The following is a 57,671-nucleotide window of genomic DNA, read 5'->3' as shown; positions in this document are numbered from 1 at the left end:
TCATGGTAAAGCCCACGGCGATCAGGCCCCGGCGCACCCAGCCAGTGCTGGTGAAGGTGCCGAGGGTGGCAGTGGGCGATGACAGCCGGCTGATCTGGGCGAACAGTTCCGGGGTCCACATTTCCGGGTTCTTGGCCGGGGCAAAACCGTCGAGGAACCAGGCGTCGACCTGGGCATCGAGCTGCGGCAATTGCTCCAGCACGTCACCGATCATCAGGGTCAGGCGCACCCGGCCCTGCTCGAACACAAACGGCTGGAAGCCTTGGTGCACCGCCACGTATTGAGCCAGCAACTGGCTGCTGAACGGCGCCAGCTGCGGCCACAGAGCCAGGGCGCGGCCGAGGTCGGCGCGGGTCAGGGGGTATTTTTCGACGCTGATGAAATGCAGCCGCGCATCACGCGGGGCGCACTCGGCAAACAGCTGCCAGGCGCAGAAGAAGTTCAAGCCGGTACCGAAGCCGGTTTCACCGATCACCAGGCACTGGCCCGGCTGCAGCGCAGTGAAACGCCGGCGCAGGTCGTTCTGGTCGATGAACACATGACGGGTTTCCTCCAGGCTCTGCTCCTTGGAGAAATAGATGTCGTCGTATTGGCGCGAGTGCGGTCGGCCTTGGTCATCCCAGTCGATCTGGGCGTATTGGGTTACTTCGGTCATGTTCGGCTCAGCGTTGGCAAGAGGGCCATTTTAGCTGATCGGCGCCAGGCTGTTTGACCTGCGGCAGGCTTTGTTTTGTACCGACAAAGGTTTCGACAATCCGCTAGTCTTGCTTATCCATGTAGGGAGCCTGGTATGTTCGAATCCGCTGAAATTGGTCACGCCATCGACAAAGACACCTATGAAGCCGAGGTTCCGGCACTGCGTGAAGCGCTGCTTGAAGCCCAGTTCGAACTCAAGCAGCAGGCACGTTTTCCGGTGTTGGTGCTGATCAACGGCATCGAAGGCGCCGGCAAGGGCGAGACGGTCAAGCTGCTCAACGAATGGATGGACCCGCGCTTGATCGAGGTGCGCACCTTCGACCAGCAAACCGACGAAGAACTCGCCCGGCCACCGGCCTGGCGCTATTGGCGGGCACTGCCGGCCAAGGGGCGGATGGGCGTGTTTTTTGGCAACTGGTATAGCCAGATGCTCCAGGGGCGGGTGCATGGCCAGTTCAAGGATGCCGTGCTCGACCAGGCCATTCGTGGCGCCGAGCGCTTGGAGGAGATGCTCTGCGATGAAGGCGCGCTGATCTTCAAGTTCTGGTTCCACCTGTCCAAGAAGCAGATGAAGGCCCGGCTCAAGGCGCTCAATGACGACCCGCTGCACAGCTGGCGGATCAGCCCGCTGGACTGGCAGCAGTCGGAGACCTACGACCGTTTCGTGCGCTTTGGTGAGCGGGTGCTGCGGCAAACCAGCCGTGACTACGCGCCCTGGCACGTGATCGAAGGCGTCGATCCGCATTACCGCAGCCTGGCCGTGGGCAAGATTCTGCTCGAAGGGCTGCAGGCGGCGCTCAAGGCCAATCACGCACCGATCCACCAGGCCAACATCGCCCCGCTGGGCGAAAGCATCGACCAGCGGAGCCTGCTTGGCAGCCTCGACCTGAGCCTGCGCCTGGACAAGGACGACTACCAGGAGCAGTTGATCACCGAGCAAGCGCGCCTGGCCGGTTTGCTGCGTGACAAACGCATGCGCCGGCATGCGCTGATCGCGGTCTTCGAGGGCAATGATGCGGCGGGCAAGGGCGGTGCCATCCGCCGAGTGGCGGCGGCGCTCGACCCGCGTCAGTACCGCATCATACCGATTGCCGCGCCCACCGACGAAGAGCGCGAGCAGCCTTATTTATGGCGCTTCTGGCGGCACATTCCGGCGCGCGGCAAGTTCACCGTGTTCGATCGCTCCTGGTATGGCCGGGTGCTGGTCGAGCGGGTCGAAGGCTTTTGCAGCCAGGCTGACTGGATGCGCGCCTATGGCGAGATCAACGACTTTGAAGAACAACTGAGCAATGCCGGGGTCGTGCTGGTCAAGTTCTGGCTGTCGATTGACGAGCAGACCCAGCTCGAGCGCTTCCAGGAACGGGAGCAGATCCCGTTCAAGCGCTTCAAGATCACCGAGGAAGACTGGCGCAACCGCGATAAATGGGGGCAGTACGCGAAGGCGGTGGGCGACATGGTTGATCGCACCAGCACCGAGATCGCGCCCTGGACCCTGGTCGAGGCCAATGACAAGCGCTGGGCGCGGGTCAAGGTTTTGCGCACCATCAATGAGGCGTTGGAGGCGGCGTTCAAGAAGGACAAGAAATAGGACCTCATCGCTGGCAAGCCAGCTCCCACAGAAATGGTGCAAACCTGGCCTTGTGGGAGCCGGCCTTGCCGGCGATGGGGCGCGTAGCGGCCCCAGCAGGAACTCAGGGAATGAAGTACTGAATTCTTTTCCACAATCGCGCCTGTCTCCCCATCAGCCCACCCCGTAGAATCCGGTTTCCCCCCACCACAGGGCTATCGAGGCTGGTTATGCATATTTCTTCCGGACGCTGGGTTTACGGTCTGTCCTTGTCGCTACTGACCGCCGTGCTCTGGGGCATCCTGCCGATCAAGCTCAAACAGGTGCTGCAGGTGATGGACCCGATCACCGTGACCTGGTTTCGCCTGCTGGTTTCCGGTGGTCTGCTGCTGGCCTGGCTGGCGGCGAGCAAGCGCCTGCCCTCGTTCAACAACCTCGGGCGCAAGGGCTGGGGCCTGGTGTTGCTGGCCACCTGCGGCCTGGTCGGCAACTATGTCCTGTACCTGGTCGGGCTCAAATTGCTCAGCCCCGGCACTGCGCAACTGGTGGTGCAGATGGGGCCGGTGCTGTTGCTGGTGGCCAGTGTGTTCCTGTTCAAGGAGCGATTCAGCCTGGGGCAGGGCATGGGCCTGGCGATCCTGCTGGTGGGCTTTGGCCTGTTTTTCAATCAGCGCCTGGATGAGCTGTTGAGCTCCTTGAGTGTCTATACCACCGGTGTGCTGACCATTCTGCTGGCGACCACCATCTGGGTGTTCTATGCCCTGAGCCAGAAGCAACTGCTGACGGTGTGGAATTCACTGCAGGTGATGATGGTGATCTACCTGTGCTGTGCGGCGCTGCTGACGCCCTGGGTGCATCCGCTCGAAGCCCTGCAATTGAGCCCGCTGCAAGGCTGGCTGTTGCTCGCTTGCTGCCTGAACACCCTGGTGGCCTATGGCGCCTTTGCCGAAGCCCTGGCGCACTGGGAAGCCTCCAAGGTCAGCGCGACCCTGGCGATTACGCCGTTGATCACCTTCGTCGCCGTGGCCCTGGCGGCCTGGTTCTGGCCCGATTACGTGCACGCCGAGCAGATCAACACGCTGGGCTACATCGGTGCGCTGGTGGTGGTGCTGGGCTCGGCACTGACCGCCCTGGGCCCGTCGATCATGGCCGGCTGGCGGGCCAGGCGCGTACGCCTGGCCCGGTGACTCAGCCTTTGTCGCCCGGTTCGAGCATTCTTTCCGGGCGTACCCACTGGTCGAACTGCTCGTTGGTCAGGTAGCCCAGGGTCAGCGCCGCCGCGCGCAGGGTGGTGCCTTCGCTGTAGGCCTTCTTGGCGATTTCCGCCGCCTTGTCGTAGCCGATGTGCGGGTTGAGCGCGGTCACCAGCATCAGCCCGCGCTCCAGGTGCGCGGCCATCTGTTCGGTATCCGGTTCGATACCGGCAATGCAGTGCTGCTGGAAGTTGCTGCAACCGTCAGCCAGCAGGTCGATGGACTGCAGCAGGTTGTGGATGATCACCGGCTTGAACACGTTCAACTGCAAGTGCCCTTGGCTTGCGGCAAAGCCGATCGCGGTGTCATTGCCCAATACCTGGCAGACCAGCATCGACAGGGCCTCGCATTGGGTCGGGTTGACCTTGCCGGGCATGATCGAGCTGCCCGGCTCGTTGGCCGGCAGGCGCACTTCGGCAATGCCGCCGCGCGGGCCGGAGCCGAGCAGGCGCAGGTCGTTGGCCAGCTTCATCAGCGCCACGGCGAGGGTTTTCAGGCCGCCGGCGAGGGTGGTCAACGGTTCATGGCCGGCCAGGGCGGCGAACTTGTTCGGCGCGGTAACAAAAGGCAGGCCGCAAAGGGCGGCAAGCTCGGCGGCAATGGCTTCGGCAAACCCGTGCGGGGCATTCAGCCCGGTGCCCACGGCAGTGCCGCCCTGGGCCAGCTCGCACACCGCTGGCAGGGCCGAGCGAATGGCGCGTTGGGCGTAATCGAGCTGGGCGACATAGGCCGAGAGTTCCTGGCCGAAGGTGATCGGCGTGGCGTCCATCATGTGGGTACGGCCGGTCTTCACCAGATGCTGATGGCGCGCTGCCAGTTCCGCCAGCCCCGACGACAATTCGCCAATCGCTGGCAGCAGCTTGTGCTGCACCGCCTGGGCGGCGGCGATGTGCATGGCGGTGGGGAAGCAGTCGTTGGAGCTCTGCGAACGGTTGACGTGATCGTTGGGGTGGACTGGCGCTTTGCCGCCTCGGCCCTTGCCCGCCAGTTCGTTGGCCCGACCGGCTATCACTTCGTTGACGTTCATGTTGCTCTGGGTGCCACTGCCGGTCTGCCAGACGACGAGTGGAAACTGGTCATCCAACTGGCCGTCGAGCACCTCGTCGGCGGCCTGTTCGATCAGCCGGGCGATGTCCGCCGGAAGGTCTCCGTTGCGGTTGTTGACCCGTGCTGCGGCTTTTTTGATCAGTGCCAGGGCATGCAAGACCGCCAGCGGCATGCGCTCCTTGCCGATGGCAAAATTGATCAGCGAGCGTTGCGTCTGGGCACCCCAGTAGGCCTGGTCAGGAACTTCGACCTGCCCCAGGCTGTCAGTTTCGATACGGCTCATGCTGCGCTCACTCCCTTGTGGTCTGAATTCGCAGTTTAGGTCCTTATTCGACATCGCGGTTCCATCGCGCGTCGATCCACTTGAGCACTGTGCCACTGTCGGCGCAGAATGCTCTACTCTGGGGTACTACCTCCTCTGTCTACTTGAAGGAATTCCGATGACCCGTCTTCGCGCCCTCTGCACTGCTGTAGCGCTGGTCTGCGCCAGCGGCCAGGTGCTTGCAGATACCGCCAGCCACAACGCCAGTGCTGAAAAATTCCTCATGATGGCGCATGCCGACAAGCTCGGTACTCCGGTCTACATGCAGGTGCAGCAGATGTTTGCCCAGCGTTTCGAGCAGACCAAGGCACCCGCCTCGAAGAAGTCCGTGCTCGATAGCTACCAGGCCAAAGCCAACGCCGCCCTGGACCAGGCCATTGGCTGGAACAAGCTCAAGCCGGACATGGTCAAGCTCTACACCAGCACCTTCACCGAAAGCGAACTCAAGGACCTGGTAGCGTTCTACCAGTCGCCGCTGGGCAAGAAAGTCCTGGAAAAGATGCCGCAGGTGACCCAGCAATCGGCCCAGCTGACCCAGCAGAAACTGGAAAGCGCGGTACCGGTGGTCAACAAGCTGCTGGCTGACATGACCAATGAACTCGATCCGAACGCCGGCAAGGCCGCGCCGACCAAGAAGTAACGAGCGGAGCCTGACATGACCATGCAGCAAAAAATCGAGCAGAGCCTGCAGGTGCTGGCACCCCAGCACCTTGAGGTGCTCGATGAAAGCCACATGCACAGCCGTGGGCAGCAGACCCACTACAAGGCGGTGCTGGTGAGCGAGCAGTTCGAAGGCCTGAACAGTGTCAAGCGTCACCAGAAGGTCTACGCCACCCTCGGTGAACTGATGAGCCAGTTCCATGCCCTGGCACTGCACACCTACACACCGCAGGAATGGCAGAAAATCGGCGTCGCCCCGGCCTCGCCGACCTGTGCCGGTGGCAGCAAGCACTGATTTCCTCGTCAGGTTTTTGCTAGAATGCTCAACGCGCCGCTTGTCGGCGCGTTTTTATTTGGCATCCGGTCCGCCCTTTGCGAGGGCGACCACCTGGAGAAGTTACTGCATGTCCCAAGCTATCGTCGTCGCGGCGCTGTACAAATTCGTCACCCTGAAAGATTACGTCGAGCTGCGCGAGCCGCTGCTCGAGAGCATGATGGCCAATGGCATCAAGGGCACCTTGTTGCTGGCCGAGGAAGGTATCAACGGCACCGTCTCCGGTACCCGTGAAGGCATCGACGGCCTGCTGGCCTGGCTGCGCAGCGATGCGCGCCTGGTGGATATCGACCACAAGGAATCCTACTGCGACGAACAGCCGTTCTACCGCACCAAGGTCAAGCTCAAGAAAGAGATCGTCACCCTCGGCGTGCCGGGCGTGGACCCGAACTACAAGGTCGGCACCTACGTCGAGCCCCAGGACTGGAACGCGCTGATCAGCGACCCTGAAGTGCTGCTGATCGATACCCGCAACGACTACGAAGTGGCGATCGGCACCTTCGACGGCGCGATCGACCCCAAGACCACCACCTTCCGCGAGTTCCCCGAGTACATCAAGGCCAACTTCGACCCGGCCAAACACAAGAAAGTGGCGATGTTCTGCACTGGCGGCATCCGCTGCGAGAAAGCCTCCAGCTATATGCTCGGCGAGGGTTTTGAAGAGGTCTATCATCTTAAAGGCGGGATCCTCAAATACCTCGAAGAGGTGCCACAGGATCAAAGCCGCTGGCAGGGCGACTGCTTCGTGTTCGACAACCGGGTCACCGTGCGTCACGACCTGACCGAGGGCGATTACGACCAGTGCCATGCCTGCCGCACCCCGATCAGCGTGGAAGACCGTGCGTCCGAGCACTTCTCGCCAGGCATCAGTTGCCCGCATTGCTGGGACAGCCTGAGCGAAAAGACCCGACGCAGTGCCATTGACCGGCAGAAGCAGATCGAGCTGGCCAAGGCGCGCAATCAGCCTCACCCGATCGGTCACAACTACCGCAAAGCTGCCGAGGCCTGATTGATGTCCGCACGCCTGCTTTATGTGATGGACCCGATGTGCTCCTGGTGCTGGGGCTTTGCCCCTGTCGCCGAGGCCCTGATCGCCCAGGCGCGGGCAGCAGGCGTACCGACCCAGGTCGTGCTGGGTGGCCTGCGTTCCGGCAGCCGGGCGCTGGATGCCTCGACGCGCGGTTACATCCTCGATCACTGGCAGGCGGTGCACGACGCCACCGGGCAGGACTTTCAGTTCGAAGGTGCGCTGCCTGACGGTTTTGTCTACGACACCGAGCCTGCCTGCCGGGCCCTGGTCACCGCGCGCAGCCTTGACCCGCAGCATGTCGGCACGTTGCTCAAGCTGATCCAGCAAGCGTTCTACCTGCGTGGCGAAGACGTCACCCGCGCGCCTTTGCTGGTGGAACTGGCCGAGCAGGCCGGTTACGAGCGCGCAGCCTTTGCCGAGGCCTTTACCAGTGCCGAACAACGCTCGGCCACGGCGGCGGACTTCACCTGGGTCCAGGACCTGGGCATCGCCGGCTTCCCGACCCTGCTGGCCGAACGCAATGGCCAGCTGGCCTTGCTGACCAACGGCTACCAGGCCCTCGAATCCCTCGAACCGCTGCTCGGCCGCTGGCTGAAGCAGGCCGCCTGTGCTTGACCTGCCGGGTTCACCCGACCCGGTACCAGGGCCAGGCCCTGTGCATGCTGATCGCTTGAGCTGGACAGAAATCCGCCGCCTGGCCCTGCGGCATAAAAAAGCCCTGTGGATCGCCAATGGCGTGGCCGTGCTGGCAGCGCTGTGCAGTGTGCCGATCCCCTTGCTGCTGCCGTTGCTGGTCGATGAAGTGCTGCTGGGGCATGGCGATGCCGCGCTGAAGTGGATGAACCAGTTCCTCCCCGGCAACTGGCAGGTTGCCGCTGGCTACATCGGCCTGATGCTGCTGTTCACCCTGACCCTGCGCTGCGCCGCCTTGGCCTTCAATGTGGTGCAGGCCAAGCTGTTTGCGGGCCTGGCCAAGGACATCGTCTACCGCTTGCGTATTCGTCTGATCGAGCGCCTCAAGCGCATCTCCCTCAGCGAATACGAGAGCCTGGGTAGCGGTACCGTGACCACCCACCTGGTCACCGACCTCGATACCCTCGACAAGTTTGTCGGCGAAACCCTCAGTCGCTTCCTGGTGGCCATGCTGACCCTGACCGGCACCGCCGCCATCCTGATGTGGATGCACTGGAAGCTGGCGCTGCTGATCCTGTTGTTCAACCCGTTGGTGATCTTTGCCACGGTGCAGTTGGGCAAGCGGGTCAAGCACCTGAAAAAACTTGAGAATGACAGTACCTCGCGCTTCACCCAGGCGCTGACCGAAACCCTCGACGCGATCCAGGAAATCCGCGCCAGCAACCGTCAGGGCTATTTCCTCGGCCGCCTTGGCCTGCGCGCCCAGGAGGTACGCAACTACGCTGTCGCCTCGCAATGGAAAAGCGATGCCAGCGGGCGTGCCAGCGGCTTGCTGTTCCAGTTCGGTATCGATATTTTCCGCGCCGCGGCGATGCTCACGGTGCTGTTCTCCGATTTGTCGATCGGGCAGATGCTGGCGGTGTTCAGCTACCTGTGGTTCATGATCGGCCCGGTCGAACAACTGCTGAACCTGCAGTACGCCTATTACGCCGCCGGTGGCGCCCTGAGCCGGCTCAACGAACTGCTGGCGCGTGCCGACGAGCCGCATTATCCCGGTGGCGTCGACCCGTTCAAGGGGCGCGACACCGTTGGCATCGAAGTGCAGGGGTTGCGCTTTGCCTACAACGACGAGCCGGTGCTCGATCAGCTCAACCTGTCGATCGCCCCGGGCGAGAAGGTCGCCATCGTCGGTGCCAGTGGCGGCGGCAAGAGCACCCTGGTGCAATTGCTGCTGGGCCTGTACAGCGCCCAGGCCGGGACCATCCGCTTTGGTGGCTCGACCCTGCAGGAGATCGGCCTGGAAACCCTGCGCGAGCATGTGGCGGTGGTGCTGCAGCACCCGTCACTGTTCAACGACACGGTGCGCGCCAACCTGACCATGGGGCGCGACTGCAGCGATGATGCCTGCTGGCAGGCGCTGAACATCGCCCAGCTCGACACCACCATTGCCGCCTTGCCGCAAGGCCTGGACAGCGTGGTTGGCCGCTCTGGCGTGCGCTTGTCCGGCGGCCAGCGCCAGCGCCTGGCGATTGCGCGGATGGTGCTGGCCGAGCCCAAGGTGGTGATCCTCGACGAGGCCACCTCGGCCCTGGATGCGGCCACCGAATACAACCTGCACCAGGCCCTGACTCGTTTTCTCAGTGCCCGCACCACCCTGATCATTGCCCACCGCCTCTCGGCGGTGAAGCAGGCTGATCGGGTGCTGGTGTTCGACGGCGGCCATGTCGCCGAGGACGGCGATCACCAGCAATTGATCGCCGAAGGTGGCTTGTACGCCAAGCTGTACGGCCATTTGCAACAGAGTTAGGGCAAATTGCTGTGCAAGTGAGAAAAGCTCTCCAGTATTAATGGCAAATAGCCTAGGCTGTGCTTTTGTAGGTGAGATTCATCCGGCTCTGTTGCAAGGGACCTCATGAAGCGAAAACGGACTCTCGAAGCGCCAAAGTTGTTGGGTATTATCTGGCCATTTGTTGCTGTTGTGCTGTTTCAGGCCTTGCTCGGGAGCATCAGCCTGTACGCGCTGTCGGCAGTGCGTGGTTATGTGGCGGGGGAGAGCTTGTGGTCCAAGGGCCAGAAAGACGCTATCTATTACCTCAACCTGTACGCTGACAGCCGCGACGAGGCGGTTTTCAAAAAGTATCGCAAGGCGATTGCCGTGCCCCAGGGCGGCCATGACCTGCGCGTGGCCCTCGACCTGCCGAGCCCGGATATCGACGCCGCGCGCCGTGGCATTCTCCAGGGCGGCAACCATCCCGACGACGTTTCCAGTGTGATCTGGCTGTACCTGAACTTTCACCAGGTCAGCTATATGCAGAAGGCCATCGAGCTGTGGGCGGTCGGTGATGGATTTCTGCGCGAGCTGGATGAAGTGGCCGAGCAGATGCACAGCGGTTTTCGTGCAGGCCGGGCCGATGCCCGTAGTGTCGCGGGCTGGAAGGCGCAGATTGCTGCGATCAACGATGCCGTGACCCCGGCCGCGCGGGCTTTCAGCGACGCCCTGGGCGAAGGCTCGCGAATGTTGCTGCGGGTATTGCTGGTCACCAACCTTGCCACAGCGTTGTTCCTGATTGCTCTGGCCTGGATGCGCTCGAGCAAGCTGCTGGCCCAGCGCCAGGCCTTTGCCAATGCCCTGGAAGTGGAGAAGGAGCGGGCGCAGATCACCCTCGAATCAATCGGCGATGGCGTCATCACCACCGATGTCGAAGGCTGTATCGCCTACATGAACCCCGCGGCCGAACAGCTGACCCACTGGCATGCGGCCCAGGCCCAGGGTTTGCCCCTGGCGGCGCTGTTCAGCCTGCTGGACGAGAATGCCGAAAAAGACAGCCTGACCCTGGTCGAGCGCGTGCTTGAGGGTGGGCTCAAGGGCGGCAGCGAACACATCAAACTGATCCAGCGTCTGGACGGCAGCACCGTGTCGGTCACCCTGGTGGGCGCGCCGATCATGGCTGAGGGCAAGGTCAGTGGCATCGTCCTGGTGCTTCACGACATGACCCAGGAGCGTCAGTACATCGCCAACCTGTCCTGGCAGGCGACCCACGATGCCCTGACGGGCCTGGCCAATCGCCGCGAGTTCGAATACCGCCTGGAACTGGCGCTCAATGCGCTGGCACGCAAACCGGCGCGCCATTCCTTGATGTTCCTTGACCTGGACCAGTTCAAGCTGGTCAACGACACCTGTGGCCATGCTGCCGGGGACGAGCTTCTGCGCCATATCTGCGCCGTGTTGCAGGCCGGTCTGCGCGAAGGCGATACCCTGGCGCGGCTGGGCGGCGACGAGTTCGGCATCCTGCTGGAGAACTGCCCTCAGGAGCAGGCTGAACGCATTGCCGAGAGCTTGCGCCAGGCGGTGCAGAGCCTGCACTTCGTGTGGAAGGGGCGGCCGTTCATGACCACCGTGAGCCTGGGGCTGGTGCATATCGCCCAAGGGCCGACCACCCTGGAAGCCTCGCTGCGGGCAGCCGACATGGCGTGCTACATGGCCAAGGAAAAGGGCCGCAACCGCGTGCAGGTGTACCACGCCGACGACAGTGAGCTGTCCATGCGTTTTGGCGAGATGGCCTGGATCCAGCGCCTGCACGTGGCTCTGGAAGAGAACCGCTTCTGCCTCTATGCCCAGGAAATTGCCGCCCTGGGGCCCCATGAAGGTGTCGGGCATATCGAGATCCTCCTGCGCCTGCACGACGAGAGTGGCCGCATCATCCTCCCTGACAGCTTCATTCCCGCCGCCGAGCGCTATGGCCTGATGACCGCGCTGGACCGTTGGGTGGTGCGCAGTGTGTTCAAGGTCATCCGCCAGTGCCTGGACGAGCAGCGCGACGGCCCATTGGCCATGTGCGCGATCAACCTGTCGGGCAGCAGTATCGGTGACGACAAGTTTCTTGAGTACCTGCAGCGGCTGTTTGACGAGTTCGCCATTCCGCCGCACATGATTTGTTTCGAAATCACTGAAACCAGCGCTATCGCCAACCTGGGCAGTGCCATCCGCTTTATCAACGAGCTCAAGGGGCTAGGTTGCCGGTTCTCGCTGGATGACTTCTGCGCCGGTATGTCGTCGTTCGCCTATTTGAAGCATTTGCCTGTAGACTTCCTGAAAATCGACGGAAGTTTTGTCAAGGACATGCTCGATGACCCGATCAACCGGGCCATGGTCGAGGTGATCAACCACATTGGTCACGTGATGGGTAAGCGCACCATCGCCGAGTTTGTCGAAACCCCGTTGATCGAGCAGGCCCTGCAGGAGATTGGCGTCGACTACGCCCAGGGATACCTGATCGAGCGGCCACAGGTGTTCACCTGTGACAGCTTGCAGCGCAAACGGATTGCTGCAAGGCCCCTGTTGTTCAAGGCGCCGGGGACCTTTCGCTGAGATCCACCGAAAATCACAAGGAACAAGGAGCTGACAGTGATTGACGCGTTTATTCGTACTGGTCCATTGATGGACCCCAGCAGTTACCCGTATTGGGCCCAGCAGTTGATCAAGGACTGCAGCGAGAGCAAGCGTCGGGTGGTGGAGCACGAGCTTTATCAACGTATGCGTGATGGTCGCCTCAGTGGCCGGACCATGCGCCAGTACCTGATTGGCGGCTGGCCGGTGGTCGAACAGTTCTCCCTGTACATGGCCAAGAACCTCACCAAGACCCAGTACGCCCGCCACCCCGGCGAAGACATGGCGCGGCGCTGGCTGATGCGCAACATCCGCGTCGAACTCAACCATGCCGATTACTGGCTGTTCTGGGCCCAGGCCCATGGCGTCAGCCTTGACGACCTGCAGGCGCAGCAAGTCCCTAGCGAGCTCAATGCCCTCAGCGACTGGTGCTGGCACACGTGCGCGACCGATTCGCTGGTGGTTGCCATTGCCGCCACCAACTACGCCATCGAAGGCGCAACCGGTGAGTGGTCGGCGCTGGTTTGCTCGACTGGCGTCTACGCCCAGGGCTTCCCGGAGGAAAGCCGCAAGCGCGCCATGAAATGGCTGAAGATGCACGCCCAGTACGACGATGCGCATCCGTGGGAAGCCCTGGAGATCGTCTGCACCCTGGCCGGCAACAACCCGTCGGTGGCGCTGCAAACCGAGCTGCGCCGGGCGGTCTGCAAGAGCTACGACTACATGTTCCTGTTCCTTGAGCGCTGCATGCAGCACGAGCAGGAACAGCGCCAGCAGCCCGCCCGGGCCCGGGCGGAGCTGGCCGAGGGCTGAGCTTACTGGGCGTTGAAGGCCTGGCCGTTGATGCCGGTGCTGTCCGGGCCCATCAGGTACAGGTAGACCGGCATGATCTGCTCTGGCAGCGGATTGTTTTCCGGGGTTTCCGCAGGGTAGGCCTGGGCGCGCATGCTGGTACGGGTGGCGCCCGGGTTGACACTGTTGGCACGCACCGGCGCCACCCCTTCAAGCTCGTCGGCGAGGGTCTGCATCAGGCCCTCGGTGGCGAACTTCGACACCCCATAGGCACCCCAGTAGGCTCGGCCTTTGCGCCCGACGCTGCTGGAGGTGAAGATCACCGAGCCATCCGCCGACAGCTTGAGCAGCGGCAGCAGGGTGCTGGTGAGCATGAACATGGCATTGACGTTGACCTGCATCACGCGCATGAAGTTGTCGCCCGAGAGCTGCTCCAGCGGCGTGCGCGGGCCGATGATCGAGGCGTTGTGCAGCAGGCCGTCGATATGGCCGAACTCGGCTTCGATCATCGCTGCCAACTCGTCGTACTGGTGCGGCAGGGCGGTTTCCAGGTTGAACGGAATGACCGCGGGTTTCGGGTGGCCAGCCGCTTCGATCTCGTCGTAGACCTGGCTCAGGTTGGCTTCGGTCTTGCCTAGCAGCAAGACGGTGGCGCCATGGGCGGCGTAGCTCTTGGCCGCGGCCGCACCGATACCGCGACCGGCACCGGTGACCAGAATGGTCCGGCCTTTGAGCAGGTCGGGGCGGGCAGAGTAATCGAACATGGGGTTACCTCTAGGTAGGTGATGGCTTCATCGCTGGCAAGCCAGCTCCCACAAGGTTGGTGGTGACCTGTGGGAGCCGGCCTTGCCGGCGATGCAAGGCAAAGCCTTGCCAGTACGAAGGTTCAGCAGCCGCAAAGCGCGTTATCGAGCACCTTGCGCAGCTCCAGCGGATGATCGACCACCACATCCGCGCCCCAGTTGTTGGGGTTGTCATCTGGGTGAATGTAGCCGTAGCGCACTGCCGCAGTGCGGGTGCCGGCATCGCGGCCCGACTCGATGTCACGCAGGTCGTCGCCGACGAACAGCACGCTGGCCGGGTCCAGGTTGAGGGTCTTGCAAGCGAGGATCAGCGGCTCGGGGTCCGGCTTGCTGTTCTTCACGTGGTCCGGGCAGATCAACAGCGCCGACCGTTCGCTCAGGCCCAGTTGCTGCATGATCGGCTCGGCGAAGCGCACCGGCTTGTTGGTGACCACACCCCAGATCAGGTTGCCTTTCTCGATGTCGGCCAGCAGTTCGGCCATGCCGTCGTAAAGCTTGCTGTGCACCGCGCAACCCTGCTGGTAACGCTCGAGGAACTCCAGGCGCAGGGCCTCGAAACCTTCGGCTTCAGGGTCGAGGTCGAAGGTCACCGAGACCATGGCCTTGGCGCCGCCCGAGACCACGTCGCGGATTTTCTTGTCGTCGATGGCCGGCAGGCCGCGCTCGGCGAGCATGGCCTGGCAGATGGCGATGAAGTCCGGCGCCGTGTCGAGCAGGGTGCCGTCCATGTCGAAAAGTACCGCTCGCAAACGCATGCTTATTCCTCGCGCAGGGTCTGGATCATGTAGTTGACGTCAACGTCGTTGGCCAGCTTGTAGTGCTTGGTCAGCGGGTTGTAGGTCAGGCCGATGATGTCCTTGACGGTCAGGCCGGCGTCGCGGCTCCAGGCGCCAAGCTCGGACGGGCGGATGAATTTCTTGAAGTCGTGGGTGCCGCGCGGCAGCAGCTTCATGATGTATTCGGCGCCGATGATGGCGAACAGGTAGGCCTTGGGGTTGCGGTTGATGGTTGAGAAGAACACCTGGCCGCCGGGCTTGACCATGCGGAAGCAGGCGCGAATCACCGAGGACGGGTCCGGCACGTGCTCGAGCATCTCAAGGCAGGTAACCACGTCGAACTGCTCGGGCATTTCTTCGGCCAGGGCTTCGGCGGTGATCTGCCGGTACTCGACGTTGACCCCGGATTCGAGCTGGTGCAGCTGGGCCACGGCCAGCGGCGCTTCGCCCATGTCGATACCGGTGACGGTGGCGCCGCGCAGGGCCATGGCCTCGCTGAGGATGCCGCCGCCGCAGCCGACGTCGAGGACTTTCTTGCCGGCCAGCTTGACCCGCTCGTCGATCCAGTTGACCCGCAGCGGGTTGATGTCGTGCAGCGGCTTGAACTCGCTCTCGCGGTCCCACCAGCGGTGGGCCAGGGCTTCGAACTTGGCGATTTCGGCGTGGTCGACGTTGCTCATGGAACAGTCCTCTGAATCTTGGATAATTTGCTCTTGCCCGCCAGCACTGGCTGCCGGGCGCTTATTCGTTGCGCTCGCCGATCCGCTGGCCCCAGGCGCAGGCGGTGGCGTGCAGGGCCTGTTCGTCCAGGCGGGTCAGGCGCCGGTCGTCAAGCAGTGGCTTGCCGGCAACCCAGACGTGCTTCACGCAGTCCCGGCCGCTGGCGTAGATCAGTTGCGAAACCGGGTCATACACCGGTTGCTGGGCCAGCCCCGAGAGGTCGAAGGCGACCAGGTCGGCGGCCTTGCCCAGCTCCAGCGAACCGGTAATCGCCTCCAGGCCCAGGGCCCGGGCGCCATTGAGGGTGGCCATGCGCAGCGCCCGATGGGCGTCCAGGGCGCTGGCCGAACCGGCCACGGCCTTGGCCAGCAGTGCCGCGGTACGGGTTTCGCCGAGCAGGTCGAGGTCGTTGTTGCTGGCCGCGCCATCCGTGCCGACGGCAACGTTGACGCCAGCCTGCCACAAGCGCTCGACCGGGCAGAAACCACTGGCCAGCTTGAGGTTGGACTCCGGGCAGTGCACCACACTGGTGTTGCTTTCTACCAGCAGGGCCAGATCCTCGTCGCTGACCTGGGTCATGTGAACCGCCTGCAGGCGCGGGCCGAGCAGGCCGAGACGGGCAAGCCGAGCCAGCGGGCGCTCGCCACGGGTCTGCAGCGACTGCTCGACCTCGAAGGCGGTTTCATGGATGTGCATGTGGATCGGTGCGTCCAGCTCTTCGGCAATGACGCGGATCTTTTCCAGGTTGTCGTCGCTCACCGTGTACGGCGCATGCGGGCCCAGCGCTACACTGATGCGTGGGTGGTGGCGCAGGTCGCCGAACAGCTCGATGCCCAACTGCAGGGCTTCTTCGGTACTGCGGGCGCCGGGGATCGGGAAGTCCAGCAGGGGCACGGCGATCTGCGCGCGAATGCCGCTGAGGTGCACGCGCTCGCTGGCGACCTTGGGGTAGAAGTACATGTCGCTGAAGCAGGTGATACCGCCTTTGACCTGCTCGGCAATGGCCAGGTCGGTGCCGTCACGCACGAACGCTTCATCGACCCAGCGCCCTTCGGCCGGCCAGATGTGCTCTTCGAGCCAGGTCATCAGCGGCAGGTCGTCGGCCAGGCCGCGAAACAGGGTCATCGCCGCGTGGCCGTGGGCGTTGATCAGCCCGGGGCTGAGCAGGCAGCCCGGCAATTCGCGGGTTTCGCTGGCAATGAATGCCTTGGCCTGGTTGCGCGGGCCGATGAACACGATCTGCCCATCGCGGATGCCCAGGCCGTGATCCTTCAATACCACCCCGGCAGGTTCGACCGGCACCAGCCAGGTAGGCAGGAGCAGCAGGTCGAGCGGCGTAGCGGGTTTGGGCATGACAGGTTTCCCTGGGCGACTGGAAGTGAGGGCGAAGTATACCCGAGCGTCCGCGCCTGGGGCTCGCTATAATCGTCCGCTTTTGATGTCCGAATGATGGGGTGAGGCATGCGCGATCGACTAATGGCTGCAGAGAAGGTGAAAGCCATCGATTGGCGGGATGGCACCCTTTATCTGCTCGACCAGCGCGCGCTTCCGGGCGCGCAGGTCTGGCTGGCCTGCGGCGATGCCGCTGCGGTGGCCGAAGCCATTCGTTCGATGGCGGTGCGCGGCGCTCCGGCCATCGGCATCAGCGCCGCCTACGGCCTGGCCATGGCGATTCGCCAGCGCCTGGCCGCTGGTGGTGATTGGGAAATGGCCCTGGAAGAGGACTTCGAGCTGCTGGTGCATGCCCGGCCAACCGCCGCCAACCTGTTCTGGGCCCTGAACCGCATGCGTGAACGCCTGCTGCGGCTCAAGCAGGGTGATGACGTGTTGGCCATCATGGAGGCCGAAGCCATGGCCATCCACGACAGCGACCGCGAAGCCAACCTGACCATGGCCCAGCTGGGCGTGGAACTGATCCGCAAGCACCAGGGCAACGAGCAGACCATCCTTACCCACGGCAATACGGGTGCTCTGGCCACCGGTGGTTTCGGCACGGCCCTTGGGGTGGTGCGCGCCGCGTACCTGGAGGGCATGATCGAGCGTGTCTATGTCGGTGAAACCCGCCCGTGGCTACAGGGTTCGCGCCTGAGCGCCTGGGAGCTGGCAGGCGAGGGCATCCCGGCAACCATCACCGCCGATTCCGCCGCCGCCCACCTGATGAAAACCAAGGGCATCACCTGGGTGATCGTCGGCGCCGACCGCATCACCGCCAATGGCGATGTGGCGAGCAAGATCGGCACCTATCAGCTGGCGGTCAACGCCATGCACCATGGCGTGCGTTTCATGGTCGTGGCGCCCAGTTCGAGCATCGACATGAATCTTGAGAGCGGCGATGACATCCTTCTCGAAGAGCGCAGCGCCAGCGAGTTGCTGGAACTTGGCGGCGAGCCGCTGGGCGCCGCTTTCGAGGCGTTCAACCCGGTGTTCGACGTGACCCCGGCCGACCTGATCGACGTGATCATCACCGAAAAAGGTATTGTCGAGCGCCCGGATACGGTGAAGATGGCGCAACTGATGTGCCGCAAGCGTTTGCATTGAGTCTTTGCCCTCGTCTGCGGCCTGCTGTAGCGGCTAACGGGCGTTATCGACGAGCAGTAGGGTAGTAGTGCCGCAGGCTACTCCCACCCTCTGGGCGATTGTGGTAACATCCGACGGTTTCCAAGGCCGCCCTGCGGGGCTGTCTTTACTGCGCAGATCCATGGCATAACTCGTTGATTTGTCGTAAGTCGTTGCAAGGAGTCACTTTGCAGCGGCGAGCTTCGTTCGTCCCATATGGATGTGACGAGGTTTCACCAGAAAAAGGAATCAGGCTTCTCATGGGCGAACTGGCCAAAGAAATCCTCCCGGTCAATATCGAAGACGAACTGAGACAGTCCTACCTCGACTACGCGATGAGCGTCATTGTCGGGCGTGCACTGCCCGATGCGCGTGATGGCTTGAAGCCCGTGCATCGCCGCGTTCTGTATGCGATGAGCGAACTGGGTAACGACTGGAACAAACCGTACAAGAAATCCGCCCGTGTGGTCGGTGACGTGATTGGTAAGTATCACCCGCATGGTGATACCGCCGTTTACGACACCATCGTACGTATGGCCCAGCCGTTCTCGCTGCGTTACCTGCTGGTCGACGGCCAGGGTAACTTCGGTTCGGTCGACGGCGACAACGCCGCCGCCATGCGATACACCGAAGTGCGCATGACCAAGCTGGCCCACGAGCTGCTGGCCGACCTGCACAAGGAAACGGTCGACTGGGTACCCAACTACGACGGTACCGAGCAGATCCCGGCGGTCATGCCGACCAAGATCCCCAACCTGCTGGTCAACGGTTCCAGCGGTATCGCCGTGGGCATGGCGACCAACATTCCGCCGCACAACCTCGGTGAAGTCATCGACGGTTGCCTGGCGCTGATCGACAATGCCGACATCACCGTTGATGAGCTGATGCAGTTCATCCCCGGCCCCGACTTCCCGACTGCGGCGATCATCAACGGCCGCCAGGGCATCATCGAGGCCTACCGCACCGGCCGTGGCCGCATCTACATGCGCGCCCGCTCGATGGTCGAAGACATCGACAAGGTCGGTGGCCGCCAGCAGATCGTCGTCACCGAGCTGCCGTACCAGTTGAACAAGGCGCGTCTGATCGAGAAGATCGCCGAGCTGGTAAAAGAGAAAAAACTCGAAGGCATCACCGAGCTGCGCGATGAGTCCGACAAGGACGGTATGCGGATCGTCATCGAGTTGCGTCGTGGCGAAGTGCCGGAGGTGATCCTCAACAACCTCTACGCCCAGACCCAGCTGCAGAGCGTCTTCGGCATCAACGTGGTGGCGCTGATCGACGGCCGTCCGCGGGTGCTGAACCTCAAGGAGCTGCTCGAGGCCTTCGTTCGCCACCGTCGCGAAGTGGTCACCCGCCGTACCGTGTTCGAACTGCGCAAGGCGCGCGAACGCGGGCATATCCTTGAAGGCCAGGCGGTTGCCCTGTCCAACATCGACCCGGTGATCGCCCTGATCAAGGCTTCGCCGACGCCGTCCGAGGCCAAGGAAGCGCTGATCAGCACGCCGTGGGAATCCAGCGCCGTGCAGGTGATGGTCGAGCGCGCTGGCGCCGACTCCTGTCGCCCGGAAAACCTTGACCCGCAGTTCGGTCTGCGCGACGGCAAGTACTTCCTGTCGCCGGAACAGGCCCAGGCCATTCTGGACCTGCGCCTGCACCGCCTGACCGGCCTTGAGCACGAGAAGCTGCTGGCCGAGTACCAGGAGATCCTCAACCAGATCGGCGAGCTGATCCGCATCCTCAACAGCGCCGAGCGCCTGATGGAAGTGATCCGTGAAGAGCTGGAGCTGATCCGCGCCGAATACGGCGACGTGCGCCGCACCGAGATCCTCGATGCGCGCCTGGACCTGACCCTGGGCGACATGATTCCGGAAGAAGACCGGGTCGTGACCATCTCCCATGGTGGCTACGCCAAGACCCAGCCGCTGGCCGCCTACCAGGCCCAGCGTCGCGGTGGTAAAGGCAAGTCGGCTACCGGCGTCAAGGACGAGGACTACATCTCGCACCTGCTGGTCGCCAACAGCCACACCACCCTGCTGCTGTTCTCCAGCAAGGGCAAGGTGTACTGGCTCAAGACCTATGAAATTCCCGAGGCCTCCCGTGCCGCGCGCGGTCGACCGCTGGTCAACCTGCTGCCGCTGGACGAGGGCGAGTACATTTCGACCATGTTGCCGGTCGAGGAGTACACCGAAGGTCACTTCATCTTCATGGCTACCGCCAACGGCACCGTGAAGAAGACCCCGCTGGAGTCCTTCAGCCGTCAGCGCAGCGTTGGCCTGATCGCTCTGGAGCTGGACGAAGGCGATGTGCTGATTTCCGCGGCCATCACCGATGGCGAGCGTGAGGTCATGCTGTTCTCCGACGCCGGCAAGGTCACCCGCTTCAAGGAGTCCGACGTTCGCGCCATGGGCCGTACCGCCCGCGGTGTGCGTGGCATGCGCCTGGCCGAAGGGCAGAAGCTGATCTCCATGATCATCCCGGAAGAAGGCAGCCAGATCCTCACCGCTTCCGAGCGTGGTTACGGCAAGCGGACCGAAATCGGCGAGTTCCCCGAGTACAAGCGTGGCGGTCAGGGCGTTATCGCCATGGTCAGCAACGAGCGTAACGGCCGCCTGGTCGGTGCGGTGCAGGTGCAGGACGGTGAGGAAATCATGCTGATTTCCGACCAGGGCACCCTGGTCCGTACCCGTGTTGGCGAAGTCTCCAGCCTGGGCCGTAACACCCAGGGTGTGACCCTCATCAAGCTGGCCAGCGACGAGACCCTGGTGGGTCTGGAGCGGGTCCAGGAGCCGTCCGAAGAGGAAGGTGACGAGGACTTCGACGCCGAGGTGGAGGGTGCTGACGTGGACGCCGATGCGGCACCACAGGCCGACGCTGCCGACGAAGAGGCACAGCCGGAATAAACAAGTAGTAGCGTAACCCTGGTGGGGGAGGTCGCGGCAGTCGGGCACGGCTCGCTGCCCGACCGGCTCCTGCGGACATCAAGAGCAGAGCGAGAGTGGATGTGAGCAAACGAGCCTTTAACTTCTGCGCAGGCCCTGCTGCGCTTCCCGACGCTGTTCTGCAGCGCGCCCAGGCTGAAATGCTGGACTGGCGTGGCAAAGGCCTGTCCGTGATGGAAATGAGTCACCGTAGCGATGACTACGTGGCCATTGCCGAGAAGGCCGAGCAGGATCTGCGCGACCTGATGTCCATTCCCACCAATTACAAGGTCCTGTTCCTGCAGGGCGGTGCGAGCCAGCAGTTCGCCGAGATCCCGCTCAACCTGCTGCCCGAAGATGGCACCGCCGACTATATCGAAACCGGTATCTGGTCGAAAAAAGCCATCGAAGAGGCTCGCCGCTACGGCAACATCAACGTTGCTGCCAGCGCCAAGCCTTACGACTACCTGGCCATCCCGGGCCAGAACGAGTGGAAGCTGAGCAAGAATTCCGCCTACGTGCACTACGCCTCGAACGAGACCATTGGTGGTCTGGAGTTCGACTGGGTGCCGCAGACCGGTGACGTGCCGCTGGTGGTCGACATGTCCTCGGACATCCTCTCGCGTCCGATCGATGTCTCCAACTTCGGCCTGATCTACGCCGGCGCCCAGAAGAACATCGGCCCGAGCGGCCTGGTGGTGGTGATCGTCCGCGAAGACCTGCTCGGCCGCGCCCGCAGCAGCTGCCCGACCATGCTCGACTACAAGGTTGCGGCCGACAACGGCTCGATGTACAACACCCCGGCGACCTATTCCTGGTACCTTTCCGGGCTGGTCTTCGAGTGGCTGAAAGAGCAGGGCGGCGTTGAGGCCATGGAGCAGTGCAACCGGGCCAAGAAGGACCGCCTGTACGGCTTCATCGACAGCAGCGAGTTCTACAGCAACCCGATCAGCGTCAATGCCCGTTCGTGGATGAACGTGCCGTTCCGCCTGGCTGACGAGCGCCTGGACAAGGCGTTCCTCACTGGCGCCGACGCTCGCGGCCTGCTCAACCTCAAGGGGCATCGCTCGGTCGGCGGCATGCGCGCCTCGATCTACAACGCCCTGGGGCTGGATGCCGTTGAAGCGCTGGTTGCCTACATGGAAGAATTCGAGAAGGAGCATGGATGATGTCTGAGCAGGAACTCAAAGCGCTGCGGGTGCGCATTGACAGTCTCGATGAGAAGATCCTCGAGCTGATCAGTGACCGTGCCCGCTGCGCGCAGGAAGTGGCGCGGGTCAAGACTGCGACCCTGGCCGAAGGCGAGACCCCGGTGTTCTATCGCCCCGAGCGTGAAGCCCAGGTGCTCAAGCGCGTCATGCAGCGTAACCAGGGGCCGCTGGGTAACGAAGAGATGGCGCGTTTGTTCCGCGAAATCATGTCGTCGTGCCTGGCCCTGGAACAGCCGCTCAAGGTGGCCTACCTGGGCCCTGAGGGGACCTTTACCCAGGCGGCGGCGCTGAAGCATTTCGGCCATGCGGTGATCAGCAAGCCGATGGCGGCCATCGACGAAGTGTTCCGCGAAGTGGCGGCCGGTGCCGTCAACTTTGGCGTGGTGCCGGTGGAGAACTCCACCGAAGGTGCGGTCAACCACACCCTCGACAGCTTCCTCGAGCACGATATGGTGATCTGCGGCGAAGTCGAGCTGCGTATTCACCACCACCTGCTGGTGGGCGAGAACACCAAGACCGACAGCATCAGCCGTATCTACTCCCACGCCCAGTCGCTGGCCCAGTGCCGCAAGTGGCTGGACGCTCACTACCCGAATGTCGAGCGCGTCGCGGTGTCGAGCAACGCCGAAGCGGCCAAGCGGGTCAAGGGCGAGTGGAACTCGGCGGCGATTGCCGGCGACATGGCGGCTGACCTGTACGGCCTGACCCGTCTGGCCGAGAAGATCGAAGACCGTCCGGACAACTCCACGCGCTTCCTGATGATCGGTAACCAGGAAGTGCCGCCGACCGGCGATGACAAGACCTCGATTATCGTTTCCATGAGCAACAAGCCGGGCGCCTTGCACGAGTTGCTGGTGCCGTTCCATGAGAACGGCATCGACCTGACTCGTATCGAGACTCGCCCTTCGCGCAGCGGTAAATGGACCTACGTATTCTTCATCGATTTCGTCGGCCACCACCGCGACCCGCTGATCAAGGCCGTGCTGGAGCAGATCAGCCAGGAAGCCGTGGCCCTGAAGGTGTTGGGTTCCTACCCCAAAGCGGTACTCTGAAGCGATGAGTGGCGTACATGCAGTTTTGAACAGGGTCCAGCTCCGTGGTTGAAGTCGTGGTAAACAAGCCTGAGCCGATCATCGGTCGGCTGGTGGTGGTCGGGTTGGGCCTGATTGGCGGGTCCTTCGCCAAGGGCTTGCGTGAAAGCGGCCTGTGTCGCGAAGTGGTCGGTGTCGATCTGGATCCGCAGTCGCGCAAGCTGGCGGTGGAGCTTGGCGTGGTCGACCGCTGTGAGGACGACCTTGCCGTCGCCTGCGTCGGCGCTGATGTCATCCAGCTTGCCGTGCCGATCCTGGCCATGGAAAAGCTCCTCGCCCGCCTGGCTCAGCTTGATCTGGGGCAGGCGGTGCTGACCGACGTCGGCAGCGCCAAGGGTAATGTCGTGCGCGCAGCTCGCGAGGCCCTTGGCGGGCATTTGCCGCGCTTCGTGCCCGGGCATCCGATTGCCGGCTCCGAGCAGAGCGGGGTGGAGGCTTCCAATGCTGCTCTGTTCCGCCGCCACAAAGTCATTCTTACGCCGCTGGCCGAAACCGATCCTGCTGCCCTGGCGCGGGTCGACCGGCTTTGGCGTGCGCTGGAGGCCGATGTCGAGCACATGCAGGTCGAGCGCCATGATGAAGTCCTGGCGGCGACCAGCCATCTGCCACACCTGCTGGCCTTCGGCCTGGTCGATTCCCTGGCCAAGCGCAATGAAAACCTCGATATCTTCCGTTACGCTGCCGGAGGTTTCCGCGATTTCACGAGAATCGCCGGAAGCGACCCGGTCATGTGGCATGACATTTTCCTCGCCAACCGCGAGGCTGTCCTGCGCACGCTGGATACATTTCGCAGCGACCTCGACGCCTTGCGCGACGCGGTCGATGCAGGGGATGGGCATCAGTTGCTGGGCGTCTTCACCCGCGCCCGTGTTGCCCGCGAGCATTTCAGTAAAATCCTGGCCCGACGGGCCTATGTGGACGCTATGAACTCCAACGACCTGATTTTCCTGGCAAATCCTGGTGGCCGCGTCTCTGGCCGTATTCGTGTACCAGGTGACAAATCGATTTCCCATCGCTCGATCATGCTCGGCTCCCTGGCTGAAGGCACCACTGAAGTGGAAGGCTTCCTCGAGGGTGAAGACGCCCTGGCGACCTTACAGGCCTTCCGCGACATGGGGGTGGTCATCGAAGGCCCGCACCATGGCCGGGTAACCATCCACGGCGTCGGCCTCAACGGTCTGAAGCCGCCACCGGGCCCGATCTACCTGGGCAACTCCGGCACCTCGATGCGTCTGCTGTCGGGCCTGCTGGCCGCACAGCCGTTCGATACCGTATTGACTGGCGATGCCTCGTTGTCCAAGCGGCCAATGAACCGCGTGGCCAACCCGCTGCGGGAAATGGGCGCAGTAATCGAAACCGCCGCCGAAGGTCGTCCGCCGATGACCATCCGCGGCGGCCAAGCGCTCAAGGCCTTGACCTACACGCTGCCGATGGCCAGTGCCCAGGTCAAATCCTGCCTGCTGCTGGCCGGTCTGTATGCCGAAGGCAAGACCACTGTCACCGAGCCTGCGCCGACCCGTGACCACACCGAGCGCATGCTCCGTGGTTTTGGCTACAGCGTTAAGGTCGACGGCCCTACGGCTTCGCTGGAATCGGGCGGCAAGCTCAGCGCCACGCATATCGAAGTGCCAGCTGACATTTCCTCGGCGGCCTTCTTCCTCGTGGCGGCGTCGATTGCCGAAGGCTCCGAGCTGCTGCTCGAGCACGTTGGCATCAACCCGACCCGTACCGGCGTCATCGACATCCTGCGCCTGATGGGCGGCGACATCACCCTGGAAAACCAGCGTGAAGTCGGCGGTGAACCGGTGGCTGACCTGCGCGTACGCGGGGCTAAACTCAAGGGTATCGAGATCCCCGAGCACCTGGTGCCACTGGCTATCGATGAGTTCCCGGTGCTGTTCGTCGCCGCGGCCTGTGCCGAAGGCCGTACCGTGCTGCGCGGCGCCGAAGAGCTGCGGGTCAAGGAGTCCGACCGCATCCAGGTCATGGCCGACGGCCTGCTGGCCCTGGGCGTGAAGTGTGAGCCGACGCCGGATGGCATCATCATCGATGGCGGCGTTATCGGTGGTGGTGAAGTTCATGGTCATGGCGACCATCGCATCTCCATGGCCTTCAGTGTTGCTTCGTTGCGCGCCACGGCGCCAATCCGCATCCATGACTGCGCCAACGTCGCGACCTCGTTCCCGAACTTCCTCGCCCTGTGCGCCGAAGTCGGCATTCGCGTGGCAGAAGAGGGCAAGTCGTGAATTCCAACGCACCGGTCATCACCATCGACGGGCCGAGTGGTTCGGGCAAGGGTACCGTTGCCGGCCTGCTGGCCCGTGGGCTGGGTTGGCGCCTGCTGGATTCCGGCGCGCTGTACCGGTTGCTGGCCTTTGCCGCCAGCAACCACGGTGTCGACCTGACCAATGAAGAGCTGTTGGTCAAGATCGCTGCGCACCTGGATGTGCAGTTCATCGCTGCCGAGCCGGGCAAGCTGCAGCAGATCATTCTCGAGGGCGAGGATGTCAGTCATGTCATTCGCACCGAAACTGTCGGTGCCGGTGCCTCGATGGTCGCCTCGCTGCCGGCGGTGCGCGAGGCCTTGTTGCAACGTCAGCGGGCATTCCAGGAAGCCCCGGGGCTGATTGCCGATGGTCGCGACATGGGCACCGTGGTGTTTCCGGATGCACCGCTCAAGGTGTTTCTGACCGCCAGCGCCGAGGAACGTGCTCGCCGCCGTTACTTGCAGTTGAAGGCAAAAGGCGAAGATGTTAGTCTGTCAAGTCTGCTAGATGAGATTCGTGCGCGTGATGAGCGTGACACCCAGCGCGCAGTGGCCCCGCTCAAGCCGGCGGCCGATGCGATCCAGCTGGATTCCACGGAGTTGTCCATCGAGCAGGTGTTGCAACGCATCAAGAGCGAGATCGCCCTGCGCGATATCGCCTGATGGCCAGGAGAGCAGGCAGGGGCACCAGTCAACGTCCTGCCGGCTTTCCTTTATATGAACGAAACCCACATTGTCTGGAATGTGGCTGATGGGCGTTTGTCCCGCCCGAATCTACAGGAATTAAAATGAGCGAAAGCTTTGCAGAACTCTTTGAAGAAAGCCTGAAAACCCTCAATCTTCAGCCGGGTGCGATCATCACCGGTATCGTTGTCGACATCGACGGCGACTGGGTTACCGTACACGCTGGCCTGAAGTCCGAGGGCGTCATCCCGCTCGAGCAGTTCTACAACGAAGCTGGCGAGCTGACCATCAAGGTCGGTGACGAAGTTCACGTTGCGCTGGACGCGGTCGAAGACGGCTTTGGCGAAACCAAACTGTCCCGTGAAAAAGCCAAGCGCGCCGAGTGCTGGATTGTTCTGGAAGCAGCTTTCGCCGCCGAAGAAGTGGTCAAGGGCGTTATCAACGGTAAGGTTAAAGGCGGCTTCACTGTCGACGTTAACGGTATCCGTGCGTTCCTGCCTGGTTCCCTGGTTGATGTCCGCCCAGTGCGCGACACCACCCACCTGGAAGGCAAAGAGCTGGAATTCAAGGTCATCAAGCTGGACCAGAAGCGCAACAACGTTGTCGTTTCCCGTCGCAGCGTCCTGGAAGCCGAGAACAGCGCCGAGCGCGAAGCTCTGCTGGAATCCCTGCAGGAAGGCCAGCAAGTCAAAGGTATCGTCAAGAACCTCACCGACTACGGCGCATTCGTTGACCTGGGCGGCGTTGATGGCCTGCTGCACATCACCGACATGGCTTGGAAGCGTATCAAGCACCCATCGGAAATCGTCAACGTTGGCGACGAGATCGATGTCAAGGTTCTGAAGTACGATCGCGAGCGTAACCGTGTATCCCTGGGTCTGAAGCAACTGGGTGAAGACCCATGGGTTGCTATCAAGGCTCGTTACCCAGAAAGCACCCGCGTCATGGCGCGTGTTACCAACCTGACCGACTACGGCTGCTTCGCAGAGCTGGAAGAAGGCGTGGAAGGCCTGGTACACGTTTCCGAAATGGACTGGACCAACAAGAACATCCATCCTTCGAAAGTCGTACAAGTCGGCGACGAAGTGGAAGTCATGGTTCTGGACATCGACGAAGAGCGTCGTCGTATCTCCCTGGGCATCAAACAGTGCAAGTCCAACCCATGGGAAGACTTCTCTGGCCAGTTCAACAAGGGCGACAAGATCTCCGGCACCATCAAGTCGATCACCGATTTCGGTATCTTCATTGGTCTGGACGGCGGCATCGACGGCCTGGTTCACCTGTCGGACATCTCCTGGAACGAAGTCGGCGAAGAAGCCGTACGTCGCTTCAAGAAGGGCGACGAGCTGGACACCGTCATCCTGTCTGTTGACCCAGAGCGCGAGCGCATCTCCCTGGGTATCAAGCAGCTGGAAAGCGATCCGTTCTCCGAGTACGTTGCTGCCAACGACAAGGGTGCAATCGTTAAGGGTGTTGTAAAAGAAGTTGACGCCAAAGGCGCCATCATCACCCTGGCCGACGACATCGAAGCCACTCTGAAAGCTTCCGAAATCAGCCGTGACCGCGTTGAAGACGCGCGTAACGTCCTGAAGGAAGGCGAAGAGATCGAAGCGAAGATCATCAGCGTTGACCGCAAATCGCGCGTCATCCAGCTGTCGATCAAGTCGAAAGACGACGCTGAAGAGAAAGAGGCTATCCAAAGCCTGAAAGAAGCTGCTCCTTCGGAAGCTGCTGACACCACCATGGCTGCGCTGCTGCGTCAGGCAATGGCCAAACAGAACTAAGTTCTGCTGGTGTTAAAAAAGGGCGACTTCGGTCGCCCTTTTTTATGCCTGCGATTCCTTCCACGCGCTGAAACCCTTGTGCCAGTGAGCTTCGGTGGAGTTGGCGGTAAACCGCCATCATCTATTGTGCCAAGGCGTATTTCTTCAAATTCCGATTAAGTCAAGAACCGCCCTGTTCAAATCCCTCAGGTCATGCTAAAAACAACGAAGCAATGATCTAGCTGCTTGATAAAGAAGGGAAAAATATGACGAAGTCGGAGCTGATCGAACGTATTGTCACCCATCAAGGGCTGCTCTCATCCAAGGATGTCGAGCTGGCCATCAAGACCATGCTTGAGCAAATGTCCCAGTGCCTGGCCACTGGCGACCGCATCGAAATCCGCGGCTTCGGCAGCTTCTCCCTGCACTATCGCGCCCCCCGCGTAGGTCGCAACCCGAAAACCGGGCAGTCCGTCAGCCTGGACGGCAAGTTTGTGCCACACTTCAAGCCAGGGAAGGAGCTGCGGGATCGGGTGAATGAAGAAGAAGGGCAGCAGGTGTGAGGCTGCTCGCAAAAGGAATTTAACATGCACAACCTTAAGCGCTTACTGTTGGTGTTGTTCGTGATCGCAGTGGCAACAGTTATTTTGCTATTTGTACTCGAAAATCAGCAATCTGTTGCGTTGACGCTATTCGGTTGGTCTGCGCCTGCAGTGCCGGTGGCGGTCCTAGTTGTGGCTGCGTTGTTGATCGGCTTGATGATCGGGCCACTGCTTGGTGCGCTCCTCGTCTTGCGTGACCGGCGCCGTGTGCGTCGCGTTGTCGCGTGAGTTTCAATGGTACCGGCTAACAGCTGGCTGTCTGTTTTTGGCCAATCATTTATTTTTCGTTCCCTATTTCCGATGATTGGCGACAGTCAAGGGGGAACCTCTATGGGCAGGAAAAGTCTAAAATACTTGTATTTTTGATCACTTGCACCAGTGAAATGCTGTAGTACCAGTCTGTCAGAAATTTTACTTTGTGGGATGTAAAGAAGAAGGAAGAGAGCGACTACTGGCAAGGGCCAGAGGCTCTAATTTCTCAGTTTGTTAGAATTGCTTAGTGTTGAACGCCTTGGTGTAGAAGCCGTGGATAGCTGATGAGACGGAAGGAAAAATTGAATAAATGACAAACGCTCAAGAACGTTTGATCGAAGATGAAAGAGACCTGATCGAGCTGGTTAAAGGCTTGTGGCAGCAAAAGGTTCTTATTCTGGTAACCGCTACTGTTGTTACGCTTGCGGCAGTTGTCTATGTGCTGCTGGCCACGCCTATTTACGAATCCAAGGTGTTTATCGAGCCGCCCACGCACAATGACATTGCACACTTGAATTACGGGCGTGGAGGGGATACCGGGCTTGAGACCATTACGGTCAAAGATGTCTACGACATTTATTTGGGGCACCTGCAATCCGAATCGTTGCGTCGTGAATTTTTTCAAAAAATCTACTTGCCGACACTGTCTGAGGAAAAACGCATCGCGTCGCAAGACAAGCTGTACAGCGACTTCGGCAAAATATTGACGGTGGCGGTCGTGACCAAGGATGTCCCAGATCGTTTCGTTGTGAACGTTCATGCTGACAGCCCGGAGCGGGCGGCCGAATGGGTCACGGAGTACGCAAAAAAAGCGGGTGACCTGGCGAAAAAAGAAGTATTCGCCAACGTCAAAAGTGATGCGACGATCAAGGCCAACAATTTGCAGCATCAAGTCACCATCGCTCAGGAAAGTACGCGTAAACAGCGTGAAGACGAAATTGTGCAGCTGCAGGAAGCATTGCTCGTGGCCAAGTCGATTGGCCTGGAGAAACCATTGCTCATTGCCAGCAATTTTTCCCCTGACGCACCTGCGGTGACAGAAAGCTCGATGGCCTATATGCGCGGCAGCAAGGCGCTGGAGGCAGAGATCAGTAACCTGCAAAAGCGCCAGTCTGATGACCCCTTCATAGACAAAATCCGACCCAAACAGGCCGCGCTGGCCTTCTATCGCGACTTGAGCGTGGACCCGAAAATGATTGCTGTGTACCGGCAAGACGGGGTAGTGGAGTTGTCGGATCAACCCGTTAAACCCAAGAAGTTGCTGATTGTAGTGTTGGCTCTGGTGTTGGGTGGCATGTTGGGGTTGATGTTGGGGTTTGCACGATACTTGTTGCGGAAGATGTCTGTTTCTCCAGGTGCGCGGTAACTATTTGGTGTGGTGTGAAAGGAGTGCTGCGCAACCTCCAGGGTGGCCCCATGCGGCAGAAAATGTCACAATCCCACCGTTCGGCATCTGGCAGGAACGGGTGGGTAGGGCGGTAGTCGGTGGTAATGAGTCAACGCATCATTGCTTGTCCTGGATGAGCCATTTCAACTCACGCAAACAGGCTTCGGTGTGGCGAGCATTATTCAAAAGTATTCTAGTTTTGACCTCTGTGAAATCGACTTTTTCTCAAGGTTGCCATCTTTATGGGATCACCGATGGCCGGCGATGGTGCCTGCCCGTCTTGAGGAAAAAGCGACAAGAGATGATCAATCCGGTGCTTGTGTGATCGGGCATGTGTATTCCCCCGTCCGCTTCCTACGTTGTGCCCCCTCTGGCAGCTGCCCCGTCCTCGATTCATGGGGCGGTCGGAGCCTTTCTCCGGCGTTGTCTGAGCGGCGTTGGCGTTGATCATGCTGACGACTCTGGCCGCCTCGTGTACAGCACATTCTGATCAGGCCAGATTGGTGGCTGGGCGGGCTGAGAGCTTGCTAGGCAAGTGGCAATCACAGTGTTCGAGCATGAGCACCGACTTACGCTAGTAAAATAGAATTCATTGTTGAGTCAGACCCTGATTCAAGGAGCATTTACGTGAAAACCCTGTGTGTATTTGGCACTCGACCTGAAGCAATAAAAATGGCGCCTTTGGTTCTTGCTCTGGCGGGCGATAAGCGCTTTGAGGCGAAGGTTTGCGTCACAGGGCAGCACCGGGAAATGCTCGATCAGGTTTTGGGCTTGTTTTCCATCGAGCCAGATTTCGATTTGAGCATCATGAAGCCAGGCCAGGATCTCACTGACGTGACCACAGCGATTTTGCAGGGCATGAAGACGGTGTTCCGCCAGTTCAAGCCTGACGTGGTGCTGGTTCATGGTGATACGGCCACAACGTTTGCAGCAAGTCTGGCGGCTTACTATGAGCAGATTCCTGTGGCTCACGTTGAAGCGGGTCTACGTACCGGGAATATCTATTCGCCCTGGCCGGAAGAAGCCAATCGCAAACTGACCGGGGCGCTGGCCAACCTGCATTTCGCTCCGACTGAAACATCCCAGGCCAATCTGCTGGGAGAAGGCATTGACCCGCGGAGCATTCTGGTCACCGGCAATACGGTGATCGATGCATTGCTGGATGTGGTCAAGCGCCTGGAGGAAGATGCCGAGTTGAGGGCCGAGGCGGCTGCGCCTTCCGCGTTCCTTGATGCCGAGCGTAAGGTCATTCTGGTCACCGGGCACCGTCGAGAGAGTTTTGGTGGCGGCTTCGAAAGAATATGCCAGGCTTTAAGGGCGGTGGCGTGTCAGCACCCGGATGTTGATATTGTCTATCCTGTGCACTTGAACCCGAATGTACGGGAGCCGGTCAATCGCTTGCTCTCGGGTATCGACAATATCCATTTGATCGCACCGCTGGATTATTTGCCTTTTGTCTATCTGATGAGCCGTTCGCACATTATTCTGACCGACTCTGGTGGTATTCAGGAGGAGGCGCCTTCGCTGGGCAAGCCAGTGCTGGTCATGCGTGATACCACTGAGCGTCCAGAAGCGGTCGCTGCGGGCACGGTGAAGCTGGTCGGTACGGACGCAGACAATATTGTCCGTGAGCTTAATCACCTGCTGGCGGATTCGGCGTACTACGACGAAATGAGTTATGCGCATAATCCCTACGGCGATGGCAACGCCTGCGCGCGGATTACTGAGGCACTTTACGGTTATAAAAATGCCGCTCGCTAGTCGCTGGCTAGAAAGTGACCTGGGAAGAGTTGTACGCAACTCTTCCTATTTGCTATGTGTGCATGGCGGTAACTATATTGTTCCGTTAGTTGTCCTCTTTTATCTTGTGAAGATTCTGGGGGTCGAGTCATTTGGTGTCTATGCGATTTGTGCTGCAGTTGCCGCCTATGTTCAAGTGGTTATCGATTATGGCTTTTCTTTAACCGGTTGCCGGGCGGTGGCGCAGAATAAAGCGGATCTGCGCTTTGTCTCTGGTGTGTTTTGGGAGGTTTTACTTTCCAAGCTTCTGGTCGCCAGCGTGGTGCTATTGATCTGCGTGTCCTGTTTCTGGTGGCTCGGGCTGGATCAGCAGGTCTTCCTGCCTGCGGTTTTATCCGCGGTGTTTGTGTCCTTTACGCCAGTTTGGTTCTTTCAGGGGCTGGAGTCATTTCGCGGCGTCACCTTCTTCAACGTAACTGGCAAGGTGCTTTCCTGCGTCCCGGTGCTGCTCTTGGTCAAGGGGCCGGAAGACCTGTACGTCGTATTCTATTCGCAAGCGATTTTTGCTTTTCTTGTGATGCTGGTGGTGTACTTCCACGTTTATCGAAATGGGCTCGTGCTCAAGGTGCCGCTGGCTGACCTCAAGGTCAGACGGCAGTTGCAGGAGGGCTGGCATATTTTCTCGGCGACATTGTCATCGGTGGTGATTACCAACGGCGGCACGCTATGGTTAGGGGCCAACTACCCTAGTTCGGTAGTTGGCGTGTATGCCAGCGTCGAGCGCATCGTCAAGGCGGTCAGCAGTCTGTTTGTTCCCCTGAGCCAAGCGATCTATCCGATCAACAGCCGCGCCTTCGCTGCGGGGTTCCGGGTCGGGCTTCGCTCGGTGCTGCTCACGGGGAGCGTCTTTACCACCGTGGGCATTTTTGTCGCGCTGGCTTTTCTCTTGTCGTACTCATTTTTCTTCGAGTTTTTTGATTATCCGGCAGAAAGCGTTACGTATTTCAGGCTTTTTGCCGCGTGGATCGTAATGGGGGTGCTCAACAACGTACTGGGTACCCAGTTGCTGACCGCAGGTGGTCATCCTCGCGTCTATGCAAAATGTTTTTATGTGACGGCACTGGTTTTCATCGCCGCCGCCTACGTGATGATTGAAACTTATGCCGGGTTGGGTGCGGTTTATTCGCTACTGGTGGCAGAGGCGTTGTTGTCGGTACTCCTGCTGGTGTCGAGCGTCATGGTTTTCAGGCAAGAAGGCTTCAAATGAAACGGCGAAGTGCAGAAGTGTTGCTCCTGTCGTTTTTGGTCTTTTGCTCATTAGGGAACACTTTTTTTCCGTGGGGCGCGGACAAGCTGGGTTTTCTGCTGTTCGGGCTGATCATTGCGGTGGGAGGATTTCGCACGGCCAGTTTCTACAGTCGACGGTTTCTGGCGATTGTGCTGCTGTCTGCGCTGTGGTTTCTGGTGTTTATGGCCTCGGCAGGGAAACTGACGACGAAATCTGACTTTTACCTGGTTCTGTTTTTCTTTGCGGTTACCTCACTGGTGGTTTTGTTTATTCCCAACCAGCGCTCGGACCTGTCGACGTGTTTTATCTTCCCGCTGACGATTCACGCGCTTGTCGGCCTGGCCCTTCTTGGTGCCTCCTATACCCTGGGTTTGAATCAATGGGTTGAGCCGCTGTGGGGCAAGGGAATGCCGGATGTCTATGCGGCTAAAGGTTTTGCAACGACCCCGCAAACCTACTCGACGCTGTCGTCCCTTGTACTGATCATGCTGGTGTACTTTGGTTCGGCAATGGGTGCAGGTAAAAAACTGCTAATAGGCCTAGCCAATGCGTTGGCGATTTTTTCCTCGCTCAATAGAGTCTGGTTGTTGTTTTTGACCCTGTTGGTCGGCGGGCGGATTGTTCGCAGCTTGCTGGCATTGCCGTTCGTGGTGGGCGCCGCGGTTTTGTTTGTTGTTGCGTTTTCCGATGTGCTGGTGTTCTCGGGAACCATTTCTTCACGGTTTGAAATGATGGACCTGCTGGTGGATTTTTTCTCCCGGCAAGAAGCGCTTGCCATGCTCTTTGGAGACCCCTTTTATGAAGGGGTTTACTTTCATTTGCATGGGTCGGATTTTTATTATGTAGAGTCCGGGCCTTTCTTTGTTGCCTTGAATTTTGGTTTGGTCGGGCTGCTGGTTGTATACGGATTTTTTGTAGGGTGGCTTTTTTATTTATTGCCACGCTCTAAGCTGCTGTTTTTTTATTCGGTGTATTACCTGCTTTTTGTTCAGATGGCAACACACGAGTTTCTCTCTGTTTCATTCTGGTTGTACTGGATTGTATCGATATTGATTGTTCGGCATCTGCGGGATCGGGTGGCTGCGACGGACATGGCTAATTAGGGGGTAAGGATGAAAGTGCTTTTTTGTGTTCGTCATAATTTTCACAGTTCGCCAGGCGGAGCACAGATACAGATACTGAAAACCAAAGCGGGTTTGGAGAAGCTTGGGGTCCATTGCGATTTGACGACCACACCCTATGGTGTGGATTATGCTGCTTATGACATCTTGCACCTGACCGATCTGACCTGGATCTACGACATCCTCGAATACCTCCAGGAAATTCAGCGCAGTGGCTGCTCAAGTAAAAAGGTCCTGTCAACCATCTATTGGCCTTTTGATGACTATGCGGCCAATGGTGCACCGCCACTGCAATCGATGGTCTATCGCCTGTTCGGTGTTGGCGGGTTTGAGCGAGCCAAGGCAGCCGCCAAGTTTTTGCTGCGCCGAGAGAAAATCTACCTGAAGGGCGTGTTCAATAATTACATTGATACCCAGCGTAAGATTGTCCAGTCGGTGGATATGCTGTTGCCTAACTCTGAGCTTGAGTTCGAGGCGCTTGCGGCGCGATTGAATGTCAAGAAGCCGAGTTATCGAGTGGTCAATAATGCCGTTGATACGACCGTTTTCGACGCCGTTGCCGCAGCCTCAACGGTTACCCGGCGCGACGATCTGGTCACGTTTGTTGCACGCATTGACGCTCGGAAAAATCAGATGGGCTTCCTGCGTTCGGTAATGAACGAAACGTTTACCATCCGCTTTATCGGTAATCCCGGGCCAAACAGCGAAGGGTATTTTGGGAAGCTCAAGGCCCTGGCTAAACGCCGAGGCAATGTTGAGTTTTTCTCTCACTTGTCACAGGAAGAAGTCTTCCAACATATGCTCGAAGCCAAGGCCAATGTACTGACTAGCTGGATTGAAACTCCTGGCCTGGTCAGTCTTGAAGCGGCTTATGCTGGTTGCAATATTGTTGTTTCGGCCAAAGGGTCGGTTAAGGATTACTTCAGGGATTATGCATACTATTGCGACCCTGCCGATGAGACGTCAATGCGCTCAGCTGTCAACTTGGCGCTGAGCAGTGACTACAATCCGCAAATCCGTGCCCTTATAAGCTCGGAGTATAGTTGGGACTATGCAGCCAAGCAGACGTTTGATGCTTACCATTCAGTTTTGAGCGGATCGTATTGATGAGTACTCGTAGCCTTACTGTCCTGGGAATCAGGGGGGTACCCGCCCAGCATGGCGGTTTTGAAACGTTTGCCGAAAAATTGGCGCCTTACCTCGTCGCTCAGGGCTGGCAAGTCACGGTCTATTGCCAGGAGGATGGCGAGGGTGCCATCTGGGAAAGTCACTGGGAAGGCGTGCGTCGCATCCACATTCCCGTCAGCCGAGCGGGGGCAGCGGGCACTATCGTTTTTGACTGGAAAGCCACCTGCCATGCACTTTCCCAGGACGGGCTCTTTCTGACGCTGGGTTACAACACGGCGGTTTTCAACTTGCTGCAGCGGGTCAAGGGTCAGATCAATGTCATCAACATGGATGGCATTGAGTGGCGTCGCGAAAAGTGGGGGCTGATTGCCAAAACCTGGTTCTGGTTGAATGAGCGGGCGGGGTGCTGGATCGGTAATCACCTGGTCGCCGACCACCCCAAGATCAAGGATCACCTGGCGACTCGGGTATCGGCCGAGAAAATCACCATGATCCCTTATGGTGGAGATGAAGTGCTGACAGCGGATGCCAGCCTTCTGGAGCGCTTTGCCCTGCAACCCGGTCAGTTTTCGGTGATCATTGCGCGGCCAGAGCCTGAGAACTCGTTCCTGGAAATGGTTCGGGCGTTTAGTGCCAAGCCCCGTGGACATCGACTGGTGGTGTTGGGCAACTTCAACCCGCAGGCAAATGTCTATCACCGCCAAGTAATGGACGCTGCCAGCAGCGAGGTGCTGTTTCCGGGGGCGATCTACGAAGTGCCGGTCGTCCAGGCACTGCGTCATTTCAGTCGTTTTTACTTGCATGGTCACCGTGTTGGCGGCACCAATCCTTCTTTGGTCGAAGGCCTGGGAGCCGGTTGTGCAGTGATTGCGCACGACAATCACTTCAACCGTTGGGTGGCAGGGCCGGAGGCCGCATACTTTGCCGATGAAGACGCCTGCGCAGCATTGTTCGATCGTTTGCTCATCGACGACCAGGCTGTACAGGCAATGAAAGCGGCGAGTCGCAACCGCTTCCTTGAACGGTTCACCTGGGAGCGCATTTTGCGGGAGTATGAGAGCTTGCTGGTCAAATGGCACCCAAGCAAATAGCTTAGTCTGCCGTGAACCTGCGATTTTCCACTTACTTTCAGTGGTGCCAAGCGGTCTGTAGAGCGACAGCACCATAAGACTTTACATGACAGGGAACCGTGACTGAGTCATGCCTAACACAACGCGTTACCAACCGACCTTTGCCGAGCGCTATCCGGTGGCAATGGTCGCTGCAATTGCAGATTTCCTACTGGTGGTCAGTGCGGCTTACCTGGCCCACTGGTGGCGATTCGATGATTGGCGCCTTTCCAGCAGTTATCCGCTAGCTGTTACGCTCTGCGCATTGGTGGTGATGATCAGCCTGTGGGCGAGCGGCCTGTATGGTTCCTGGCGTGGCAAGTCGATTGCCAGCCAGTTGGGCAGGGTATATCTGGGATGGCTGGTGACCATTGGTGTCTTGCTGAGTGTGGTGTTCTTTCTGAAATCGGCGGAAGAGTTTTCGCGTCAATGGTTCATGTACTTTGTTGCGATCGGCAGTACCTTCACCGTGACCTTTCGCGTCTTGATTTTTATCGCTCTTCGACAGCTGCGTTCTGCGGGGCGAAACCTCAAGTCGGTGTTGCTGATCGATGCCGGTGGCAGCGCGGCTCTGCGATTGCATAGTGGTACCGAGCTGGACGAAGATGGTTTCCGGGTCGCCTGTACACTGCCTTTCGCAAGTGAGCCGGACTGGCTGGAGCGTCTGGTCAAGGCCGTTGACGAGCATGCGGTGCATGAAGTCTGGCTGTGCTTGCCATTGTCGGCAGGTGCGACCCTGCGTTCAGTCATGTATGCGTTACGTCACCACACAGTAGCAGTACGCTTCATTCCTGAATGGGGGGACCTGCCATTGCTGAACCACAAGGTCAGTAATATTGCCGGGGTCTACTCGCTGGACCTCAGCTGCAGCCCCATGGACGGGCCGGCGGCGATGCTCAAGCGCGTCGAAGATATTGTCATCGGCGGCGCGATATCCTTGATGATCCTGCCGGTTTGCCTGTGCATTGCGCTGGCGATCAAGCTGTCTTCTCCCGGGCCGGTGGTGTTCAAGCAGTACCGGACTGGCATCAATGGACGTAAATTCAAGGTGTACAAATTCCGCTCCATGGTGGTACATCAGGAGAACCGGGGGGACGTCACCCAGGCGACGCGCAACGATCCACGGGTAACCCGTATAGGTGCATTCTTGCGTCGTACGAGCCTGGATGAGCTGCCTCAGTTTTTCAACGTATTGCAAGGGCGCATGTCCATTGTCGGGCCGCGGCCTCATGCCCTGGCGCATAACGAGTACTACAAGGACCTCGTCGAGTCGTACATGCAGCGTCACAAGGTAAAACCGGGAATCACCGGTTGGGCGCAAGTCAACGGCTATCGAGGTGAAACCGACACGCTGGACAAGATGCAAAAAAGGGTGGAGTGCGATCTGTGGTACATCGACAACTGGTCCCTGGCCCTGGATATCAAGATCATTTTCTGGACCGTGTTCAAAGGGTTTGTCGGTAAAACAGCCTATTGATTAACAGGCTAGGGGGATTGCGCCCGGGCCGTTGTTGGAGAGTTGTGTGTCAGATCGTTTGAGTGGTCTCATCGGTGGGGGAAAAGGAGCGAGGGCGCTGTGCTGGGCCTTGGCTTTAGGGTTGTTTGTTCTGGTCAGCGGATATGTCTGGTTCGAGTCCGGCAGTGCGCGTAACGCGCAGGTGTATGTGTGGTTGCTTTTGCCTGCATTGGTGTATGGCCTCTGGGTTGCGCTGGTGCGCCGCTCGATTCGTATTCCGGTCGAGTATTACCCCTGGCTGCTGATGCTTGCCTGGATGGCATTGAGCACGCAGTGGGCGACTGGAGTTGAGAACCCCTTGGCACTGGCCAAGCGTGGTCTATACATGGCATGTTTTTTATTGGCGGTCAAAATGCTGCACGACCGCGACCCACAACTCTTGCGCAATGCACTGTTGTTCGCAGTCGCCGTGGTTGCTGCCGGTGCCTTGGCCACGATCATCTACCAGTTCTTCTGGCTGGGGCAGCCATTGGAATATAGGGCCTACAGGCTCTATCGCCTGGGTATCGGCGATTTTGCCGACTATGGCTGGCCCGTTGTGGCTGGAATTTTTCACGGCTCGGTGGCTGTCTGGGCGCTGGGAGTTGCCTTGGAGCGACGTACGTCCTGGTTGCAGGCGCTCTTCTGGCTGGCGGTTTTCGGCGTGTTGTCGGTCTATGTGCTGCTTACCTATACGCGAGGCGCCTGGTTCGGCCTGCTGGGCGCGGCGGTAATGGTTGTTCTGATGCAGCGTTCGAAGCGGGCCTTGTGGTTGACCGCAATCGGCACCGTGCTGCTGATGTTGGCGGTCTTTCATTTCTGGGATCGTCTGTTGGTGGAGGTGCAGGTGCGCCAGCTCTCCGGGCGAGGGCCTATCTGGGAGTATTTCTTCCAACTGATGCCAGGCCACTGGCTGCTCGGTTATGGGTTGGGCACCCCGTTCGAGTACCGATGGCCGAACGAGGAGGCTGTGTCGCCGCATGCTCATAGCTTGTACCTGCAACAGATCTACGACAGCGGATTGGTCTCGGTGGCGTTGATGGCCGCAGGCTTGTTGCTGGTAGGTATGAAAGCTTGGAAATTGCGCAACGATCCCTGGATACGCCTTGCGGTCCCGGTGCTTGTCTTTGCACTCATCGCCATGCTCACGGATGTCGAGCGGATCTACAGCCGTCCAGGAACCTATTGGACAGTGTTCTGGTTACCACTGGCTGTGCTTCTGGCGCGCTCGGTGCTGCCGGTTGATCGTCAGGCGAGCGCCGATTCGCAGCAGTGACGTCGGCGTAAGCGTTTGTAATGCCGACCCGGGGTTCGCACCTGGGGCGCGTAGGTTGGCAGTTTACTGGAAAGTGCTGCGCAGTGAGGCTAGGGTCAGCATCAGAGATGATTGCCGATTCCAGCCAATTCGGCCGTTCAACGGGCAGAGCGTGTGGCTGGGTGGGGGTAGTGCCAGGGCACTGAGTACTGCAAACTGAGCGTCACACACAGCGGGGCCCATTCCAGACGATGCAAGTAACTCACCGGTACCAGCCTACCTTCGCGGAGCGTTATCCCGTTCCTTTTTTCATTGCACTGATGGACATGGTCATTGTCCTGGCTGCGGGATTGTTCGCTTACCACTACCGCTTTCACCAGTTTGACATGTCCGGCCGCTACAACACGGCCGTCACGATTACGGCCGTTATAGTCGTGGTCTGTCTGGCCTTGGGCGGTGTCTACGGGTCGCAGCGCGGGCAGTCATTCTGGCGCCAGTTGAGTGTCCTGGTCGTGTGTTGGCTTGCGGCCGCGGGCATTCTGATGTCGTTGACATTTCTATTGAAAGTCTCCGATAACTACTCACGTATATGGTTCAGCGTGATGCTGATAACCGGCAGTTCCCTATGCCTGTTGCTGCGACTCTCGGTGTTCTTGCTGTTACGGCGTGTACGGGGGGCCGGACGAAATTTGAAGAGTGTCCTGCTCGTTGATTCCGGGGGGCAGTCAGCCAACCAGTTGAGTAGTGGGAAAACCCTGGAGGAAGACGGTTTCCATGTCGCCGTGAACCTGGCATTTAGCCAGGGTGCAGGCTGGCTGGAGACACTGGTTGGCAAAGTCGATGAGTCGGGTGTTCATGAAGTCTGGCTTTGCTTGCCGTTGAGCGAAGGTGGTGCGATTCGTTCGATTCTCTACGCCTTGCGCCATCACACTGTTGCCGTCAGGTTCATACCTGAGTGGGGTGATATTCGTCTTCTCAATCATAGGGTCAGCCATATTGCCGGGCTGTATTCGCTTGATCTGAGCTGCAGCCCCATCGACGGTCCGGTTCGTGTCGTCAAGCGAGTTGAAGATCTGGTGATCGGCGGCCTTATCAGCCTGTTGATCCTCCCGGTTTGCCTGGTGATCGCGTTGGCTATCAGGATCAGCTCACCGGGGCCTATCCTGTTTAAACAGTATCGAACGGGAATCAATGGCAAACACTTCAAGGTCTATAAGTTCCGCTCGATGGTGGTCCATCGTGAAGGCGGCGTAACCCAGGCCACCCGTAACGATGTACGCGTAACCCGGGTCGGTGCGTTTTTGCGGCGTACAAGCCTTGATGAGCTGCCTCAGTTCTTCAATGTGCTGCAAGGGCGCATGTCGATCGTCGGGCCGCGACCGCATGCGCTGGAGCACAACGAATACTACAAGGAGCTGGTTGAGTCCTATATGCAACGGCACAAGGTCAAGCCGGGTATCACTGGCTGGGCACAGGTCAGCGGCTATCGGGGTGAAACAGATACGTTAGAGAAAATGCAAAAGCGGGTCGAGTATGACCTTTGGTATATTGATAACTGGTCGTTGGGGCTGGATCTGAAAATTATCCTGCTGACGATTTTCAAAGGCTTTATCAACAAGAATGCTTTTTGAAGGGGGCAGGCTTGCTGCACCGTCAACCCTTTGGCATGTTTAAATGAATGTTTTCCTCACGGGTACTAGCGGTTTTGTCGGCTCAGCCGTTGCCCGGCATTTAACCTTGAAAGGCCATCGGGTGCGCGCGGCCTTGCGGCGGCAGAATGCTGCACTGATTCCTGGCATAGAACCGGTATTCTTCGACGATATCATTCGACACGACTGGGCTGCGGCGCTGGCGAACCAGGCGCAGGTTGTTCATTGCGCCGCACGCGTGCATGTGATGAATGAACAATCCACCAATCCGCTTGATGCGTTTCGCAAGATCAATGTCGATGGCACCATGAGCCTTGCCCGTGCTGCGGCCAAGGCGGGTGTCAAACGCTTTATCTTTATCAGTTCGATCAAGGTAAACGGTGAGTCGAGCGCTATCGGGCAGCCTTTGGGTGCTGATGATCCGGTCAATCCGGCAGACCCTTATGGGATTTCCAAGCATGAGGCAGAAATGCAGCTGCTTGAGCTGGCGGCACACAGCGATATGCAAGTGACCATCATTCGACCGGTGCTGGTGTATGGGCCAGGCGTCAAAGCCAACTTTCTGCGCATGATGGGCTGGTTGAACCGGGGATTACCTTTACCGTTGGGGGCTCTGCGTAATAAGCGAAGTTTGTTGGCCTTGGACAATCTTGTGGATTTGATTTCGACCTGCATGGCTCATCCTGCCGCAGCCAACCAGATTTTCCTCGCCAGTGACGGTGAGGATCTTACGACCACGCAGTTGCTGCAGTACACCGCGAGCGCCCTGGGCAAATCCCCGAGGTTGATACCGGTGCCAGCGTGGGCGTTGAGTGCGTCACTGCATCTGCTCGGCAAGTCCGGCATTGCCCAACGGCTCTGTGGTACCTTGCAGGTCGATATCAGCAAGAACCGTAGGGTGTTGGGGTGGGAACCCCCAACTCGTGTCGGTGATGCATTGAGCGAAACAGCCCGCAACTTTCTGGAACAGCGGTAAGTATGAGTGTCTGGTTGTGGTTGGTCGTGGTGCTGGGGCTCTCCCTGGCCTTGACCTGGGCGTTGCGCCGTTATGCCCTGGCGCGCAGTTTGATCGACATACCAAATGCCCGAAGTTCGCATTCGGTGCCAACTCCACGGGGAGGTGGTGTCGCCATTGTGCTGAGCTTTCTGCTGGTGCTGCCAGCGTTCCTGGCATCCGCCTGGGTGACTTGGAGCCTGGCTCTGGCATTGCTCGGGGCAGGCGGAGGCATCGCAGTGCTGGGGTTTCTCGATGATCATGGTCATATTGCCGCGCGTTGGCGTTTGCTGGGGCATTTCGCTGCTGCGATTTGGGCATTGTGGTGGGTAGGTGGTCTGCCGCCGTTTGAGCTATTCGGTGTTTCTCTTGATCTGGGCGGGGTCGGCCAGGCGCTTGCGGTGTTGTACTTGGTCTGGTTGTTGAACCTGTACAATTTCATGGATGGTATTGATGGTATTGCCAGTGTTGAGGCCGTTTGCGTCTGTTTTGGTGGAGCATTGCTGTATGTGTTGATTGGGCAGCCGGTCAACGCCTATATGGTGCTTGCATTAGCCGCTGCGGTATTGGGCTTTTTGGTGTGGAATTTTCCTCCTGCCAGGATTTTCATGGGGGATGCTGGGAGTGGATTCATCGGCGTCATGCTCGGTATCCTTTCATTACAGGCGGGATGGGTGGCGCCACAGCTACTATGGAGCTGGTTGATTTTACTCGGTGTATTCATCGTGGACGCAAGCTGCACCTTGATGCGGCGCCTGGTACGTGGCGATAAAGTCTACGAAGCGCATTGCAGCCATGCCTATCAGTTCGCTTCGCGTCAATACGGTCAGCATCTGCCGGTCACGTTGGCTGTGCTGGTGATCAACCTGGTCTGGTTGCTGCCGTTGGCAGTTGCTGTTGCAATCGGCTGGCTTCCGGGGGAGGGAGGCATGCTAATTGCCTATTCGCCGTTGGTGCTATTGGCTATCAAGTTCCGGGCCGGAGCGTTGGAACTTCGCTGACTGCAAGTGCCGTTGCGCAGCCGCGCAGCGTCTTGGCATCGGGTTTGTATATGTCATCGTGTTGTCCGGGTGTCCATCCTCAGGGAGGGATGCCTTGAGCAAGTGTTGCTGTCTGAGGGAAAGGAAAAGTGCGGGTATGGATAGAATAAGGACACGCATGCTCGGGTTGACGCGTCCGTGTAAGCGAGCGATACAAGTAGCCACGGATATTGTTCTGGTGTGGATCGCACTGTGCCTGGCTTTTCTGGTCCGCTTGGGGTTGGATGAGATGGTCAACCCGGTAATGACGCACCTGTGGCTGTTCGTCGCCGCCCCTCTGACCGCTATCCCGACATTCATTCGATTTGGCATGTACCGGGCCGTCATGCGTTACTTTGGCAATGATGCCCTGATTGCCATAGTTAAAGCGGTTACGTTGTCGTCGCTGGTCTTGGCTCTGGTGGTGTACTGGTTCAGCACGCGCCAGATCGCGGTGCCTCGATCAGTCATTTTCAACTACTGGTGGCTAAGCCTGATCATGATCGGTGGCTTGCGCCTGATTATGCGTCAGTACTTTCTGGGCGATTGGTTTACTGCAGCTCAACATGTGCCATTTGCCAGTCGAGATAATGGCCTGCCGAAAGTGGCGATCTATGGTGCCGGCGCTGCAGGTAATCAACTGGTTGCAGCGTTGCGCATGGGACGTGTCATGCGTCCGGTCGCCTTTATTGATGATGATGAAGGTCTCGCCGATCGTATCATTTCCGGATTGCAGGTCTATCGCGGCAAGGATATTCAGAAAGTTATCGATATGACCGGGGCCCAAGAAGTGTTGCTGGCGATACCTTCCAGTAGCCGGCGCCGGCGCCGGGAGGTTCTTGATCACCTCGAAAACTTTCCCCTGCACGTACGCAGTGTGCCCGGCATCATGGATCTGGCCAGCGGTCGGGTCAAAGTGGATGACATTCAGGAAGTGGATATCGCCGACTTACTCGGTCGCGACGCGGTGCCTGCCCAAGAGGACTTGCTGGCCCATTGCATAACCGGCCATGTGGTCATGGTAACGGGTGCCGGTGGCTCGATCGGTTCGGAACTGTGCCGTCAGATATTGACGTTACGGCCTACCACGCTGCTGCTGTTTGAGCATAGCGAGTTCAACCTCTACAGCGTCGTGGGCGAACTCGAGGAGCGGATTGTGCGAGAGTCTCTACCCGTGCGCTTGTTGCCGTTTCTAGGTTCGGTGCGTAATCAGAAACTGCTGTTTGACACCATGAGCATGTGGCGAGTCGACACGGTTTATCATGCGGCGGCCTACAAGCATGTGCCGATCATCGAGCACAACATTGCCGAAGGTGTACTCAATAACGTATTTGGTACGCTCAATACCGCACAGGCCGCCCTTCAGGCGAATGTTTCCAACTTCGTGCTCATCTCCACCGACAAAGCCGTACGTCCGACCAATGTGATGGGTAGCACCAAACGCCTGGCTGAAATGACGCTTCAAGCGCTGAGCCGAGAAATGACTCCGGTGCTGTTCGGTGAGGAAGGGGATGTTGCGTCCGTCAACACCACACGTTTCACCATGGTGCGATTTGGCAATGTGCTGGGGTCCTCCGGCTCTGTCATCCCGCTGTTCCATAAGCAAATCGCCGCGGGTGGGCCTTTGACGGTGACGCATCCGCACATTACCCGCTATTTCATGACCATTCCCGAAGCGGCTCAACTGGTTATCCAGGCGGGCTCCATGGGGCGCGGGGGCGAGGTGTTCGTGCTGGACATGGGCGAACCTGTGCGTATCGCGACATTGGCAGAGAAGATGATCCACCTGTCGGGCCTTAGTGTGCGTTCCGAGCGCAATCCGGGAGGGGATGTTGCCATCGAATTCACCGGATTGCGTCCTGGCGAGAAGCTCTTCGAAGAACTGTTGATTGGCGGTGATGTTGTAGCTACCCGGCATCCCATGATCATGAGTGCCGAGGAAGATTGCCTGGGGTGGAGTCGCCTCAAGGAGTGCCTGCAAGAGTTACAAGCAGCTCTTGGCGACAATGATTGCAACCGGGTACGCCAGTTATTGCGCGAAACCGTCAGCGGCTACGCCCCGGATGGAGAGATTGTCGATTGGGTTTATCAACAGGGGCGGGCAGATTCGTCGGCGTGGGAGGTCGAGCGCCAAACCTATTGAAACAAATAGATACGTTTGCTTGTCGCAGTCGCTGTAGAAAATTGAACTTCTCAGAAGGCATTCATCCGAAAAATTGTAGGGCAATTCTGAGGTGTTTAAGTTTTATGTTACAGTTCTGTGCTTCTAGTCAACCTTGAAAATGCCTTGAGCGCCTGTTAGCCCGACCTTGATCTTTGCCGTCCTGACGGTAGGGTTTGGAGCGCGCATCGGCTAGCAGCTCCGCCTTCAGGCCGGATTTAAAGGATTAACCCAGCGTGAAAATCGTTCCAGTAATTATTTGTGGTGGCTCAGGTTCCCGCTTGTGGCCCGTATCCCGTGCAGCCCACCCCAAACCTTTCATCCCTCTTCCGGATGGCAGCAATCTGATTCGTAAAACGTTTACCCGCGCGGCAGGTCTTCTTGGGGTTGACAGTGTCCTGACGGTTACGAATCGAGACCTTTACTTCAAGACCACCGATGAATACAACCAAGTTGGTGGCGCTGCAAAGGACCTCGGCTTCGTACTAGAGCCTTTTGGTCGCAACACCGCAGCGGCTGTGGTAACCGCAGCTTATGAGCTGCTGGAATCTCATGGTCCGGATACGCTGATGCTGGTGATGCCAGCCGACCATCTCATCGAGAAGCAAGAAGCCTTTGCTCAGGCAGTGGATAAGGCTTTGAAGCTTGCCGCTGAGGGGTGGATGGTTACTTTCGGGATTACCCCTGAATATCCGGAGACGGGGTATGGGTACATTCATCGGGATAGCAGCGAATTGCTCGAAGGTGGAGCGATGGTCAAGCGTTTCGTCGAAAAACCGGACCTGGAAACCGCTAAAGGTTATTTGGCTTCGGGTGAGTACCTGTGGAATGCGGGTATTTTCTGCTTCCGCACCGCAGACCTGATCCGTGAAATGGAGTGCCATGCCAGTGACGTGACCTCCGCTGTAAAGGCCTGTATGGGTGAAAGCAAAGTGATGGAAGAGGGCGGCCGGCGTCGTGCGCTGTCGCTTGATCCGGAGCTTTTTGCAAGTGTTCCTGACATTTCCATTGACCATGCGTTGATGGAGCGCTCCAGTAAAGTTGCTACCGTTCCATGCGATATCGGCTGGAGTGATATTGGCTCTTGGAGCGCCATGAGTGATTTGGCCGCCTCTGATGAGTGCGGTAACCGCCTGGATGGTGAAGTGTTGATTCACGAGGCGCACAACAACTTTGTGCTCAGCAACGAACGTCTTGCCGCCTTGGTCGGGGTCAAGGATCTGATCGTGATCGATACACCTGACGCACTTCTTGTTGCCCACAAGGATCATGCACAGGATGTGAAGCACATTGTCGCGCAACTCAAGTCGCGCAATCACGAAGCCCACAAGTTGCATCAGACCGTGCACCGCCCGTGGGGCACCTACACCACGCTTGAAGAAGGCGAGCGCTTCAAAATCAAGCGTATCGTCGTCAAGCCGCAGGCATCGTTGTCATTGCAGATGCATCATCATCGTAGCGAGCACTGGATTGTTGTTAGTGGCATGGCCCGGGTGATCAATGACGAGCGTGAACTGATGCTCGATACCAACGAGTCGACGTTCATTCGCGCAGGCCACAAACATCGGTTGGAGAACCCAGGGGTAATAGACCTGGTGATGATCGAAGTGCAGAGTGGTGATTATCTAGGGGAAGACGATATTGTTCGCTTCCAGGATATCTATGGTCGTGCAAACGGCTAATTGATCGAGAATAAACAGCCATGCGCACATGATTGTGTTCATGGCCTGTGATGGGAAATTTGAGTATGACTACCTTGAGCTGTTTCAAGGCGTACGACATTCGTGGCAAGGTGCCCGAGCAGTTGAATGATGAGATTGCCTATGACATTGGGCGGGCACTGGTTGCTGAGCTCAATGGCTGCTGCTACGTGGTGGGGCGCGACATGCGCCTTGAAAGCCCATCCATCGCCAATGCACTGATTAAGGGCATCACCGAATCAGGCGCCGATGTCATTGATATCGGCTTGTGTGGTACTGAGGAAGTGTATTTCGCTACCAGCCACTACCAAGCTTCAGGTGGTGTGATGGTAACTGCCAGCCACAATCCCAAAGGCTACAACGGGATGAAGTTGGTGCGTGAAGAATCTCGCCCCATCAGTGGTGATAGCGGATTACTGGCTATCAAGGCGCGTGTGCAGGAAGGTCGCTTCGGAGTTGTACCATCGGCCCAGGGCAGGGTATCGCTATGCCCTGATAAAAGCGCTTACCTGCGACATTTGCTTGGCTATGTAAATACGGCGGAACTAAAGCCGTTGAAAATACTGGCAAACCCCGGTAACGGTGCTGCTGGGCCAGTGATTGAGGCGCTCGAAGCTGCGCTACCGTTTGAGTGGGTAGTGATCAACGCCCAGCCCGACGGTCACTTCCCACAGGGAGTGCCCAATCCACTGTTGCCAGAAAATCGCTCACAGACCCGCGAAGCTTTGCTCGCCCATGGCTGTGATATGGCTCTGGCCTGGGATGGCGATTTTGACCGCTGCTTCTTCTTTGACAGTAATGGTCGTTTCATTGAAGGCTACTACCTGGTGGCGCTGTTGGCCGAAACGCTTCTGAAGCGCAACCCGGGCGCTCGCATCATTCACGATCCACGCCTGACCTGGAATACGATCGATACGGTTCGGAGTGCGGGTGGCGTCGCAATACAATCCAAGACTGGTCATGCCTTTATCAAAGAGCGCATGCGCAGCGATGACGCAGTTTATGGTGGGGAAATGAGCGCCCATCATTACTTCCGCGAATTTTTCTATTGCGACAGCGGCATGATTCCGTGGTTGCTGGTGTGCGCGGTGATATCCGAAAGCGGTAAATCACTGGCTGAGCTGGTCGACGAGTACATCGCGCAATTCCCCTGCAGCGGCGAAATCAATTACCAGGTCGATGATGTTTCCGCCACGATTCTGCGTATTCGTAAGCACTTCTCGCCGCAGGCATTGCAGATGGACGAGACCGACGGCGTCAGCCTTGAGTTTGAAAATTGGCGCTTCAACGTTCGCGGCTCCAATACCGAACCGTTACTGCGTTTAAACATCGAGACACGTGCCGATGAGCGGTTGCTGCAGCGAAAAATTGTTGAGCTGGAGCAGCTCATTCAGGAGTGCTGATGTTCGCATTACTTAGAAGCCTTATCCGATACAGAGGCTTCGTTTTTTCCTCTATTCGTAATGAGTTTGTTGCACGCTTTGCGCGTAGCCGCCTGGGGGGGCTGTGGATGATTATCCATCCGCTAGCCCAAGTTGCGATATTTGCTTTGGTGCTGTCCAGCGTGTTGGCGGCGAAACTCCCCGGTATTGATAACAAGTATGTTTATGCACTTTATTTGATGTCTGGCATTTTGGCGTGGAGCATATTTTCGGAAATCATCGGGCGATGCCTGACGCTCTTTATTGATAAGGGCAATTTGATGAAGAAGATAAGTTTTCCACGGATAACTTTGCCGGCGATTGTCGTAGGGTCAAGCCTGTTAAATTATATTTTGTTGTTCCTTGCCTTGTTGTTGGTCTTTGCGGTTCTAGGGCATACCTCCAACGTTAGCCTCGTTTGGCTGTTGCCGTTGACCGTCACATTAGTGGCCTTGTCATTAGGCATTGGCTTGGTTCTGGGGGTGCTGAATGTATTTGTGCGCGATGTGGGGCAGGTGGTTCCTATCGTCCTGCAGGCGTGGTTCTGGTTCACCCCGATCGCTTATCCGGTGACCATTATTCCCGAGCAGTTCAAATCCTTGGTCGTTTACAACCCCATGTACACGATTGTCACGGCTTATCATGATGTGCTGGTTTACGGTAAGGCGCCTGAGTTGCAGCAATTGGCGATAACCACGGCGCTGGCGATGGGGCTGCTGTTGCTTGGGCTCTTTCTGTTTCGGCGTGCATCGGCAGAAATGGTGGATGCCTTATGACCCTGTTGAATGTCAGCAATTTGGGTAAGGCCTATCGCAGCTACCGCTCCGAGTGGCGGCGCATTGCGCGCTGGTTCTACCTGCCGGTCAAGCCCAGTGAAGAGCATTGGGTGCTCAAAGATATAAACTTCAGTATTGGACGGGGAGAAGCAATTGGTATTGTCGGGCAAAACGGTGCCGGCAAATCGACCCTCCTGAAAATGATCACGGGCACCTTGCAACCTACCCAAGGACAGGTACAGGTTGGAGGCCGTATTGCTGCAATTCTCGAACTGGGTATGGGATTCAACCCTGAGTTGAGTGGGCGGCAGAACGTTTACCATGCTGGAGGCTTGATGGGGTTTAGCCATCAACAGGTGCATCAGGTCATCGATGAAATCGAGGCGTTCGCTGAAATCGGCGCTTATTTTGATGAGCCGGTACGCACCTATTCAAGTGGCATGCAGGTTCGTGTGGCGTTTTCCGTTGCAACTGCTTTTCGACCAGACATTTTGATCGTTGACGAAGCCTTGTCGGTTGGTGATGCGCGCTTTCAGCATAAATGTATGCAGCGAATCAGGCGCTATCAGCAGGAAGGCATGAGTCTGTTATTGGTTTCTCATGCTCCAGACACCATTCGTATGTTTTGCCAACGTGGTATTTACATAAAAGATGGAGCAATTGAGAAAATAGGTGATGTGGCCAGCGTTATGGACTATTACCAGGCGGCAATGGTGATGGGCACAGCGGTCGATGAAACAGCTGACTCCAGTCTGGTCGCCGATCAGGCGCTGCACGATAATCGAGACGCCAAATTCGTTGTCGTGGACAAGGCCTCAGGCCCGGTCAGCGTTAGCATCACTTGTGAAGAAGGCTATCTGCAGACCGGCGCCAAGATGAGCGTTTGCATCACCACTCAGTTCGCCAGTGACTGGCAGGATCCGCATGTAGGTTTCGGCATACGAACGAAATCCGGGATCGTCATCTATGAGGCCAACACCTATACGCTAGGTGGCAAGCTGCGGCCGGTCAAACAAGGTGAGAGCCTCTCGGTCACCTTCAGTTTCGAGTGCTCGCTGTTTCCTGACACTTATGAGTTGATGGTCGGCGTAGCCGATGGTGGGTACGATCGGGGGTCGTTCAAGATACCGCTGTTTTTCGATCAATCAATGGTCGTTTTTGAAGTATTGGCAGGTTCTATTCCTGGTTGGAGTGGAATGGTTGACATTCGACCTGAGGTCAGTTTTTCATGATTGATTTAATATTAAGCTTTCACAGTGTATCTGCTTATGATTTTCGGTCGAACGCCAATCCTGCCGATCCGTTGCGGCATTTGTTCGATGATTGGGTTGATTATTACAAGGTAAAGTGGTCAATTGCCAAGGCTATTAACCCCCGGCGGATACTTGAAGTGGGTGTCCGTTATGGTTATTCCGCGCGGGCTTTTCTAGAGGCTTGCCCGGACGCTCAGTTTGTAGGCCTGGATGCTGATATCGATACATTCGGTGGCAGCAAAGGGGCATTGGCGTGGGCTGAAGAGAACCTGAAGACCGCCGGGTTTGACGTTGATTTGCGCGCGGTAAACTCGCAATCACTGGACGCCTTTCCGGGGGGGTATTACGACCTCATCCACATCGACGGGCAGCAAGATGGAAATGGCACCTACCGGGATCTGGATCTGGCTGTTGCGCAAAGCCGCTACATCTTGGTTGATGGCTATCAATGGTCCCGTGAAAATTTCTACTCCGTCAATGAATGGTTGTGGCTAAACAAAGCGGCCGTGCACTCGGTGTTGATTATTCCCGGCTACGCGGGGGAGTTGCTGATTCGCACCAATCTAGACGCTTCAACAATGTCGAAAGTTGGTAGTGATTGCAGCGAGCCGCTTTCATCGACGTACACAAAAGACTACTACCTCAATGATTGCGGTGGGTTCTCGCAGTGGCGCCGGACAAAAGGTGCGGCTATCGATAGTCGTCTGCAGGCAGTTGCTGATGCGGCGCTGGCGTTTGGCCGGCCCAAGGCCGTTATCGATCTGGGGGCGGGGCGGGGTGAGTTGACGCGCCTGTTTTATGAGCAGGGCGCAGACGTCACAGCCATCGATTACTCTGCCGATGCATGCGCGCTGGTGCGTCAGACGCTGGCAGATACCGAGCAAGAAACGGCGCGAGTCCGAGTCGTGTGTGGGAGTGTATTGGACGATGCTTCGTACCGTGGCGATTATGACTTAGCGGTGGCTGCCGACATTGTCGAGCACCTCAGTCCGGCCGAAAACGAAGTGTTGTACGCGTTGGTCAGCGATAAACTGAAAAAAAATAAAGGGCTGCTGGTGGTGCATACTGCGCCGAATGCCTGGAACTACGAATATCTACACCCGCAAGAACAGAGAAAGGCGGTGGAGGCAGGGTTCTGGCTTCCGAGAATACGGCGTACCTGGTACGAACGGCTCATGCACATTAATGAGCAAAATCCACGGGTACTGAAGGCACAGTTGGAAAAGTCGTTCCCCTATGTTGCCGTGTGGTTTGCTGACCATGCTGCAGGCGGAAGCTTGCTCAGAAAATTTGCTTTGAGCGACTTTAAGAAGTCGACCAGTATCTTCGCTGTTGCATCGCATCAGCCAATCGACTTGGAAGTATTAAAGTCCGCGTTCGTCATGCCTGTCATTCCGGCGCACTACAGCACTATCATTGAAGTTACCCCTAAGGATTCAATAGTTAACGTGGAGGCGAATGAGCGCTTTCAGGTGCCAGTGCGAGTTGAAAATTTAACGGATGTACGGTTGGCGAGTATTCATCCGCGGCCTGTTAATTTGAGTTACCACTTGTTGTCTGAGCAAGGTGAGATTTGTGTATTTGATGGTGCGCGGACGCCGTTGCAGACATCATTATTGCCTGGGGCGAGTGGTGTCTATTATCTAGAGGTCAAAGCTCCTGTGCAGGCGGGTATATATTACTTGCAAGTGGCTGCTGTTCAGGAAACGGTTCGTTGGTATGATCAGAAACTTTCCTTGGACTCCATGGTCAAGATTGTCGTTGAAAATTGATCATATAGGAGAAACCATTGATGCCGAGTTTTTATCGAGCGTTTGAGGATCGCTACCGTGGATCCAGGGAGCTTATAAAAGAGCGTCTCAAGGTATACCACAGTTTTATCGCTCCTTTGCGCACGCTTTATAGCGAGTGCCAGGCGCTGGATCTCGGTTGCGGTCGAGGGGAGTGGTTGGAGTTACTGCAGGAATGTGGGTTCCAGGCCCAAGGGGTGGACCTGGATGAGGGCATGCTGGAAGTGTGTGAGGAGTTGCAGCTGCCGGTTGAACAATGCGATGCGTTGCTCAAACTCAAGGCCTTGCCAGCTGAAAGCCTTACGGTGGTCTCCGGATTTCACATTGCCGAGCACATTCCGTTTGCGAGTTTACAGACGTTGGTTGACGAAGCGCTGCGAGTACTCAAACCTGCTGGCCTGCTTATTCTGGAAACACCGAACGCGGAAAACTTGGTGGTGGGGACCAATAATTTTTATCTGGACCCCACTCATGAGCGCCCGCTTCCCCACCTGCTGCTCGGATTTTTGACCGAATACGCAGGTTTTTCCCGCAGCAAGCTGTTACGGCTGCAAGAGGCGCCTGCCCTCAGGGAGGCCACCGATGTCGATTTAATGCAAGTGCTGGGGGGTGTCAGTCCGGATTATGGCATCGTTGCGCAAAAGCAAGGGACAGCGGAGCAAACCCAACTTTTTGATAACGCCTTTTTGACGAATTACGGTGTGGCATTGGGGGCGCTGGCGGAGCGTTATGAGCGAGGCCTGAAAAACCGTTTCACAGCGCTGGAAGGCAGGTTGGAAACAACAGTAAAAATTTGCGAAACGTTGAGTGGATACATCGCACATTTACAAGGAAGATCGGCAACGTTAATGGAAAAGTCGAATCATGCAAGTTCCCGTCCAGACGCGACGGGTGCAGGGCGCGCGCGTGCGATGCAAACTGCAGCCAATCCTATGAAACTTGACGTGGATGTATTGCAAGGGGAAGCACTGGCGCACCATCTGCGGTTGCAGTTGCAGGAGACGCTGCACAGGCTGAGCAATGCCGAGTCGCGTTATCAGACCTCTGAGCTTGCCTTACGCGATCAATTAGCCCGTGCTGCGCAAGCGGAAGGAAAACTGGCTAACGCTCAAGCGTCCGTTGAGGTGTATCAGTCCCAACTTCAGCAAGTTACCGCTGAACTGTTGACGGTATATAAAGAACAACAAAGGCTTGCACAGATCTTTGATGACGAGCGTCTGCAGCATGTGCAGAAACATGCTCAGTCAGTCAGTAAGTTGGATGAAGAGAAAGCCCGTAGTGAAGCCCTTTGCCAGCAACTTGCTGAGCAAAAAGTCCAGGCGCAATCCCTTAACGAGGAGCGAGAGGTATTGATCGCTGATCGTCAGGCATTGGCCGGCGAGCGGGACGATGCCCGAGCTGAGATCGTCGCAGCCAAGACTGCCAGTTTGCAATTGCACAGTGATATCCAGCAATTGCGTAGCGATATTCAACAGCGTGTTGCGCGTGCAGCCGAGCTGGAGGGCAGCGTGGCCCAGGCCGAACTGCGTAGTCAGTTGGCGGCGAGCCAACTGCAGGAAGTGCTCAAACATAGTACTCATTTGCAGGAGCAGCTCAGGCAGTCGCAGCACACGCTTGAGCAAGTGCTTGCCGATGCCGATCAATTAGCCCTTCAGGCCAGCGCTCATGAAGCGCGGGTGAGTGCGTTGCTGGGCAGTATGTCCTGGCGCATAAGCGCCCCTTTGCGCGGTATGGCAATAGCCATTCGCTGGTTGTTGGCGGCACCTGTTCGGCTCTTGAGGGCTGCCATGCGACCTTTGATGGTCGGGATGATGAAAGGCGTACTATCCCGCCCTGGGTTGAGTGAGCGAATCAATCACAGGCTAAAACGATTCCCGCGTGTGCATGCGCATCTGCGCGCATTTGCGTTGAAACGGGGCTTTTTAAGTGATGCTGTTGTCCAAGAACCGGTAGCGGTGGCTGTAGCCAGTCGCCAAGTGTCCGCTGAGGTCTTGACTCCAATTGTGCAAGTTGTCGAAGTTGCGACGGCCCGTTGCGAACCTGTTCGGCGTGAGGCGCTAAGCCTTGATTTCAATGACGCCTCGACCGAGCGATTGTTCGAGGTGCTTATCCAGAAAACGGGCGGGACAGCGCACGCCGCAATTGGGCAGGCGCACAAGAAAATTATTGATGACTGTAGTGAGAAATAAAGTAATGGAATTCAAGGACAACGCCAAGGCGCTTTTTGGCCTGGCGGGTGACAATTGCAAGTCAAAGGCGGATGTCGATTTCTTTTCCTGGTCGAGCGCTGCTGTTGATGCGGTAGCCTCTATTTTCTGTGGAGAAGCATTTGCCAATCTGGGCTTGGAGCGGGTCAGTGATAATGAAGAAGTGGTGCACCTGGTGTACTACTATTATCTTCGGCGGCTGGCTGATCCCGGAGCAATTGAGCGCCTTCGTGTCCGTGAGCGCGCAGGGCTGGTGGAATACTGTCAGGCCGCGATCCTGCGTTCAGAAGAGTATTCGTTGCACGGTCGATCCGATTTCACAATTGACCTGAGTGCCAACGCGGATGCCACAACCCAAGTGTTTGTGGATGTCACCAATACCACGACTACCAAGGCGCGTACTGGCATTCAGCGGGTAGTCCGCGAGTTGAGCCGCGAGCTACAAGGCAGTGCGCCGGCGCCCATTATCTATATTGCCTATAGTCGCTCGGCGAAAACATTCAAGCGTGTGGCGCTTTCGAATGATGAGTTTGTTGAGGTGGAAGCGGCGCCAGTGGTTTGCTTCAACCGTGGCGACGTTTACTTTGATGTTGACGGGTCCTGGGGGGATGCGGTTTCCCGGTGGCCGCTGTACCAGCAACTACGACGCGGGGGTGTTCGGATTTTGAACATCCATTATGACGCCGCACCAATCTTGTTTCCGATGTACTCGCATCCCATTACGGTTTTGCGCTTTCTTGAACACTTTTTTGCCGCGTCCAATTGTTCAGATCATTTCCTGTGCATCTCTGAAGCGGTACAAAAAGACTATGTAAAAATTGCTACATTGCTCAAAGGGCGTTGTGCCCCCTCATCCGTCATGCCTCTGGGTAACGTATTCTCCGCCTTGAGTGCTACGGAGGAGGAGATTCCACCTGAGGTGCGGGCATTTTCTTCGCAGCGCTTTGTCCTTTTTGTCGGGACGGTTGAGCCTAGAAAGAACTACTCGCTACTGATCCAGAACTTCAAAACGTTCGAGCGACATGGACTCAAAGTCATTCTGGTTGGCAAGAAAGGTTGGGAGAGCGACGAGGTCGTCGCACAGTTGGAGGCTGCTCAGCAGGCCGGCAACTTCCTGTGGTTGCAGAATGCAACAGATGGTGTACTCAAGCACCTGTACGAAACTTGCTATGTCTATGCATCCGTTGCTCATTATGAAGGCTATGGGCTCCCGGTCCTTGAAGCACTTTCTTATGGATGTGCTGTCGTTACCAGTGACGGCGGAGCACTAGAGGAAGTCGGCCGTGGCTACACGTTGAGTTTCCGTCTGGATGATGAGCAAGGGTTGAGCAGGCTCGTTGACTCTTTAGTGGCTGACACGGTGCAGTATCAAGCACTAAAGGCGAATGTCGGTAACTTTCACGCGCCGGTATGGGCAGACTCTATTGCCAAGGTCCTTGAGGTAATGGAAGTGTTCTTGCTCAAGGTTGAGCAGCCCTTGGCGTGGGAAAAACTACAGTTAGTGTATATTTCGATTCGACCTGACTCGCTGCAGCGCTCATTGCTATCGTTCAAGAAATTTGGGCATGACGGTGCGGTCGTGGTCCTCACCAGTGATGCAATGAAGGCTCAGGTAGAAGAGGTGCTGGCATCGCTGAATATCAACGGTACGGTGCGCTGCGATGAAGACATGTTTGTCGGCGAGCGCATACCGGCGGATCACCAAGAGCGGAACTTCCAGCTACGCAAACGGCTGTATAACGATCCCGTACTCGATACGGTGTTTTTGTCGCTGGATGACGATGCGATTCTTTTGAAGCCACTGCCAGCAACTTACTATGTCGAGAATGGCAGGTATAACGGCCACTTTTATTATTCTTCGATGGCCAACTGGAACGCTAGCCCCTTTGGCATCACGTCTTATGACCAAGGCCAGTGGCGTACCTCCGCACTGTTGTGTGCGCATGCCTACGATGATAAAGCGTATTCAGCACACCAGCCGCAGATCCTCGAAAAACGTCTGGTTCAAGAAATTTATGACGAATATGCCAACTGTGTGGCGGGTGGAGTTGATGAGTGGTCGTTGTACTTTAACGTGTGTGTTCAGCGCTACAGCAACCGCTTCGCTGCGCGCCCGGTAACAACCTTGCATTGGCCTGAAGACTTTTCATCGTGGATGCCGGGCTGGTTCAATAGTGAAGTACACTACATGAACTATTACCCCGCCAGTGCTTCGGCAGCTGACGCGTCTATTAATCTGCTCAGCTTTGCTGCTGCCTACGATAAGTACCACGCTCAACGTATCATTGGCGGGGTTGCTAAGCCTGTGCGGCTTCTGCCCGCCGAAGACAATGTTGTTGCCGGGTTGCCGGGGCTTTGGGTCGATATCAAGGCCGATCAGGGCATGTCGGGTGTTGGCTATCGAATTTACGCAGGCGAGACCGTCGTCGTTGACGGCAGCCGGGATATTCAAGCGGTATCGCCGCGCGCGCCGCTGAAAGTGAAGATGCCTGCCGAGCCTGGTGAGTTTCGGCTCAATGTTTTTTATGTCGAAAGTGGTGCAGATATTACCTCTGCTTCGGTAATCGTTTTTCCTTGGCGGCAGGCCCTGCAAGGGGTGTGAGGATAATAAAGTATGCAGCGTGGAGAAAGGGCGGTTTCTCCACGCTTCAGGTGGTGGTTACAGTGTTTTGTGCGCTGTTCATTTGATGTTAAAATGGTTGTTTGCCTGGCGCGCCGGTTGCTTACAATCCGAGCATTTATTTGTGGGTAGAGTATGGGAAAAGTAAAAAATAGCCGTGTGCATGGACGTCATTCATCCACAACGGGCGCAATGCTGAAATTATTGCTGTGCGCAGGTTGTTTCTCGGTGCTTGCCGCTTGTGACAGCGGTGAAAAAAATGCCGAATCGGCGGGCGCGCGTGCGCTGCCGGATGTTTACCATGCTGAGTACAAGGCAGATCGCCTTAAATGGGAAGTCAAGGCGGGCTCCAAGTTCGTTGTCCCCGTCACCATAGAAAACACCAGCGAGGCCGTCTGGTCCTCTGCGAAGGCCAGCGCCCCTGTGCATGTCGCCTACCACTGGTTGTACGTCGACGAGAAAATGGTTCTGCGCGACGGTCTGCGTACATTACTTCCTCAGGATGTTGCTCCCGGGAAGGAAGTGTTGGTGAATACTGCGGTACTCGCTCCCAAGGAGCCCGGTATTTATTTGCTCAGAATCAACATGGTTCAGGAAGGTGCTGCCTGGTTTTCTGATAAAAAAGTCAAGCCGTTGGACCTGACGGTTGTCGTCAAGTAATACGTGCGCGTTGCATTTTTTCGGGCCGTGCGGAGTGCGGCTTGGGTATTTTTTAATTGAGGATCATGTTCATGAAGAAGGCCATTGTCACCGGAATTACAGGTCAAGATGGTGCCTACCTAGCGCAGTTGTTGCTGGACAAAGGTTATTCCGTGTATGGCACCTATCGGCGCACCAGCTCAGTAAACTTCTGGCGCATTGAAGAGCTGGGTATTGCTCAGCATCCGAACTTGCATCTGGTGGAATATGACCTCACTGACTTGTCGGCTTCCATCCGCCTGCTGCAAAGTACCGAAGCCACTGAAGTCTATAACCTGGCTGCGCAAAGCTTTGTTGGTGTTTCATTCGAACAGCCGCTGACGACTGCTGATATTACCGGCCTGGGTGCTGTTAATCTTCTGGAAGCCATTCGCATTGTTAACCCTAAAGTGCGATTCTACCAGGCCTCTACTTCCGAGATGTTCGGCAAGGTCCAAGCGATTCCGCAAATCGAAACAACACCGTTCTACCCTCGTAGTCCTTACGGTGTTGCGAA

The 57,671-nt window shown here is 57.9% G+C and carries 45 protein-coding genes (2 of these 45 running past the window's edge); 39 read left to right on the top strand and 6 right to left on the bottom strand.

Annotated features, from left to right (window positions below):
- Nucleotides 1-655, bottom strand: partial view of a bifunctional tRNA (5-methylaminomethyl-2-thiouridine)(34)-methyltransferase MnmD/FAD-dependent 5-carboxymethylaminomethyl-2-thiouridine(34) oxidoreductase MnmC gene (mnmC, locus tag NLX68_RS20385; RefSeq protein ID WP_254285556.1) — the 5' portion only. The gene continues 1,361 nt to the left of window position 1, outside the view; the window shows 655 of its 2,016 coding nt (coding positions 1-655); its start codon is at nt 653-655; the stop codon falls past the left edge of the window.
- Between the two features lie 135 nt (nt 656-790).
- On the opposite strand from mnmC, the gene pap reads away from it, so the two are divergent.
- Together pap and NLX68_RS20375 are read left to right on the top strand one after the other, a co-directional pair.
- Nucleotides 791-2,284: a polyphosphate:AMP phosphotransferase gene (gene pap, locus NLX68_RS20380; RefSeq protein ID WP_254285555.1), complete on the top strand. Its 1,494-nt coding sequence runs from the start codon at nt 791-793 to the stop codon at nt 2,282-2,284.
- 209 nt (nt 2,285-2,493) lie between these two features.
- Complete coding sequence (locus NLX68_RS20375) at nt 2,494-3,450, top strand: DMT family transporter (protein WP_254285554.1); 957 nt, start codon at nt 2,494-2,496, stop codon at nt 3,448-3,450.
- Between the two features lies 1 nt (nt 3,451).
- Here the strand turns inward: NLX68_RS20375 and NLX68_RS20370 are convergent, their stop codons facing one another.
- Nucleotides 3,452-4,846 (bottom strand): class II fumarate hydratase, encoded by a 1,395-nt coding sequence (locus tag NLX68_RS20370; protein ID WP_254285553.1) that lies wholly within the window; start codon nt 4,844-4,846, stop codon nt 3,452-3,454.
- A gap of 157 nt (nt 4,847-5,003) precedes the next feature.
- On the opposite strand from NLX68_RS20370, the gene NLX68_RS20365 reads away from it, so the two are divergent.
- From NLX68_RS20365 to NLX68_RS20335, 7 genes are all read left to right on the top strand, one after another.
- A complete protein-coding gene (locus NLX68_RS20365; protein ID WP_254285552.1) occupies nt 5,004-5,525 on the top strand; it encodes a DUF2059 domain-containing protein in 522 nt (173 codons plus the stop codon).
- 15 nt (nt 5,526-5,540) lie between these two features.
- On the top strand, nt 5,541-5,840 hold the full coding sequence (locus tag NLX68_RS20360) for a BolA family transcriptional regulator (protein ID WP_254285551.1): 300 nt from the start codon (nt 5,541-5,543) through the stop codon (nt 5,838-5,840).
- 109 nt (nt 5,841-5,949) lie between these two features.
- Entirely contained in the window at nt 5,950-6,888 is a 939-nt protein-coding gene (locus NLX68_RS20355; protein ID WP_254285550.1) for a rhodanese-related sulfurtransferase, read from the top strand.
- Nucleotides 6,889-6,891: 3 nt separating this feature from the next.
- A complete protein-coding gene (locus NLX68_RS20350; protein ID WP_254285549.1) occupies nt 6,892-7,524 on the top strand; it encodes a DsbA family protein in 633 nt (210 codons plus the stop codon).
- Nucleotides 7,517-9,349: an ABC transporter ATP-binding protein gene (locus NLX68_RS20345; RefSeq protein WP_254285548.1), complete on the top strand. Its 1,833-nt coding sequence runs from the start codon at nt 7,517-7,519 to the stop codon at nt 9,347-9,349. The genes NLX68_RS20350 and NLX68_RS20345 overlap by 8 nt, the downstream gene beginning before the upstream one ends.
- 105 nt (nt 9,350-9,454) lie before the next feature.
- Nucleotides 9,455-11,911 carry an EAL domain-containing protein gene (locus NLX68_RS20340; protein ID WP_254285547.1) on the top strand — a complete coding sequence of 819 codons (2,457 nt, stop codon included), beginning with the start codon at nt 9,455-9,457 and terminating at the stop codon, nt 11,909-11,911.
- Between the two features lie 36 nt (nt 11,912-11,947).
- Nucleotides 11,948-12,742, top strand: a complete 795-nt coding sequence (locus tag NLX68_RS20335) for an iron-containing redox enzyme family protein (protein ID WP_254285546.1) — start codon at nt 11,948-11,950, stop codon at nt 12,740-12,742.
- A gap of 2 nt (nt 12,743-12,744) precedes the next feature.
- Here NLX68_RS20335 and NLX68_RS20330 read toward each other — a convergent pair whose 3' ends face one another.
- From NLX68_RS20330 to NLX68_RS20315, 4 genes are all read right to left on the bottom strand, one after another.
- Nucleotides 12,745-13,485: a YciK family oxidoreductase gene (locus NLX68_RS20330; RefSeq protein ID WP_010224149.1), complete on the bottom strand. Its 741-nt coding sequence runs from the start codon at nt 13,483-13,485 to the stop codon at nt 12,745-12,747.
- Nucleotides 13,486-13,607: 122 nt separating this feature from the next.
- Nucleotides 13,608-14,279, bottom strand: coding sequence for an N-acetylmuramic acid 6-phosphate phosphatase MupP (mupP, locus tag NLX68_RS20325; RefSeq protein ID WP_100782138.1), 672 nt, complete (start codon nt 14,277-14,279; stop codon nt 13,608-13,610).
- 2 nt (nt 14,280-14,281) lie between these two features.
- Nucleotides 14,282-14,980, bottom strand: a complete 699-nt coding sequence (gene ubiG, locus NLX68_RS20320) for a bifunctional 2-polyprenyl-6-hydroxyphenol methylase/3-demethylubiquinol 3-O-methyltransferase UbiG (RefSeq protein WP_036996554.1) — start codon at nt 14,978-14,980, stop codon at nt 14,282-14,284.
- 61 nt (nt 14,981-15,041) lie between these two features.
- A complete protein-coding gene (locus tag NLX68_RS20315) occupies nt 15,042-16,373 on the bottom strand; it encodes a TRZ/ATZ family hydrolase (RefSeq protein WP_254285545.1) in 1,332 nt (443 codons plus the stop codon).
- A gap of 108 nt (nt 16,374-16,481) precedes the next feature.
- Here NLX68_RS20315 and mtnA point away from each other — a divergent pair, with 108 nt between their 5' ends.
- The 30 genes from mtnA to gmd all read left to right on the top strand — a co-directional run.
- A complete protein-coding gene (gene mtnA / locus NLX68_RS20310) occupies nt 16,482-17,558 on the top strand; it encodes an S-methyl-5-thioribose-1-phosphate isomerase (protein ID WP_254285544.1) in 1,077 nt (358 codons plus the stop codon).
- A gap of 278 nt (nt 17,559-17,836) precedes the next feature.
- Nucleotides 17,837-20,476, top strand: coding sequence for a DNA gyrase subunit A (gene gyrA, locus NLX68_RS20305; protein WP_010224144.1), 2,640 nt, complete (start codon nt 17,837-17,839; stop codon nt 20,474-20,476).
- Nucleotides 20,477-20,577: 101 nt separating this feature from the next.
- Entirely contained in the window at nt 20,578-21,663 is a 1,086-nt protein-coding gene (gene serC / locus NLX68_RS20300) for a 3-phosphoserine/phosphohydroxythreonine transaminase (protein WP_254285543.1), read from the top strand.
- A complete protein-coding gene (gene pheA, locus NLX68_RS20295; protein WP_174242303.1) occupies nt 21,660-22,757 on the top strand; it encodes a prephenate dehydratase in 1,098 nt (365 codons plus the stop codon). Before serC ends, pheA begins: the two co-directional genes overlap by 4 nt.
- 77 nt (nt 22,758-22,834) lie before the next feature.
- Entirely contained in the window at nt 22,835-25,042 is a 2,208-nt protein-coding gene (locus NLX68_RS20290) for a bifunctional prephenate dehydrogenase/3-phosphoshikimate 1-carboxyvinyltransferase (protein WP_254285626.1), read from the top strand.
- The gene (gene cmk / locus NLX68_RS20285) at nt 25,039-25,725 is read left to right on the top strand and encodes a (d)CMP kinase (RefSeq protein WP_254285542.1); all 687 of its coding nucleotides are present in this window, start codon (nt 25,039-25,041) and stop codon (nt 25,723-25,725) included. The genes NLX68_RS20290 and cmk overlap by 4 nt, the downstream gene beginning before the upstream one ends.
- A gap of 125 nt (nt 25,726-25,850) precedes the next feature.
- Nucleotides 25,851-27,530 carry a 30S ribosomal protein S1 gene (gene rpsA / locus NLX68_RS20280; protein ID WP_010224136.1) on the top strand — a complete coding sequence of 560 codons (1,680 nt, stop codon included), beginning with the start codon at nt 25,851-25,853 and terminating at the stop codon, nt 27,528-27,530.
- 245 nt (nt 27,531-27,775) lie between these two features.
- Entirely contained in the window at nt 27,776-28,072 is a 297-nt protein-coding gene (gene ihfB / locus NLX68_RS20275) for an integration host factor subunit beta (protein WP_254285541.1), read from the top strand.
- 24 nt (nt 28,073-28,096) lie between these two features.
- Complete coding sequence (locus tag NLX68_RS20270) at nt 28,097-28,339, top strand: lipopolysaccharide assembly protein LapA domain-containing protein (protein ID WP_100782135.1); 243 nt, start codon at nt 28,097-28,099, stop codon at nt 28,337-28,339.
- A gap of 334 nt (nt 28,340-28,673) precedes the next feature.
- Nucleotides 28,674-29,729 carry a Wzz/FepE/Etk N-terminal domain-containing protein gene (locus tag NLX68_RS20265; RefSeq protein WP_254285540.1) on the top strand — a complete coding sequence of 352 codons (1,056 nt, stop codon included), beginning with the start codon at nt 28,674-28,676 and terminating at the stop codon, nt 29,727-29,729.
- A gap of 642 nt (nt 29,730-30,371) precedes the next feature.
- The gene (gene wecB / locus NLX68_RS20260; RefSeq protein ID WP_145959274.1) at nt 30,372-31,511 is read left to right on the top strand and encodes a non-hydrolyzing UDP-N-acetylglucosamine 2-epimerase; all 1,140 of its coding nucleotides are present in this window, start codon (nt 30,372-30,374) and stop codon (nt 31,509-31,511) included.
- The gene (locus tag NLX68_RS20255; RefSeq protein ID WP_189638139.1) at nt 31,498-32,757 is read left to right on the top strand and encodes an oligosaccharide flippase family protein; all 1,260 of its coding nucleotides are present in this window, start codon (nt 31,498-31,500) and stop codon (nt 32,755-32,757) included. Before wecB ends, NLX68_RS20255 begins: the two co-directional genes overlap by 14 nt.
- On the top strand, nt 32,754-33,881 hold the full coding sequence (locus NLX68_RS20250) for a hypothetical protein (protein WP_254285539.1): 1,128 nt from the start codon (nt 32,754-32,756) through the stop codon (nt 33,879-33,881). Before NLX68_RS20255 ends, NLX68_RS20250 begins: the two co-directional genes overlap by 4 nt.
- 9 nt (nt 33,882-33,890) lie before the next feature.
- A complete protein-coding gene (locus NLX68_RS20245) occupies nt 33,891-35,006 on the top strand; it encodes a glycosyltransferase family 4 protein (protein WP_100782130.1) in 1,116 nt (371 codons plus the stop codon).
- A complete protein-coding gene (locus NLX68_RS20240; protein ID WP_254285538.1) occupies nt 35,006-36,118 on the top strand; it encodes a DUF1972 domain-containing protein in 1,113 nt (370 codons plus the stop codon). Before NLX68_RS20245 ends, NLX68_RS20240 begins: the two co-directional genes overlap by 1 nt.
- Before the next feature lie 109 nt (nt 36,119-36,227).
- A complete protein-coding gene (locus tag NLX68_RS20235) occupies nt 36,228-37,613 on the top strand; it encodes an undecaprenyl-phosphate glucose phosphotransferase (protein WP_254285537.1) in 1,386 nt (461 codons plus the stop codon).
- Between the two features lie 46 nt (nt 37,614-37,659).
- On the top strand, nt 37,660-38,907 hold the full coding sequence (locus tag NLX68_RS20230; RefSeq protein ID WP_145959273.1) for an O-antigen ligase: 1,248 nt from the start codon (nt 37,660-37,662) through the stop codon (nt 38,905-38,907).
- A gap of 305 nt (nt 38,908-39,212) precedes the next feature.
- Nucleotides 39,213-40,517 (top strand): undecaprenyl-phosphate glucose phosphotransferase, encoded by a 1,305-nt coding sequence (locus tag NLX68_RS20225; RefSeq protein ID WP_302056276.1) that lies wholly within the window; start codon nt 39,213-39,215, stop codon nt 40,515-40,517.
- A gap of 43 nt (nt 40,518-40,560) precedes the next feature.
- Nucleotides 40,561-41,511, top strand: a complete 951-nt coding sequence (locus NLX68_RS20220) for an SDR family oxidoreductase (protein WP_100782125.1) — start codon at nt 40,561-40,563, stop codon at nt 41,509-41,511.
- A 2-nt stretch (nt 41,512-41,513) separates the two neighbouring features.
- Entirely contained in the window at nt 41,514-42,530 is a 1,017-nt protein-coding gene (locus NLX68_RS20215; protein ID WP_100782124.1) for a glycosyltransferase family 4 protein, read from the top strand.
- A gap of 136 nt (nt 42,531-42,666) precedes the next feature.
- Nucleotides 42,667-44,691, top strand: a complete 2,025-nt coding sequence (locus NLX68_RS20210; protein ID WP_254285535.1) for a nucleoside-diphosphate sugar epimerase/dehydratase — start codon at nt 42,667-42,669, stop codon at nt 44,689-44,691.
- A 254-nt stretch (nt 44,692-44,945) separates the two neighbouring features.
- Nucleotides 44,946-46,391 (top strand): mannose-1-phosphate guanylyltransferase/mannose-6-phosphate isomerase, encoded by a 1,446-nt coding sequence (locus NLX68_RS20205; RefSeq protein WP_100782122.1) that lies wholly within the window; start codon nt 44,946-44,948, stop codon nt 46,389-46,391.
- 65 nt (nt 46,392-46,456) lie between these two features.
- The gene (locus NLX68_RS20200) at nt 46,457-47,812 is read left to right on the top strand and encodes a phosphomannomutase (RefSeq protein ID WP_254285534.1); all 1,356 of its coding nucleotides are present in this window, start codon (nt 46,457-46,459) and stop codon (nt 47,810-47,812) included.
- The gene (locus tag NLX68_RS20195) at nt 47,812-48,606 is read left to right on the top strand and encodes an ABC transporter permease (RefSeq protein ID WP_100782120.1); all 795 of its coding nucleotides are present in this window, start codon (nt 47,812-47,814) and stop codon (nt 48,604-48,606) included. The genes NLX68_RS20200 and NLX68_RS20195 overlap by 1 nt, the downstream gene beginning before the upstream one ends.
- Nucleotides 48,603-49,838, top strand: a complete 1,236-nt coding sequence (locus tag NLX68_RS20190) for an ABC transporter ATP-binding protein (RefSeq protein WP_100782119.1) — start codon at nt 48,603-48,605, stop codon at nt 49,836-49,838. The genes NLX68_RS20195 and NLX68_RS20190 overlap by 4 nt, the downstream gene beginning before the upstream one ends.
- Complete coding sequence (locus tag NLX68_RS20185) at nt 49,835-51,631, top strand: methyltransferase domain-containing protein (protein WP_100782118.1); 1,797 nt, start codon at nt 49,835-49,837, stop codon at nt 51,629-51,631. The genes NLX68_RS20190 and NLX68_RS20185 overlap by 4 nt, the downstream gene beginning before the upstream one ends.
- A gap of 20 nt (nt 51,632-51,651) precedes the next feature.
- Nucleotides 51,652-53,838: a methyltransferase domain-containing protein gene (locus NLX68_RS20180; RefSeq protein ID WP_254285533.1), complete on the top strand. Its 2,187-nt coding sequence runs from the start codon at nt 51,652-51,654 to the stop codon at nt 53,836-53,838.
- 4 nt (nt 53,839-53,842) lie between these two features.
- Nucleotides 53,843-56,458: a glycosyltransferase family 1 protein gene (locus NLX68_RS20175; protein WP_254285532.1), complete on the top strand. Its 2,616-nt coding sequence runs from the start codon at nt 53,843-53,845 to the stop codon at nt 56,456-56,458.
- 153 nt (nt 56,459-56,611) lie between these two features.
- Complete coding sequence (locus NLX68_RS20170) at nt 56,612-57,136, top strand: hypothetical protein (protein ID WP_145959271.1); 525 nt, start codon at nt 56,612-56,614, stop codon at nt 57,134-57,136.
- A gap of 71 nt (nt 57,137-57,207) precedes the next feature.
- Nucleotides 57,208-57,671 carry the beginning of a GDP-mannose 4,6-dehydratase gene (gene gmd, locus NLX68_RS20165; RefSeq protein WP_100782195.1) on the top strand. It continues 571 nt past the right edge of the window, so 464 of the gene's 1,035 nt are visible here — the first part of the coding sequence; the start codon lies at nt 57,208-57,210; its stop codon lies off the right edge, out of view.

The sequence above is a fragment of the Pseudomonas sp. SBB6 genome (genome assembly GCF_024213215.1).
Taxonomy (GTDB): Bacteria; Pseudomonadota; Gammaproteobacteria; order Pseudomonadales; family Pseudomonadaceae; genus Aquipseudomonas; species Aquipseudomonas donghuensis.
The sequence above is the reverse complement of the archived record's forward strand: the minus strand, read 5'-3'. Positions and strand labels throughout refer to the sequence as shown.

Excerpts from the sequence above, each read along its gene's own strand:
- pap (WP_254285555.1), top strand. The coding sequence starts at position 791 with ATGTTCGAATCCGCTGAAATTGGTCACGCCATCGACAAAGACACCTAT.
- NLX68_RS20375 (WP_254285554.1), top strand. The coding sequence starts at position 2,494 with ATGCATATTTCTTCCGGACGCTGGGTTTACGGTCTGTCCTTGTCGCTA.
- NLX68_RS20370 (WP_254285553.1), bottom strand. The coding sequence starts at position 4,846 with ATGAGCCGTATCGAAACTGACAGCCTGGGGCAGGTCGAAGTTCCTGAC.
- NLX68_RS20365 (WP_254285552.1), top strand. The coding sequence starts at position 5,004 with ATGACCCGTCTTCGCGCCCTCTGCACTGCTGTAGCGCTGGTCTGCGCC.
- NLX68_RS20360 (WP_254285551.1), top strand. The coding sequence starts at position 5,541 with ATGACCATGCAGCAAAAAATCGAGCAGAGCCTGCAGGTGCTGGCACCC.
- NLX68_RS20355 (WP_254285550.1), top strand. The coding sequence starts at position 5,950 with ATGTCCCAAGCTATCGTCGTCGCGGCGCTGTACAAATTCGTCACCCTG.
- NLX68_RS20350 (WP_254285549.1), top strand. The coding sequence starts at position 6,892 with ATGTCCGCACGCCTGCTTTATGTGATGGACCCGATGTGCTCCTGGTGC.
- NLX68_RS20340 (WP_254285547.1), top strand. The coding sequence starts at position 9,455 with ATGAAGCGAAAACGGACTCTCGAAGCGCCAAAGTTGTTGGGTATTATC.
- NLX68_RS20330 (WP_010224149.1), bottom strand. The coding sequence starts at position 13,485 with ATGTTCGATTACTCTGCCCGCCCCGACCTGCTCAAAGGCCGGACCATT.
- mupP (WP_100782138.1), bottom strand. The coding sequence starts at position 14,279 with ATGCGTTTGCGAGCGGTACTTTTCGACATGGACGGCACCCTGCTCGAC.
- ubiG (WP_036996554.1), bottom strand. The coding sequence starts at position 14,980 with ATGAGCAACGTCGACCACGCCGAAATCGCCAAGTTCGAAGCCCTGGCC.
- NLX68_RS20315 (WP_254285545.1), bottom strand. The coding sequence starts at position 16,373 with ATGCCCAAACCCGCTACGCCGCTCGACCTGCTGCTCCTGCCTACCTGG.
- mtnA (WP_254285544.1), top strand. The coding sequence starts at position 16,482 with ATGCGCGATCGACTAATGGCTGCAGAGAAGGTGAAAGCCATCGATTGG.
- gyrA (WP_010224144.1), top strand. The coding sequence starts at position 17,837 with ATGGGCGAACTGGCCAAAGAAATCCTCCCGGTCAATATCGAAGACGAA.
- pheA (WP_174242303.1), top strand. The coding sequence starts at position 21,660 with ATGATGTCTGAGCAGGAACTCAAAGCGCTGCGGGTGCGCATTGACAGT.
- rpsA (WP_010224136.1), top strand. The coding sequence starts at position 25,851 with ATGAGCGAAAGCTTTGCAGAACTCTTTGAAGAAAGCCTGAAAACCCTC.
- ihfB (WP_254285541.1), top strand. The coding sequence starts at position 27,776 with ATGACGAAGTCGGAGCTGATCGAACGTATTGTCACCCATCAAGGGCTG.
- NLX68_RS20270 (WP_100782135.1), top strand. The coding sequence starts at position 28,097 with ATGCACAACCTTAAGCGCTTACTGTTGGTGTTGTTCGTGATCGCAGTG.
- NLX68_RS20265 (WP_254285540.1), top strand. The coding sequence starts at position 28,674 with ATGACAAACGCTCAAGAACGTTTGATCGAAGATGAAAGAGACCTGATC.
- NLX68_RS20255 (WP_189638139.1), top strand. The coding sequence starts at position 31,498 with ATGCCGCTCGCTAGTCGCTGGCTAGAAAGTGACCTGGGAAGAGTTGTA.
- NLX68_RS20250 (WP_254285539.1), top strand. The coding sequence starts at position 32,754 with ATGAAACGGCGAAGTGCAGAAGTGTTGCTCCTGTCGTTTTTGGTCTTT.
- NLX68_RS20245 (WP_100782130.1), top strand. The coding sequence starts at position 33,891 with ATGAAAGTGCTTTTTTGTGTTCGTCATAATTTTCACAGTTCGCCAGGC.
- NLX68_RS20240 (WP_254285538.1), top strand. The coding sequence starts at position 35,006 with ATGAGTACTCGTAGCCTTACTGTCCTGGGAATCAGGGGGGTACCCGCC.
- NLX68_RS20235 (WP_254285537.1), top strand. The coding sequence starts at position 36,228 with ATGCCTAACACAACGCGTTACCAACCGACCTTTGCCGAGCGCTATCCG.
- NLX68_RS20225 (WP_302056276.1), top strand. The coding sequence starts at position 39,213 with ATGGTCATTGTCCTGGCTGCGGGATTGTTCGCTTACCACTACCGCTTT.
- NLX68_RS20220 (WP_100782125.1), top strand. The coding sequence starts at position 40,561 with ATGAATGTTTTCCTCACGGGTACTAGCGGTTTTGTCGGCTCAGCCGTT.
- NLX68_RS20215 (WP_100782124.1), top strand. The coding sequence starts at position 41,514 with ATGAGTGTCTGGTTGTGGTTGGTCGTGGTGCTGGGGCTCTCCCTGGCC.
- NLX68_RS20210 (WP_254285535.1), top strand. The coding sequence starts at position 42,667 with ATGGATAGAATAAGGACACGCATGCTCGGGTTGACGCGTCCGTGTAAG.
- NLX68_RS20200 (WP_254285534.1), top strand. The coding sequence starts at position 46,457 with ATGACTACCTTGAGCTGTTTCAAGGCGTACGACATTCGTGGCAAGGTG.
- NLX68_RS20195 (WP_100782120.1), top strand. The coding sequence starts at position 47,812 with ATGTTCGCATTACTTAGAAGCCTTATCCGATACAGAGGCTTCGTTTTT.
- NLX68_RS20190 (WP_100782119.1), top strand. The coding sequence starts at position 48,603 with ATGACCCTGTTGAATGTCAGCAATTTGGGTAAGGCCTATCGCAGCTAC.
- NLX68_RS20185 (WP_100782118.1), top strand. The coding sequence starts at position 49,835 with ATGATTGATTTAATATTAAGCTTTCACAGTGTATCTGCTTATGATTTT.
- NLX68_RS20180 (WP_254285533.1), top strand. The coding sequence starts at position 51,652 with ATGCCGAGTTTTTATCGAGCGTTTGAGGATCGCTACCGTGGATCCAGG.
- NLX68_RS20175 (WP_254285532.1), top strand. The coding sequence starts at position 53,843 with ATGGAATTCAAGGACAACGCCAAGGCGCTTTTTGGCCTGGCGGGTGAC.
- NLX68_RS20170 (WP_145959271.1), top strand. The coding sequence starts at position 56,612 with ATGGGAAAAGTAAAAAATAGCCGTGTGCATGGACGTCATTCATCCACA.